This is a genomic window from Sphingomonas sp. GW821-FHT10F09, assembly GCF_058809195.1.
Map to the genome: position 1 here is coordinate 1 of NZ_JBXASI010000009.1, position 57,671 is coordinate 57,671.

At 64.4% G+C, this 57,671-nt stretch carries 50 protein-coding genes and 2 riboswitches; of the genes, 21 read left to right on the forward strand and 29 right to left on the reverse strand.

All coding sequences use genetic code 11. The annotated features are described in order from the left end of the window. Positions 1–474: UDP binding domain-containing protein (locus tag AC1RTO_RS18390; protein WP_493162278.1), on the forward strand; the 474-nt coding region annotated here is incomplete at its 5' end. 24 nt (positions 475–498) lie between these two features. On the opposite strand, the gene AC1RTO_RS18395 is transcribed toward AC1RTO_RS18390, so the two are convergent. The 4 genes from AC1RTO_RS18395 to AC1RTO_RS18410 form a co-directional block, all read right to left on the reverse strand. Next, positions 499–780: a ribbon-helix-helix domain-containing protein gene (locus tag AC1RTO_RS18395; protein WP_493162279.1), complete on the reverse strand. Its 282-nt coding sequence runs from the start codon at positions 778–780 to the stop codon at positions 499–501. Then, on the reverse strand, positions 777–1,436 hold the full coding sequence (parA, locus tag AC1RTO_RS18400) for a ParA family partition ATPase (protein ID WP_493162280.1): 660 nt from the start codon (positions 1,434–1,436) through the stop codon (positions 777–779). Before parA ends, AC1RTO_RS18395 begins: the two co-directional genes overlap by 4 nt. Positions 1,437–1,693: 257 nt before the next feature. Next, entirely contained in the window at positions 1,694–2,587 is an 894-nt protein-coding gene (locus AC1RTO_RS18405; protein ID WP_493162281.1) for a helix-turn-helix domain-containing protein, read from the reverse strand. Between the two features lie 426 nt (positions 2,588–3,013). After that, on the reverse strand, positions 3,014–4,021 hold the full coding sequence (locus AC1RTO_RS18410; protein ID WP_493162282.1) for a replication initiator protein A: 1,008 nt from the start codon (positions 4,019–4,021) through the stop codon (positions 3,014–3,016). Positions 4,022–4,317: 296 nt separating this feature from the next. Then, positions 4,318–4,405: riboswitch (glycine riboswitch) on the forward strand. An 8-nt stretch (positions 4,406–4,413) separates the two neighbouring features. Then, positions 4,414–4,494: riboswitch (glycine riboswitch) on the forward strand. 29 nt (positions 4,495–4,523) lie between these two features. On the opposite strand from AC1RTO_RS18410, the gene AC1RTO_RS18415 reads away from it, so the two are divergent. The 4 genes from AC1RTO_RS18415 to AC1RTO_RS18430 all read left to right on the forward strand — a co-directional run bounded on the left by AC1RTO_RS18415 (position 4,524) and on the right by AC1RTO_RS18430 (position 9,056). After that, positions 4,524–5,936, forward strand: coding sequence for an L-serine ammonia-lyase (locus AC1RTO_RS18415; protein WP_493162283.1), 1,413 nt, complete (start codon positions 4,524–4,526; stop codon positions 5,934–5,936). Positions 5,937–6,019: 83 nt separating this feature from the next. Beyond that, complete coding sequence (locus AC1RTO_RS18420; protein ID WP_493162285.1) at positions 6,020–6,604, forward strand: NUDIX domain-containing protein; 585 nt, start codon at positions 6,020–6,022, stop codon at positions 6,602–6,604. 84 nt (positions 6,605–6,688) lie between these two features. Further along, positions 6,689–8,113, forward strand: a complete 1,425-nt coding sequence (locus AC1RTO_RS18425; protein WP_493162286.1) for a sugar transferase — start codon at positions 6,689–6,691, stop codon at positions 8,111–8,113. A 616-nt stretch (positions 8,114–8,729) separates the two neighbouring features. Beyond that, on the forward strand, positions 8,730–9,056 hold the full coding sequence (locus AC1RTO_RS18430; RefSeq protein ID WP_493162288.1) for a WGR domain-containing protein: 327 nt from the start codon (positions 8,730–8,732) through the stop codon (positions 9,054–9,056). Here AC1RTO_RS18430 and AC1RTO_RS18435 read toward each other — a convergent pair. Together AC1RTO_RS18435 and AC1RTO_RS18440 are read right to left on the reverse strand one after the other, a co-directional pair. Further along, positions 9,019–10,035: a phytase gene (locus AC1RTO_RS18435; RefSeq protein WP_493162289.1), complete on the reverse strand. Its 1,017-nt coding sequence runs from the start codon at positions 10,033–10,035 to the stop codon at positions 9,019–9,021. The genes AC1RTO_RS18430 and AC1RTO_RS18435 overlap by 38 nt on opposite strands. Continuing rightward, positions 10,032–12,845, reverse strand: a complete 2,814-nt coding sequence (locus AC1RTO_RS18440) for a TonB-dependent receptor (protein ID WP_493162291.1) — start codon at positions 12,843–12,845, stop codon at positions 10,032–10,034. Before AC1RTO_RS18440 ends, AC1RTO_RS18435 begins: the two co-directional genes overlap by 4 nt. An 860-nt stretch (positions 12,846–13,705) precedes the next feature. On the opposite strand from AC1RTO_RS18440, the gene AC1RTO_RS18445 reads away from it, so the two are divergent. From AC1RTO_RS18445 to AC1RTO_RS18460, 4 genes are all read left to right on the forward strand, one after another. Then, positions 13,706–14,548, forward strand: coding sequence for a glycoside hydrolase family 16 protein (locus AC1RTO_RS18445; protein ID WP_493162292.1), 843 nt, complete (start codon positions 13,706–13,708; stop codon positions 14,546–14,548). Between the two features lie 89 nt (positions 14,549–14,637). Beyond that, positions 14,638–15,720 (forward strand): glycosyltransferase family 4 protein, encoded by a 1,083-nt coding sequence (locus tag AC1RTO_RS18450; protein WP_493162293.1) that lies wholly within the window; start codon positions 14,638–14,640, stop codon positions 15,718–15,720. A gap of 59 nt (positions 15,721–15,779) precedes the next feature. Beyond that, positions 15,780–16,541 carry a hypothetical protein gene (locus AC1RTO_RS18455; RefSeq protein WP_493162294.1) on the forward strand — a complete coding sequence of 254 codons (762 nt, stop codon included), beginning with the start codon at positions 15,780–15,782 and terminating at the stop codon, positions 16,539–16,541. Positions 16,542–16,543: 2 nt separating this feature from the next. Beyond that, positions 16,544–17,788, forward strand: coding sequence for a hypothetical protein (locus tag AC1RTO_RS18460; protein WP_493162295.1), 1,245 nt, complete (start codon positions 16,544–16,546; stop codon positions 17,786–17,788). An 81-nt stretch (positions 17,789–17,869) separates the two neighbouring features. Here AC1RTO_RS18460 and AC1RTO_RS18465 read toward each other — a convergent pair whose 3' ends face one another. Next, positions 17,870–18,562, reverse strand: coding sequence for a class I SAM-dependent methyltransferase (locus AC1RTO_RS18465; protein ID WP_493162296.1), 693 nt, complete (start codon positions 18,560–18,562; stop codon positions 17,870–17,872). A 442-nt stretch (positions 18,563–19,004) separates the two neighbouring features. Between AC1RTO_RS18465 and AC1RTO_RS18470 the strand changes: the two genes are divergently transcribed. The 3 genes from AC1RTO_RS18470 (at position 19,005) to AC1RTO_RS18480 (ending at position 23,329) form a co-directional block, all read left to right on the forward strand. Next, on the forward strand, positions 19,005–20,138 hold the full coding sequence (locus AC1RTO_RS18470; protein WP_493162297.1) for a glycosyltransferase: 1,134 nt from the start codon (positions 19,005–19,007) through the stop codon (positions 20,136–20,138). A gap of 547 nt (positions 20,139–20,685) precedes the next feature. Next, positions 20,686–22,200: a lipopolysaccharide biosynthesis protein gene (locus AC1RTO_RS18475; protein WP_493162298.1), complete on the forward strand. Its 1,515-nt coding sequence runs from the start codon at positions 20,686–20,688 to the stop codon at positions 22,198–22,200. Between the two features lie 115 nt (positions 22,201–22,315). Continuing rightward, entirely contained in the window at positions 22,316–23,329 is a 1,014-nt protein-coding gene (locus AC1RTO_RS18480; protein WP_493162385.1) for a glycosyltransferase, read from the forward strand. A gap of 41 nt (positions 23,330–23,370) precedes the next feature. Here the strand turns inward: AC1RTO_RS18480 and rfbA are convergent, their stop codons facing one another. The 6 genes from rfbA to AC1RTO_RS18510 all read right to left on the reverse strand — a co-directional run bounded on the left by rfbA (position 23,371) and on the right by AC1RTO_RS18510 (position 29,447). Beyond that, positions 23,371–24,240 (reverse strand): glucose-1-phosphate thymidylyltransferase RfbA, encoded by an 870-nt coding sequence (gene rfbA / locus AC1RTO_RS18485; protein ID WP_493162299.1) that lies wholly within the window; start codon positions 24,238–24,240, stop codon positions 23,371–23,373. Next, positions 24,237–25,130, reverse strand: coding sequence for a dTDP-4-dehydrorhamnose reductase (gene rfbD, locus AC1RTO_RS18490; protein WP_493162300.1), 894 nt, complete (start codon positions 25,128–25,130; stop codon positions 24,237–24,239). Before rfbD ends, rfbA begins: the two co-directional genes overlap by 4 nt. A gap of 45 nt (positions 25,131–25,175) precedes the next feature. Continuing rightward, positions 25,176–26,225 carry a dTDP-glucose 4,6-dehydratase gene (rfbB, locus tag AC1RTO_RS18495; protein ID WP_493162301.1) on the reverse strand — a complete coding sequence of 350 codons (1,050 nt, stop codon included), beginning with the start codon at positions 26,223–26,225 and terminating at the stop codon, positions 25,176–25,178. A 12-nt stretch (positions 26,226–26,237) separates the two neighbouring features. Beyond that, positions 26,238–26,801: a dTDP-4-dehydrorhamnose 3,5-epimerase gene (gene rfbC, locus AC1RTO_RS18500; protein WP_493162302.1), complete on the reverse strand. Its 564-nt coding sequence runs from the start codon at positions 26,799–26,801 to the stop codon at positions 26,238–26,240. Between the two features lie 131 nt (positions 26,802–26,932). Beyond that, a complete protein-coding gene (locus AC1RTO_RS18505; RefSeq protein ID WP_493162303.1) occupies positions 26,933–28,249 on the reverse strand; it encodes an NAD(P)-binding protein in 1,317 nt (438 codons plus the stop codon). 196 nt (positions 28,250–28,445) lie between these two features. Beyond that, a complete protein-coding gene (locus tag AC1RTO_RS18510; protein WP_493162304.1) occupies positions 28,446–29,447 on the reverse strand; it encodes a glycosyltransferase family 2 protein in 1,002 nt (333 codons plus the stop codon). Positions 29,448–29,574: 127 nt separating this feature from the next. Here AC1RTO_RS18510 and AC1RTO_RS18515 point away from each other — a divergent pair, with 127 nt between their 5' ends. Together AC1RTO_RS18515 and AC1RTO_RS18520 are read left to right on the forward strand one after the other, a co-directional pair. Next, a complete protein-coding gene (locus tag AC1RTO_RS18515; RefSeq protein WP_493162305.1) occupies positions 29,575–30,471 on the forward strand; it encodes a glycosyltransferase family 2 protein in 897 nt (298 codons plus the stop codon). 277 nt (positions 30,472–30,748) lie between these two features. Next, entirely contained in the window at positions 30,749–31,582 is an 834-nt protein-coding gene (locus AC1RTO_RS18520; RefSeq protein WP_493162306.1) for an FkbM family methyltransferase, read from the forward strand. 130 nt (positions 31,583–31,712) lie between these two features. Here the strand turns inward: AC1RTO_RS18520 and AC1RTO_RS18525 are convergent, their stop codons facing one another. Next, positions 31,713–32,225: an acyltransferase gene (locus tag AC1RTO_RS18525; protein ID WP_493162307.1), complete on the reverse strand. Its 513-nt coding sequence runs from the start codon at positions 32,223–32,225 to the stop codon at positions 31,713–31,715. A 498-nt stretch (positions 32,226–32,723) separates the two neighbouring features. Here AC1RTO_RS18525 and AC1RTO_RS18530 point away from each other — a divergent pair, with 498 nt between their 5' ends. Next, a complete protein-coding gene (locus tag AC1RTO_RS18530; RefSeq protein ID WP_493162308.1) occupies positions 32,724–34,181 on the forward strand; it encodes a hypothetical protein in 1,458 nt (485 codons plus the stop codon). A gap of 168 nt (positions 34,182–34,349) precedes the next feature. Then, positions 34,350–35,600 (forward strand): acyltransferase family protein, encoded by a 1,251-nt coding sequence (locus tag AC1RTO_RS18535; protein ID WP_493162309.1) that lies wholly within the window; start codon positions 34,350–34,352, stop codon positions 35,598–35,600. Positions 35,601–35,679: 79 nt separating this feature from the next. Here the strand turns inward: AC1RTO_RS18535 and AC1RTO_RS18540 are convergent, their stop codons facing one another. After that, the gene (locus tag AC1RTO_RS18540; RefSeq protein ID WP_493162310.1) at positions 35,680–37,407 is read right to left on the reverse strand and encodes a hypothetical protein; all 1,728 of its coding nucleotides are present in this window, start codon (positions 37,405–37,407) and stop codon (positions 35,680–35,682) included. A gap of 332 nt (positions 37,408–37,739) precedes the next feature. Between AC1RTO_RS18540 and AC1RTO_RS18545 the strand changes: the two genes are divergently transcribed. Beyond that, complete coding sequence (locus tag AC1RTO_RS18545) at positions 37,740–39,536, forward strand: oligosaccharide flippase family protein (protein ID WP_493162311.1); 1,797 nt, start codon at positions 37,740–37,742, stop codon at positions 39,534–39,536. Between the two features lie 16 nt (positions 39,537–39,552). Here the strand turns inward: AC1RTO_RS18545 and AC1RTO_RS18550 are convergent, their stop codons facing one another. The 5 genes from AC1RTO_RS18550 to AC1RTO_RS18570 all read right to left on the reverse strand — a co-directional run bounded on the left by AC1RTO_RS18550 (position 39,553) and on the right by AC1RTO_RS18570 (position 46,260). Then, on the reverse strand, positions 39,553–40,308 hold the full coding sequence (locus AC1RTO_RS18550) for a metallophosphoesterase family protein (protein WP_493162312.1): 756 nt from the start codon (positions 40,306–40,308) through the stop codon (positions 39,553–39,555). Positions 40,309–40,360: 52 nt separating this feature from the next. Next, positions 40,361–41,473, reverse strand: a complete 1,113-nt coding sequence (locus AC1RTO_RS18555) for a glycosyltransferase family 4 protein (RefSeq protein WP_493162313.1) — start codon at positions 41,471–41,473, stop codon at positions 40,361–40,363. Between the two features lie 91 nt (positions 41,474–41,564). Continuing rightward, on the reverse strand, positions 41,565–42,650 hold the full coding sequence (locus tag AC1RTO_RS18560; protein WP_493162315.1) for a glycosyltransferase: 1,086 nt from the start codon (positions 42,648–42,650) through the stop codon (positions 41,565–41,567). Between the two features lie 94 nt (positions 42,651–42,744). Then, positions 42,745–44,985, reverse strand: a complete 2,241-nt coding sequence (locus tag AC1RTO_RS18565; protein ID WP_493162316.1) for a GumC family protein — start codon at positions 44,983–44,985, stop codon at positions 42,745–42,747. 48 nt (positions 44,986–45,033) lie between these two features. Next, positions 45,034–46,260 carry an outer membrane beta-barrel protein gene (locus tag AC1RTO_RS18570; RefSeq protein ID WP_493162317.1) on the reverse strand — a complete coding sequence of 409 codons (1,227 nt, stop codon included), beginning with the start codon at positions 46,258–46,260 and terminating at the stop codon, positions 45,034–45,036. 499 nt (positions 46,261–46,759) lie between these two features. Here AC1RTO_RS18570 and AC1RTO_RS18575 point away from each other — a divergent pair, with 499 nt between their 5' ends. Continuing rightward, entirely contained in the window at positions 46,760–47,320 is a 561-nt protein-coding gene (locus tag AC1RTO_RS18575) for a polysaccharide biosynthesis/export family protein (RefSeq protein ID WP_493162318.1), read from the forward strand. A 16-nt stretch (positions 47,321–47,336) separates the two neighbouring features. Further along, positions 47,337–47,927, forward strand: a complete 591-nt coding sequence (locus AC1RTO_RS18580; protein WP_493162319.1) for a hypothetical protein — start codon at positions 47,337–47,339, stop codon at positions 47,925–47,927. Here the strand turns inward: AC1RTO_RS18580 and AC1RTO_RS18585 are convergent. Continuing rightward, entirely contained in the window at positions 47,917–48,873 is a 957-nt protein-coding gene (locus tag AC1RTO_RS18585; RefSeq protein WP_493162320.1) for an endonuclease/exonuclease/phosphatase family protein, read from the reverse strand. The two genes, AC1RTO_RS18580 and AC1RTO_RS18585, sit on opposite strands and share 11 nt — an antisense overlap. A gap of 161 nt (positions 48,874–49,034) precedes the next feature. Between AC1RTO_RS18585 and AC1RTO_RS18590 the strand changes: the two genes are divergently transcribed. Beyond that, positions 49,035–49,622, forward strand: a complete 588-nt coding sequence (locus tag AC1RTO_RS18590; protein ID WP_493162321.1) for a hypothetical protein — start codon at positions 49,035–49,037, stop codon at positions 49,620–49,622. A 22-nt stretch (positions 49,623–49,644) separates the two neighbouring features. On the opposite strand, the gene AC1RTO_RS18595 is transcribed toward AC1RTO_RS18590, so the two are convergent. The 3 genes from AC1RTO_RS18595 to AC1RTO_RS18605 form a co-directional block, all read right to left on the reverse strand. Continuing rightward, positions 49,645–50,124: a retropepsin-like aspartic protease family protein gene (locus AC1RTO_RS18595; RefSeq protein ID WP_493162322.1), complete on the reverse strand. Its 480-nt coding sequence runs from the start codon at positions 50,122–50,124 to the stop codon at positions 49,645–49,647. 187 nt (positions 50,125–50,311) lie between these two features. Continuing rightward, on the reverse strand, positions 50,312–51,190 hold the full coding sequence (locus tag AC1RTO_RS18600) for a hypothetical protein (protein WP_493162324.1): 879 nt from the start codon (positions 51,188–51,190) through the stop codon (positions 50,312–50,314). Between the two features lie 152 nt (positions 51,191–51,342). After that, positions 51,343–52,056 (reverse strand): hypothetical protein, encoded by a 714-nt coding sequence (locus AC1RTO_RS18605; protein ID WP_493162325.1) that lies wholly within the window; start codon positions 52,054–52,056, stop codon positions 51,343–51,345. 78 nt (positions 52,057–52,134) lie between these two features. On the opposite strand from AC1RTO_RS18605, the gene AC1RTO_RS18610 reads away from it, so the two are divergent. Continuing rightward, positions 52,135–52,380, forward strand: coding sequence for an XrtV sorting system accessory protein (locus AC1RTO_RS18610; protein WP_493162326.1), 246 nt, complete (start codon positions 52,135–52,137; stop codon positions 52,378–52,380). On the opposite strand, the gene AC1RTO_RS18615 is transcribed toward AC1RTO_RS18610, so the two are convergent. From AC1RTO_RS18615 to AC1RTO_RS18635, 5 genes are all read right to left on the reverse strand, one after another. Beyond that, complete coding sequence (locus tag AC1RTO_RS18615; protein ID WP_493162328.1) at positions 52,355–53,050, reverse strand: exosortase C-terminal domain/associated protein EpsI; 696 nt, start codon at positions 53,048–53,050, stop codon at positions 52,355–52,357. The genes AC1RTO_RS18610 and AC1RTO_RS18615 overlap by 26 nt on opposite strands. Further along, positions 53,040–53,882 (reverse strand): archaeosortase/exosortase family protein, encoded by an 843-nt coding sequence (locus tag AC1RTO_RS18620; RefSeq protein ID WP_493162329.1) that lies wholly within the window; start codon positions 53,880–53,882, stop codon positions 53,040–53,042. Before AC1RTO_RS18620 ends, AC1RTO_RS18615 begins: the two co-directional genes overlap by 11 nt. Before the next feature lie 108 nt (positions 53,883–53,990). Next, positions 53,991–54,467, reverse strand: coding sequence for a PilZ domain-containing protein (locus AC1RTO_RS18625; protein ID WP_493162331.1), 477 nt, complete (start codon positions 54,465–54,467; stop codon positions 53,991–53,993). A gap of 78 nt (positions 54,468–54,545) precedes the next feature. Continuing rightward, positions 54,546–55,790 carry a glycosyltransferase family 4 protein gene (locus tag AC1RTO_RS18630; RefSeq protein ID WP_493162332.1) on the reverse strand — a complete coding sequence of 415 codons (1,245 nt, stop codon included), beginning with the start codon at positions 55,788–55,790 and terminating at the stop codon, positions 54,546–54,548. Further along, positions 55,787–56,980 (reverse strand): polysaccharide pyruvyl transferase family protein, encoded by a 1,194-nt coding sequence (locus AC1RTO_RS18635; protein WP_493162333.1) that lies wholly within the window; start codon positions 56,978–56,980, stop codon positions 55,787–55,789. The genes AC1RTO_RS18630 and AC1RTO_RS18635 overlap by 4 nt, the downstream gene beginning before the upstream one ends. Positions 56,981–57,671 lie beyond the last annotated feature (691 nt).

Here is a 57,671-nt window from a genome sequence, read left to right on the forward strand (position 1 = left end):
GATTTCGAAAGCCCGGTCCATATCGTCGAGGCGGTGGTCAAGGTGAACGACAGCCGCAAGCGCGCGATGGGCCGCAAAGTCCTGCAGTCGCTGGGCGGTACGCCGAAGGACCGGACGGTTGCGCTGCTCGGCCTGACCTTCAAGCCCAATACCGACGACATGCGTGACGCGCCGTCGATCGCTATCGCGCAGGCCCTGCGCGATGCGGGGGTGACCGTGCGGGCGTATGATCCCGAAGGGATGAATCTGGCGCGCGCAATGATGCCCGAACTGACCTATTGTAACGACGCCTATGAAGCGGCGAGTGGTGCGGACGCGGTTGTGATTGTCACCGAATGGGACGCCTTCCGCGCGCTCGACCTCGCCAAGCTGAAGAACGTGATGGCTGCACCGGTCATGGTGGACCTGCGCAATGTCTATCGTCGCGAGGAGGTCAAGGCCGCCGGCTTCGCCTATTCCGCCGTCGGGTGCTGATCAGTCGAACGCCGCCCGGCAAGTTCAGTCCCCGATCGGGGACTCGCCGTGCTTGCGCAGCACATCGTTGAACGCCTCGGCCATCAGCGCCTGAAGGCTTCTGCCCTGGCGCCGTGCCAGCGTGTGCATCGCGAACGACATTTCCGGGCTGAAGAAGCCGGCGATCTGCTTGCGGCCGTGGCGGCTGGCGGGGCCGGTTGAGGCGATCATCGCCGCTTTGGGGGCCACGACCGGTGTCTGGGGAGAAGAGGCCAATGCAGCGGCCCCCGCGGTGCGCAAATTGGCGAAGCTGGGTTTGCGACTCATGCGGCGGTCCTCTTGCGGGTGGATTTTGGGGCGGACAGTGCGACCTGTCGACATGTCCACGCGTAGAGCTGTCGAATATCTTCTGCGGCCTTGCCGCCCGGTTCGTATTCCATCACCGTCCGCCCCTCCCCGCTCGCATGGCGGTAGACGGCCCGGTCCGGGATCTGGATCGGACAGGGCGGCGTGCCGAAGCTTTCCACCAGTTCGCCCGCTTCCTGGTAGATCCGCGGTGCGTTGGGCGATCCTGCGGTGAAGACGACATAGGCCGGTTTGCGCAGCAACTGGACCAACTTGGCGGTGGTCTGGATCGCCGACAGGTCGAAGGCGCTCGGGCGGCAGGGGATCAGCACCAGATCGGCGACCTCGACCGCGGCGCGGGCGGCGCTGTCGGCGTGGGGCGGCGTGTCGATCACGATCATCTCGGCCCCCTGCCCTTTCGCGGCCGCGACCTTGGCGGCGAGGCGGGGCGGCGGGCTGTCGATCACCTCGGGCGGCGCATCCTGGCGCCAAGCGGCCCATTGGCTCGCGGTCGCTTGCGGATCGGTGTCGATGATGAGCGCGATCCGGCCGGCGTCGTGGGCGGCCGCGGCGAGATGGAGCGCGAGGGTGGTCTTTCCCGCGCCGCCCTTCTGACTGATGATGGCGATGGTCGGCATGTCGATCTCTCTACGTGTCTACACGCCGACATGACAAGCCGGATCGAACGTTTTACGGACGATCACGAGGCTTTCCCCCAAGCTGCGATGCGGATCCGGCCAAGGCAATCGCTCTGGCGCCCTGTCGACAGGCAATGGTCCCCGGGTGGGCCGGACCGGTAACCGCTTGCTCCTCTCGGGGAGCATGTGGCGGCGTAGCCGACACTCCTGTCTTTGCCACGTGTGCAAGGTTGGTTTGGTTGGCGCTTGTGGCCTTCTTAAAGTTGCGTCGTCGGCAAGGACGACACCGGTTTGTCCTCATTTAATGAATCGACATGAGGTTGCGGATCATCATGAGACTCGCACGCGACGGCAGTCTCTCGCCCGTCAATCCGCGAGCCCAGCCGGGCAAGCGCCTTGCCGAGCAGCCCACCGACCGTCACCGCCGCCAGATCGCGACACGACAATGCCGCTAGCATCGCGTCATGGCTCTCCTTCCGCTCCGCCTCATGCTGGATCTGATCGTCCGGCAACGGCGCGGGTCGCATCCAGCGCGGCAGATAGGCGAGCACGCGCGCCGGCAGGAGCGCACGATAGGCGTTCGACGTCTGGCGGTAGCGCGGCCCCTCCCCTTCGACGCGCGTGAAACGACGCTGGCGGACAAGGAAACCGACGCGGTCGAGCGCATGCAGCGCGCGCGCGATCGTCGCGCGACCGAGCCCGGTCGCCTCGGCGAGCCAATCGTAGCTCGGGAAGACACGGCCCTGGTTGAGCCGGGCAAGCGTGCAGATCTCTTCATAGACGCGCACCGCCCCCGCGGTGAGCGCGGCGATCGCGCGTTCGGTCGCGGTCAGCGTGCGGGTGCCGGCGCGCTCCTCGCGACGCAGGCGACGGCCGGCGTCGAGCGCGCGGCGGCAGGCGCGCAGCAGTCGGTCGGGCTCGCCCGGCGCCGGCACCGCGAAGAACAGGTCCTCGAACGTCCCCGCCTCGATACTGTCGCGCAGCACCGGCGCACCGGTGCGATGCACACCGCCCGCTTGCCGCGGATGCGGCATACCATCTGACCGCCGCGGATGCGGCATATTCTCCGGACGCCGCGCACGCGCACGCGCGCCCTCGCTCGCCCGCGCCAGCACGCGTGCGCTCGCTTCCCCTAGGGTAAACGCCATCATCTTCCATCCCCTTGTGGGGCCGGGACCGGAGACGAAAAAATCCGTGGCGCGAAACGCGCATCCTTGAACCGGATTGGGTTCGGAGCTATTTGGAAAGCCGTGACCTGCTAAGTTTCACGTGTCGGGCATTTGGCGATGCCTGCTCTCTTGAACAGCTCTTTTGGGATGCCCGGCCTTCGTGCCGGGCTTTCCTTTATGTGGTCACGGCCGCATCCTGAACATCGCCGCGGCCGGCATGGCCACGTGTGCCATCTTTTTGCAGCAATGATCCAACAGCGGAAGCGGCTACGGTTCGTGCTTTCGAGTATTTAAACCGAAAAAGTTCGTGCTTTCGAGTAACAATTGCCCCGCGATTCGTGCTTTCGAGTAACAATGCACGCCATTTCATTCGTGCTTTCGAGTAACAATTGCCCCGCACCCCGCGAATCAGCCCGCGACGTCGGGTTCCGACTCGACTGGTGTCCCGGCGGGTGATTCGGCATCGCCCGCGCCGCGGCCGGCGGTCGCGTCGTTGAGCGTCTGCAGCGCCGGCACATGGGGCCTCGGCATGATCACCACGCGCGCCTGCGGTGCGCGCCGGCCGCGGCGCGGCGTGGCATCGCCCCCCTCCCCCGCCGTCTCCTCGACCAGCTCGAGGTGGTAGTCGGGGATGCTGTCGGTCGCGACGATCTGTTTCAGCGCCGCCTTGAAGTTCGACAGCGGGTTCTGATAGCCGATCTGCAGCCGGAAGGTCGCCAGATCGATGTCGAGCCCGTCGCCCTCGCAGGTCGAGCGTGCGACTTCGTAGATCCGCCGCTCGATCGGCCCCAGCTGGAAATAGGCGGCGGCATAATCGAGCACGTGGCGATCGAGCAGGATCGCGCGGAACAGCCAGTCGCATAGCCGCACCTTGACCGCCTTCAGCCGGCGTTCGCCGCTCTTGGTCTTGGTATAATGGAGTTTTGCTTCGGAGAGCCACGAGAAGAAGCCCTCCTCCCCCTCCCCGCCCGCTTCGATATTGGTCTTAATCTGCGTGCCCTGCAGCCGCTCGAGCGCCTCCGACAGCCGCCCGTAGGAGCGCGCCGAATGGTTGCTGCCGGTGACCGAGAACAGGTCGTGCGCGGTGAAGATGAAATCCTGCTCGACATTCTCCCCCGCTTCCAGCTTCGCCGCCATCAGGCTTGCGATGTAGAGCACGATCTCCTTGTCGTAGATCGTCGCGACGCCGCTCGCCGAGGGGCGCACCTCGATCGACACGGTCGCATGGTCGTAGGTCAGCGGCTTCATCCACGCGTTTTTGGAGAGCGCGAAGAAGGGAAACGCCATCAGCGACCGCTCGCCGCGGATCTCGCCGTGCAGCGGGCTGTCGAGCAGGAACAGATCGCCCTGCGGGATGCCGGCAGGCTTGCCGGATGGCGCGGGCGTGGAGCGGGAAGAGGTGGTCGAACGGGGCATGGTCATTTCCTACTCGAAAGCACGAACTTTTGGCACCCCAAGCTGGATTACCGAGGGAAAAGGGGTGCCGACATCCATCAGTTCGTGCTTTCGAGTAGGAAATGCCGCAGCCGGCGATAAGCAGGCGTTCCGCGTATCACCTGTCGATCTGTCGACATGTCGAGAGCAGATGTCACGAGATGGCGGTTACATGCCATCCCGGTTGACATGTCTACATGTCCATTGACCGACATGATGCTCGGGGTGGCCCGCGCGATGCCCCTTGACCCGCGGGCTCCCGCCGACGGATACATCCGACCATCGATGTGGGAGAGACCGGGCGAACCCGGCGCCGAAGGAGCAACCGCCCCGGAAACTCTCAGGCCAAAGGACCACAGCGGCGCCAGACCCCTGGCTGTACATCTGGAGAGTGGCGCCACCCGGCGTCCGCCGACGGGATAACGATCTCAGGCGCAAGGGACAGATGGGGCATGCAGGCCGGCGACGCCGGCGGAAGGACCGCATGCACACCGATCCCGTCACCGCACCGCTCGACCGCGACCTCGATCGCCCGATCAGCGTCGCCGAACTGTTCACGATCGGCATCGGCCCGTCGAGTTCGCATACCGTCGGCCCGATGCGCGCCGCGTTCGACTTTGCGCAGCGCGTGGTGGGGCAAGGGGCGCCGCCCCCGGTCCGCACCACCTGCGACCTCTACGGCAGCCTCGCGCTGACTGGACGCGGTCATGCGACCGACACCGCCGCGATCCTCGGCCTGGCCGGCTGGGAGCCCGAGCGGCTCGATCCCGATACTGCGCCCGCGATCCTCGCCGATATCGCCGCGCGCGGGCAGCTGCTGCTCGCCGGCCACCATGGCATCGCCTTCGCCGACGCCGACATCGTCTTCCACCCGCGGCAGTTCCTGCCCGAACATCCCAACGGCATGACCCTCACCGCGACCCGCGCCGATGGAAGCATTCAGGCCGAAACCTATTTCTCGATCGGAGGCGGCGCGATCCTGCGCAAGGGCGCGCCGGTCGCCGCGACCAATGTCGCGGTCCGCTATCCCTTTACCTCCGGCGCCGATCTGCTCGTCCTTGGCGATGCGAGCGGCCTGTCGATCGCCGACATGGTCCGCGCCAACGAGGAGGCGTGGCGCACGCCGGTGGAGACCGACGCCTTCCTCGATGCGGTACGCGCGGCGATGAGCGCCTGCATCGACCGCGGCATCGCGCAGGAGGGCGTGCTACCCGGCGGCCTCAGGGTCCGGCGCCGTGCGCATGCGATCGCGCAGGGGCTGACCGGCGACGTCCCCGGCAGCAACCCGGCCGAGGTGTTCGAATGGGTCAGCCTGTGGGCGCTCGCGGTCAACGAGGAGAATGCCGCAGGCGGCCGCGTCGTCACCGCACCGACCAACGGCGCGGCCGGCGTGCTGCCGGCGGTGCTGCGCTTCTACGAGACGCTGGTCGCGCGCGATGCGTCGGCCGAGGCGCGGGGGGAGGGGGCTCGCACCTTCCTGCTCACCGCCGCGGCGATCGGCATGCTCTACAAGAAGCGCGCGTCGATCTCGGCCGCCGAGATGGGCTGCCAGGGCGAGGTCGGCGTCGCCTGCTCGATGGCGGCGGGCGCGCTCGCCGCGGTGCTCGGCGGCAGCAACCGCCAGATCGAGAATGCCGCCGAGATCGGCATGGAGCACAACCTCGGCCTCACCTGCGATCCGATCGGCGGGCTGGTGCAGATTCCCTGCATCGAGCGCAACACGATGGGCGCGGTCAAGGCGATCAACGCCGCCTATCTCGCGCTGCGCGGCGACGGCAGCCACGTCGTAAGCCTCGATGCGGTGATCGAGACGATGCGCCAGACGGGGGAGGACATGCGCTCGCAGTATAAGGAAACAAGCCTCGGCGGACTGGCGGTCAATGTGGTGGAATGTTGACGATCCTACGTGTCGACATGTCGAGTTAGCGATGGTTCCCGTGCGATTGTGCGTCCGGTCGGTATTCCGTAGGGACCACCGGCATGACCGATACCGTGCTAACCCGACACGTCCTCCATCGCGGATGGCTGAGCCTCGTCATGCTGCGGCTGCGGCTCGGCGAGGTCGAGTGCGACCGGGCGATTGTCGAACATGTCTCTGGCGCCGCGGTCCTCGCCTATGATCCCGAGCGGCGGGTGGCGATGACGGTGCAGCAGACGCGGGATGCGGTGCTGCATCTGGCGCAACCCCGCTTCGCCGAAGCGATCGCTGGCGTCACTGAAACGGAAGACCCCGCCGAAACCGCGCGGCGCGAAGCATTTGAAGAAACCGGTCTGCGCCTGCGCCATGTCGTATCAGTGGGCCAAGTTTGGATGACGCCGTCGTCGACGACCGAACGTGTGCATCTATTTCTGGCCGAATATTGCCCCGCAGACCGCATCGGTGCGGGCGGGGGTGCGGTGGACGAGATCGAGACGATCGACGCGCGCGAAGAATCGCTGGCGACGCTCTGGGCCAATGCCGTCAGCGGAAAGGTGGGCGATGCCAAGCTGTTCATGCTGTTGCAGGCGCTAAAGCTGCGGCGGCCCGACCTGTTCGACCGCGGCGACGGACCGCGGCAATTTTAGGCTTCGATTGAGCTTGACTGGTGAACCGGTTATTCCACGATCCGCGCGCTCCCATGGGCGACGGTAAACAAGGTATGCGTTGGCATGTTGGGCGATGTGGACCCGCAGAATGTAGAGCGGGACGACGTGTCCGAACATCCAATCACAGATTTTCATCGCATGGGGTCCCGTTGGCGACCGCGTAGCGCGGTGTTGCAGTTCCGCGTGATATTGTATGCGCTGTGCGTTGATGTCGTCGCGATCTTCGCCGGGTTCATGTGCGCGGCCATACCCCGTTACGCCCTGTCCACCGACACCGGCTGGCTGGTCTTCACTCTCGTTCTGATCCCCCTGTATGCGCTGATTGCATCCAATCTCGATGCCTATGACACCACCAACCTCCAAGACCCGTTCCGGGCGATCCGTCGCGGGCTTCAGGCGCTGGTGCTGGCAGTCGGTCTCGTCATCCTCGCCGTCTTCTATCTGAAATCCGGGACGACGTTCTCGCGGCTAACTATCGGTATGGGATCAGCGCTGGCGATCACGTTCCTTGGCATCGCCCGCTATGTCTTTGTGCGCCATCTCAACCGGATCGTCGGCGGTAATCCCTTCAGCTCGATCTTGCTGCGCGACCGTGGGGCACCGATTCCGCCCGGAAATTTTTCGATGGTCATGGCCGCCGAATCTTATTTTGACCCGGAGGAACACGACCCACATATGTACGACCGGCTGGCGACGCTGATCGCCAGCGCCGACCGGGTCATCGTCACCTGTGCGCCCGAACATCGCATGGCCTGGGCGCAAGCGTTGCGCGGCGCCAACGTGCAGAGCGAAATCGTTGTCCCCGAACTGACCGCACTGGCGCCGCTGGGGCTCGGCCTCAATCGCGATGTTCCGACAATCATCGTCGCGGCAGGGCCACTCAGCCTGATGGACCGCAGCATCAAGCGGTCGTTCGACCTGATGGCGGCGGCAAGCGCGCTCATCGTCCTCGCGTTTCCGATGCTCGTCACCGCGATTGCGATCCGGCTGAACAGTCCGGGACGGATCCTGTTCAAACAAGTTCGGATCGGCCGCGGCAACCAGTTGTTCCGCATGTACAAATTCCGCTCGATGTATGTTCGTGAATTGGACGATGCGGGTCATCGCTCTACTGCGCGTAACGACGACCGGGTGACGGCGGTCGGCCGGTTCATTCGCAGGACTAGCATCGACGAGCTGCCGCAGCTCATCAACGTCCTGAAAGGTGACATGAGTATCGTGGGTCCGCGGCCGCATGCCCTGGGTTCGCGGGCGGCGGACAAATTGTTCTGGGAGGTCGATCAGCGCTATTGGGGCCGCCATGCGACGAAGCCCGGCCTGACCGGCCTAGCGCAGGTGCGCGGCTTTCGCGGTTCGACACTGATCGAGGACGATCTCAAGAATCGACTCAAGGCCGACCTAGAATATCTTGAGAACTGGTCGATCTGGCGGGACCTCAAGATCATCTTCCTGACCGTCCGCGTAATCTTCCACCGCAACGCATTCTGATGCGGACGTCGGCGGGTGGCGCGAAGCGCAATCCGCGCGACCCCATTTGTGATTGTACCTGCCGCCATGATGGTATTCTTTGGTAGCCGGCGCGAGCGGATCGTCGGCAGCACGACCACGAGCATTGCTCGTAGCCGAAGGGGTGGAGTATCCACTGCCTAGCGCGGAGTGTGGTGGTACAAGACGGCGTGCAGCGGTCGATTGCCGCCCTGCGGGATGCCACGGAACCGTAGACACGTTCCAAGGCATCTACTTCGATGCGATGTTCGTCACCACTTGAGCGGCAAGACAGCACGGCGGAGAATATCCGCGTCAACGCTCGACGCTGGCGAAGGCGCTGCCGGCGGCCAACAGACCAGCGATCGGGCCGATATCGGCACATACTTCATGGGATACTTCTCTCACATTGGCCTCCGGCATAGCCAAGCCAACCTGAATAGCAGGCGTATCCCAAAGCCATCGCAATACAATGCGCCTTATCGGCGCTATCCTGCCATCACACAGTCTAGGTTCACATTTGCTGCGGCAGGTTGATTCATCGACTGAATCAATCGCGCTCCGGTGATCCAAGAAATCCGTCGGACAGCCCGTCGGCACACGCCTAGAATCGCAGGCCATGGACACGCTGCCATTCACGCCTGTCGAGCTGATTGCCATCGATACCGCGCGCAACATCCGCCGGCGCTGGCGGGTCGCGGCGTATCGCGATCTGTTCGGGCGGGTGATGATCGAGACGGGCTGGGGCCGGATCGGCGGGCGGGGACGCGATCTGGTGCGCAGCTTTGCCAATGAGGACGCGGCACTGCGCTACGTGCGGGCGCTGCTCGCGCGGCGGGCAAGCGCGACGCGCCGGATCGGGGTGGGGTATCGGCCCACCAACCCAGCGCGTCGAGGTGTCGACATGCCTACAGGCCAAGCGCCGTCAGCACCTTTGCCCAGCTGACATATTTGAAGTTCTGCGTGTCGGGGGCGTTGTCGCCGTCCTGCGCCACCAGCAGCCCCTTGGGATAATCCGGGCCGAAGTCGCCGAGCGCCAGTTCGATCCCGTCGGTGTCGCTGGTGCCGTCGATCGCACCGCCACCGATACGGAAGCGACCGGCGTAGGTGACACCCGGGAGGCGGTAGAGCGTATAGGCGTTGTCGCCCTGGCTCGAGGCGACGAGATAGCCGCCGGTGCGGCCCTGCGGGGCAAGCGCGAGGCCCTCCGCGTCCGCCACCAAAGTCGTGCCGTCGACTTTGGCGATCGGGGTCGCCGTCGTCGGCGCGGCGGGGTCCGCGGCGAAGCGCCACAGGCCGACGTCCTCCTCGGCGACGTAGAGCAGTCCGGTGCGGTCGTCGACGACGCAGCCCTCCGCCTGGCTGGCGAGCTTCATGCTGCGCACCGTCGTGACCGCAGGGGAGGGCCCCGACAGGTCGATCGCGACCTGATCGATGCGGCCGTCCTTCAGCACGACGAAGCCGAACAGTGCCTTGTCCTTAGCGCGCGTCCACAGGCACATACCATAGGCCTCGCCGGGGCCGACCGGATAGCGACCGATCGGTACCAGTCGACGTGTCGACGTGTCGAGCGTGAACAGCGAGACGTGCGCCTGCGCGACATCGGCGCGGTCGCTCGCCGCGGCGATCACGCGCCCGCCGAGATCCCGCAGGTCGACGTTGTTGAGCCGCGCGGCCGGGGTAAAGGATACGCGCTTGCCCTTCAGATCGTAGACGTGGATCCCCGCCTTCTTGTCGGTGCCGATGACGAGGCTCTGCGCCGGATCGCGCGGGTTGCGCCAGATCGCGGGGTCGTCCGCTGCATCCGCGGCGGTATCGACCGGATCGGTTTCCGCGGTCGCGGCGACGTTCGGTGCGACCTGTGACGGTACGGGCGCTACCGTCGCGCAGCCGGCGAGCAGCAGGAAGGGGAGGGCGCGCCTCACAGCTTCACCCGCACACCGCCGAACAGCGTGTAGCCGAACTTTTCATATTCGTACGTCCGGTACCGCTCGCCGAAATAGCGCACGCCGGCGGTGTTGGTGAGGTTCTTGCCCTCGGCGAACAGGTTGATGCCCTTCATCAGCTGGACGCTGCCGGTGACGTCGAGCTGGCCGCGGCCCTCCCAATAGAGGTCGAGCGCGGGATTGTCGGCGTTGATCTCGTCGAGATAGTCGGACCGCTTGGTATAGGCGACGCGCAGGTTCACCGGGCCGCGCTCGTAGAAGACGCTGGCGTTCCACATATGCTTCGACTGGCCGGGCAGCGCGAAGCGGCTGCGGCCGGCATAGGTGGCGTCGAACTGCGCATCGCCCTTGGTATAGGTGTAATTGGCGAACACCCCGAAGCCGCCGAGCAGCCCGGGCAGGAACGACAATTGCTGCTGCCAGTTGACCTCGACGCCGTAGAGCTTGCCCTCGCGCGCGTTGACCGGGCGGCTGAAGATCGCCGGCAGGCCCTGATACGTGCCTGTGCTGTTTACCGTGTAGCGATAGTCGGTCAGGTCCTTGTAGAAGCCGTTGACCGCAATCAGCCCGAGCGGACGGATATAATATTCGAGGCCGGCATCGGCGTTGTTCGACAGCGTCGGGTCGAGGCCGGGCGCACCGAATTCGACGCGGACGGTATTGCCCTCGGTCGTCTCGAGCACGCGCGGGGCGAGCTGCGGGAAGTTCGGACGGTTGATCGCCCGGCTCAGGGCGGCGCGCAGGATCAGGTTCGGCGTGAACGCCTGGCGCAGCGTTAGGTTGGGGAAGAAATCGACATAGCCGCTCTTGCCCGATGCGGTGCTGACCACGCCGGTGCGCGAGACGACGGGCGCCTGGCTCTGGAAATTGGTCGTCTCGACGCGCAGGCCGGCGATCAGCGTCGTGCCGCCGCTGACATACTTGCCCATGCCGAACATGCCGAGGATCTGCTCCTCGGCGGTGTAATCGGCGGTCAGCGACTGCGGCAGGCGCCGTTCCGACGCCGCCTTGGTCGCATCGAAATAGGCGTCGGCGAGGCCGGTATCGATCCGCTTGCCGAGGTCATAGTCGAAGTTGCGCGAATCCTCGTCCGACAGGAAGCCCGCCAGCGTCTGGCTCGGCGCGGCAGCGGCGCGGCGATCGCGGAACCGCTCCTCGTCGGCGCTGATATGGCGTTCACGATACTTGCCGCCGCTCGAGAAGGTGAGGTCACCGACCGGCAGGTCCATGCGGACGGCGACGGTCAGTTCGTCGTTCTTCGTCGTGTTCGACCGGTAGGTGTTCTCGCGGAAGGCATAGGTGCCGGTCTGCAGATGCTGATTGCCAGTGAACAGCGAATAGGTCGGCAGGTTCGCGTTCGCGAAGTCATAGGACAATGTCGGGCGCAGCGTCGAACGGAACAGCAGCTCGTCGCGGCGCGGATAGGTCTGCGAACTCTCGCTATAGGCGACGTCGCCGCGGATCGTCCCCTCGCCGAGCCGCTGTTCGAAACCGCCGGTCGCGGTCCAGATCTCGTTGACCTGTTTGCGGTGGCGCACCTGCTTTTCGATACGGGTGTTGGCCCAGGTCGCGGCACGGTCGGTCGACCCCGCCTGCAGCGTCCCCTCGCTCCACAGGATGCCGATCCGGTCGCGGAATTCGTCGTCCTCGAACCGGGCATAGGTGCCGCGCACCCAGACCCGCGTCGCATCCGACGGGCGCCATTCGAACGCACCGGTGCCGGCCATGCGGGTCCGCTTGGTGTCGTAATCCTTGAACAGGGTTTCGGTGACGCGCAGCCCGGCGGGGGTCTGCGTCCAGGTATTCTCGACATTGTCGGGGCGGCGATGCGTGCGCGAATAGCTGCCCGACAGCAGCAGGCCGAACTGGCGATCGGCCCCGAACGTATCGCTGATCGCGCCCGAGCCGCGATAGTCGCTGCCCTTGCCGAACTGGTTGTAGCTCGCGCCCGCCATGCCGGTCAGCGCGAAGCCCTTGCGATCGAACGCCGATCGGGTCGTGATGTTGACCGCGCCCGCGATCGAATCCGCATCCTGATAGGGGAGCAGCGACTTGGTCACCTCGAGATTGGCGACGATGTCCGACGGCAAGGTATCGAGATCGACCGCGCGCGTCGACGGATCGACCGAGGGGATCTGGATGCCGTCGACCGAGATCGCGCTGAATTCCGACGGCGCGCCGCGCACGTTGATGTAGCGGCCCTCGCCCTGGTCGCGCTCGATGCCGACGCCGGGCGCGCGCTGCAGCGCCTCAGCGATATTGGGATCGGGAAAGCGGCCGATCGCATCCGCCGAGATGACCGTGATCGTATTGTCCGCCGAACGCTGCTGGTTGAGCGCGCGTGCGGTGTTGTCGAGCAGCGAGGCACCGGTGACGACGATGTCACCCTCATTGGCGCCGGCGGCAGGCAGGGTGAACGATATCGCGGTGCCGCGCTCGGTCGCGGTGACGGTGCGGGTGACCGGCGGGCGGCCGAGATAGTCGATCAGCAGTTCGACCGAACCGGTCGCATCCGGCGCGGCGACGGTGAATTCGCCCTGCAGGTTGGTGGTCGCCTGCGCACCGGTGGCCACGACGACGATGCGCGCGCCCGGCAGCGCGACGCCGGTCGCGTCATAGACGCGCCCCGACACGATCGGCCCAGGCGCGGCCGCACCGGCGGGGGAGGGGGCATCGGTCGCCGGATCGGACGCGGCGCAGGCCGGCGCGGCGGCAACGAGCGTGGCGGCGGCCAGTGCGATGAGCGAGGCCCCCGCGAACCCGCGGATACCGGGACGAATGACGTGCATGATGCTCCCCCTGAGCGATATGGGCGCCGACGCTCCCCGCGCCGGTCGTACGCCGATCCCGTGGCGGGGGTTTGTTACGTCAGGGTGCGATTATGGTGACGGGTTGATGACAGGGGGGATGCGGATCGGGCACATCCGGACCGGCACCGGACAGATCGGGGCGATGCAAATCCAGCCGATCCGCAGGCAACTTGCGCCTGGATATTGACCATGTCTCATCTGCCATGACCAACGTGCCAAAATGAATAAAAATCCCAAAAATATCAGGTTGCTAGATATCTCTATCGATGTTCTCTGTTGAGTCTGGCCTGGCTCGCAGGACACGGAGGATCGTCAATTGTTTGGCTTCCTATGCCGATTTGATATTCACCGCTGGCTGCGAAAACCGGCAACGGCAAATCCGCGCACAATCGTCGCGCGATGTATTCGCTGCGGCAAGGTGCGCGTGACGCATGGTAAGAAAGCCCGATTGAAAAAGTCGGGATGAATCTTGTCCGCGGCTGGCCCGCAATTCTCTTGAGCAAGAACGCTGCAAAGAATGCGACAAACAGGTTTACCGTCATCATCAATTCCAGCAAGCAATTGATATATTTATAATAATCTCCGCCATTGCGCTAGCGACATGCTGTGAAGACGAGGATCGTGGCAGCCATCGTCCCGATCGGCTGCATGCCGGAGACAACCGTTACCTCCATGTCCAGCGAAAGGTCGGTTGATCCCTCCCATCCTTTGCCCCGATACAGATCGTCCCGTACCGACACCGGCGTTCCCGACGGGACAGGATCGACAGCCAGAACCCCGCTTCATCACAGCCGCCGTCAGGGCCGCGCCGACAGAAAGGATCACCGGAGGATGAGCCATTGATATACGGCAAATTGCTGGGCGGTATCGCTGCCCTGGGCGCGATCGCAGGCGCTGGCGCATGGGCGTATTCGGCTGCGGCCTCCCCCGAACAGGCGCGCGTCGATCTGTCCCGCTATACGCTGACCTTTGATGAGCCGTTCGACACGCTCGACGTATCGCCGCGGGGGCCGGGAACCCGATGGATCGCCCATACGCCGTGGAACGGCGATTTCGGCGACGCTGCGTTCATCGATCCGCAGAAGGACAAGCCCTTCAGGATCAACAAGGGTATCCTCGAGATCGAGATGCGCAAGAACGGCCAGCGCTGGGAGTCGGGACTGTTGTCCTCGGGTGACGAGCATGCGCGAGGTTTCCTGCAATCCGGCGGCTATTTCGAAATTCGCGCCAGGCTGCCCGGAGGGCCGGGGGTGTGGCCCGCATTCTGGCTGGGGTCGAATTCCACCGGCGGCAAGCCCAATCCCGAAATCGATGTGCTCGAATATTATGGCCAGTTCCCGGATCTGTACCGGGCGACGACCCATGTCTGGCAGCAGGGCAAATCGGTTTCGGGAACCTCCTACAGGATCGACGTCCCCAAATTCTCGCTGGAGCGGGCGTTTCATACCTATGGCGTGTCGATCGATAGCCGGAACGTAATCTTTTACTTCGATAGGAAGGAAGTGGCGCGCGAACCGACCAAGCCGGAATATCTGCAGCCGGTGTTCCTGATGCTCGATCTGGGCGCAGGCGGCGGCTGGCCGATCGAAGGCATGAGAAATCCGTCCATCATGTATGTCGATTATGTTAGGGCCTATGCCCTGAAGCCTGAGGGGGGTCGGGTTTCATCGGGGGTTAAATGACGTGATATATGGATTTCAGCGCAGCTGACTGCCCCGTCGGCAAGCAGAGGCCAGGATCGTTCGCGCGTTCCGACCGATCCGAATAGTATATGTCCGAAATGGCGGGGTTGCCGATGAAGATCGTCCAGTACTTGAACCATAGTGCCAACGGTAACGGCCATGTTGCCGTCGCCGTCGATCTGGCATGCGAACAGGTACGCGATGGGCATGATGTCTATTTCGTCAGCGGCTATGGCGACTTCGACGACCTGCTTGCCCAACACGACGTCAAGGTCCTGACGCTGGGCGACCCGTCCGGCCCCGGTCCGCTTCGCCTGCTGCGGATGGCATGGCGATTGTTGCGCGTCGTCCGGCGCGTCAAGCCGGACGTCATCAACGCCCATATGGTCTATGCCGCGCTGGCCGCCCGTCTGGTCCAGCCCCTTGGCCGCTTCGGGCTGGTCACGACGATCCACAATTCGTTCGATCGCCAGGCCTCGCTGATGCGGGCCGGCGACCGGGTCATCGCGGTGAGCGACGCCGTCGGCCGCGACATGAAGCAACGGGGTATCCCGGCGGAAAAGCTGCGGACGGTGACCAACGGCACGATCGGGGGGGCGCGCCGACCCGCCTATACCAACACGCCGGAACCGCTTCAGCACCCTGCCGTCGTGACCGTTTGCGGGCTGCATTCGCGCAAGGGCGTGGCGCATCTGATCGACGGATTCGATACGGCGCGGCGCAGCTGCCCGGATGCGCATCTGTATCTGGTCGGTGGTGGACCGGAGCAGGAGGCCTTCGAGGCGCAGGCGCGCGGCACCGCCAGTGCCGATCATATCCATTTCCTCGGCTATCGCGCCGATCCCCGCGACGTCCTGGCGTCGGCCGACGTGTTCGTGCTCGCCTCGCTGCGCGATCCCTGTCCGCTGGTGATCTTCGAGGCGCGCGAGATGGGCAATCCCATCATCGCCACCTCGGTGGACGGTATTCCCGCCTCGCTCAACGACGGACGCGCGGGCGTGCTCGTTCCCCCGGCAGATCCGGATGCGATCGCACGCGAGATCGTGCGCGTGCTGTCGGACGACGCCCTGCGGGAAACGCTCTCGCACGCGGCGCGCGAGGATCTGGAGCAGATGACCGTCCGGCGCATGTCGAGGCAGACCGTGGATGTCTATACCGAGACCTTGCGGTGACACCGGTCGGCCCGTCTTCGCCGCTCCGATGGTCCTTTCGCCTGCCCGAGACAGCGTAGATGAACATCAGGAATCTCGATGCGGCCTGGCAGCAGGCAGCACATGCCGCTCCCCGGGTCATTTCATGTGACGTCTTCGATACCCTGCTGAAGCGGAACCATATCGCGGAATCCAGCCGCGTGAAACTGATCGCCCGCCGGGCCGCCTCCATGCTCGCGGACGAATGCGGCGTGCGGATCGATGCCGACGCGATCTGGCGCAGCCGGGTCGACGTCCAGCATTACGCCTATCGCGCGCTCGACATGACCCATCCCACCGGCGAGGTGCGGTTCGCCCGGATGATGGAAGCGCTGGCCGCATTGCTAGGGCTGGGAGCGGCGGAAGCCGCCGTGCTGGCGCGTGCGGAGATCGCAATAGAGCAGACGCAATTGGCGCCCAACGTCCCGCTGCTCACATGGCTGGCACAGCGTGCCGCCGAGGGTATCCGCATCATCGCGGTCAGCGATATCTGGCATGATGCCATCACGATCCGCGGCTTGCTCGATGCCGTCGCGCCCGGCCATCCGGTTACGATGGTCTATACCAGCGCGGACTTCGATGCGAGCAAGCGGAGCGGTGCCATCTTCCCGATGCTGACCGCCGCGGAGCGCGTGCCCGCCGAGGCATTCTTCCATATCGGCGACGACGAACTGGCGGACGAACGGATGCCGCGTCGCGCTGGCCTCCACGCGCATCGCATCGCGCGTCCCGGCATGACGTTGCTGTATCGTCGCCTGGACGGGGCGAACGCCCGCCTGCGGCACCGCATGCCCCAGCGCTGACCATGGCACGACCGTCGGAAACTGTTTCGGATGACAGATACGCTATGACCTCCCATCGATCGGCGGAATCCATCGGGCATGACGTCCTGGGGCCGATATTCGCGGAGTTCGCCCAGCGGCTCTGGCTGTTCCAGTTCTCGCTGCCCGACCGCGACGACAGCTGCCTGCTGTTCTGCGCCAGGGGCGGGCTGCGCCTGCGCCTGATCTACGAACGCTTTCTGGCCAGCACGGGGCTGCAGGCGCCGTTGCCGCATGGCGACATCATGATCTCGCGCCTCGTCGCGGCGCGCACCTCGATCGCGACGCCGGGACCGGCGCTCGTCGAGGAGCTCAACCGAGAGTTCGAGGGGCAGACGATGCGCGAGGTCGCCGTAGCGCTGACCCAGGATCCGATGACGGTTCTGGGGCCGGCCTGGGACCGACCGTTCGATCCGGAGACGTTCGTCGCCTTGCTACGGGAGGATGCAGCCGGCGTGACGCGGCTGCACGCCATCACGGCGCGTCTGAATGCGGCATTCCGGCGTCACATCGACGCCGTGTCCGATGGCAAGTCGCGCATCATCCTCGCCGACACCGGATTGTACGGCAGTACCCTGCGGCTGTTGCGCGCCGGAATCCCCGAAAAGCAGTGGATATCGACCCAGTTCGCCCGGAGCAACTACAAGGGCTTCGCGACGCCGCATTTCGACGGGACCGTCGGTATCAGCGTCGAACATGACGGCTATCTGGCGTGGAACGCCCGCACGACCGTGCTGCGCTTCTGGCAGCTGATCGAATCCGCGCTCGAACCGGATCTCGACAGCGTACGCATGTTCGACGATGCGGCGGTCCCCGTGTCGAATTTGCAGATTCCCGGCTGGCAGGATCGCATCGCGTCAAACGTGCCGGGATTGTTCAGCGGCATCCTGTCCTATCTGGACGGCCTGTCGCCGCACGACCTGCCGCATGTCGGGATACGGGCCGAACAGGGGTGGCGGCGCCTCCGCCGGCTCGTCATCTGGCCTCGTCCCCAGGACGTATCCTTGCTCAGCCTCTCGCCGCGCAGCCGCGATTTCGGTCGCACCGAGGCGGTTCACCAGTTTCCCGGCACCAATCCCATCCGCTCGAGCCTCTGGCGCGAGGGCGCGGTGATCCAGCAATATCCTCGCCTGGGGCGCGGTGTGCTGATGGTGCTGGAAGCATATCACACCGTTCGCACCTTGCGCAGAAAACACCAAAAATCATTGGCCAGGCGGGTATCGCCTTGAGCGCATGGCGCGGGCTAATGACGATGACATTCCGGCAACGGTCGATTGATCTTCAGGCAAGCGACAGCGACGTGATCGGACCTATTTGGCAAGTACCAGCAAAGAATAGCCCCCGACCAGACGGACGGTGAAATCGGGCGACAGCGCGTAAAGAAGTTTCCGGGGCCAGCGCATCAACTGGCTCGACAGCGTCTGGTTGGGCAGCTCGAGACGGCTTGCCGTATAGCGCGAATCGATGATCGTATACCCGCAATCCCGCAACGTCTCCAAAGCTGTCTGCTTGAAGAAATAATGGATGTGCCCGACGCTCTTGCGCTGACCAAGGATCGGCGACATGCGGAAGACCGACTGAACGGACAGATCCAGGGGAATGTGGAAGACCTTGTACGTTCCGATGGTCTTTATGCTTTTGATGAACGCGATATAATCTTCGACGTGCTCGATGACGTCGATGACCAGCGAGACGTCGAAATCGGCGTGTTCCGCCTTGGTGACGTCACCGAGAACGAACTTCGTCCGATCGGTTTCACGCTCTTTTGCCCGGGCAAAGGCATAGGGCGATATTTCATAGCCAGTCTGGGTCGCATCGGGAAAATGATGTTCCAGATTCAACAGGATGCCGCCCACGCCGCAGCCGATCTCGCATATCCGCCGATGCGGAATATGATTGTCCTGCAGGATATTGCGAATGTGATTTGCCTTCCATGGCGAATCTTCTTCGTGCCACGTCGGATTGTTATCCGCGTAGGTGGTTTGCTCATAGATCGTCTGCATTGAGTTCCCCCATTTTACAGGAGCGGCGCGCCCTCTTATACCGCTGCCTCACTTGTCAACGCGACAGAAAGTCTCACTACCAACATATATTCCGCTTACAAAGCAACCGTTAAGCGCCTGATCTCGGCATCGGCTGTCGCCCCGTTCACAAGAATATGAGGATCGGCATGGCGGGATCGTTCGACGACTAATTGCCCGGCAACGGCATTGTCCCGTCGGGAAAGTCGGGCTGCGGCCATCGTGCCGGCTGCCATTACACGGAGCGGAGGCAACGGTTGGTCCGCTTTCAAGATGTCGCCATTTCCATCTCCACTGGATAATGACGATGTCGCAAGCCGCGGGGATCGCGATAATAATGAGACACCAAACGCGATCTTAACCTTCCTGGCCGATGGACATGCACAAGGGCTAGCCCACATGCCTGCCGGCCATTATCCGGACCGTGTCGGCAATCCATGTCTGGCACGGGAAAACCGAAGGGGGCGCTGCCATGAAAATTCTGTACGTCGTGCCGCCTTCTCCCCATTTTGCCGGAATGGAACGCGTGGTCCATGAACTGGCCAGCGGTCTCGCCACGCAATATCGGGGAAAACTCGACGTCACGGTGCTGTATTGTCACCGCTATCCCGAACTGGCCGGCGAACTCCCGTATAAAGTCATCTGGGAACAGGTCGAGCAGCTGCGCTCCTTCGGTTTTCGTGTCGCACGCTGGCTTCGCAAGGACACGTATGACGTCGTCGTCGTGGCACAGTTCGAACCGACGGCGCTGCTCTGGCTGTCTAATCGCCTGCACGGCGGCAGCGCGCGGTTCGTAATGCATTTCCACGGCAATCCGAAGGTCGAAGGCAACGGCTCGCTGCGGGCGCGGCTTGCCTTTTCCCTGTTCGGGCCGATCGTCCGGCGGATGGACAAGGCGATCGCGGTGTCGCCCAGCCTCGCACGCTATATCAATGGCCGCGTCGGCAAGCCGGGGTTGGTCGAATATCTGCCCAATCCTGTTCGCCAGTTCTCGGACCTTAAGCGCCCGGTTACGCACGACGGCCCCATCTCCTTCGTCTCGATCGGGCGGCTTGCGCGGCAGAAGGGGCATGACGTGCTCATCGACGCCTTTGCCAAGGTGCTCGCACAGCGCAACGACGTCAGGCTCACGATCATCGGCGACGGCAGCGAGTTCGACGCGCTCAACGCGCAGGTCGACCGGCTCGGTGTCCGCGATCACGTCCTGCTCGCCGGCAAGATCTCCGATCCGGCAGCCGAACTCGCCAATGCCGATTGCTTCGTCAGCGCCTCGCGCTGGGAAGGCTTCGGGGTCGCCATCGTGGAAGCGATGAGCGCGGGGCTGCCCGTCATCGCCACGGACTGCGATTTCGGCCCCCGCGATCTGATAGACAGCCCGGAGAAGGGCACGATCGTCCCCGCCGAGGACGTCGACGCTCTGGCAGCAGCCATAACGGCATTCGCACAGGGCGATCGATCCGATGCGCATCGGACCATGCGGCGAGATGCCGCCGCCCTGTTCAGTCTGGACAATGTCGTCGCGCAGCATGCTGCGATGCTGGAAGCCGTCGGGCGCTGACCGGCCGCTGAGCGCATCCGGGGCATAAGCACCCCGGGCCACCGGCCTATCGCAGATGGTAGCGTCACCGCGTCAACGCGAAACCCTGCATGCCATTCAAGTTGTGGGCGACGGAATGCGATAGTTCCATGCCGGCGCCGCAAACGCGTTCACGGACGCGACGTGCGCATTGTCCCTGCGTTACCCGCATGTATCTGGAATATAGAGGCGGGGGCGTCCGGTACCCGAAATCCCCGATCGGGAGCATGCACCCCATTTATGGCTGTAGTGCTGGGCGCCGCGCCGCGATAGGAGGGGCGAACGGCTATTGCGGAAAGCGTGCCGGTTCAGGAGCGGAGTGGTCGCGAGTAACAAGGGATATTGGATTGCCACAATTCATCATTACGACACGACGGCACCCATAAGCCCTGCCTGCACGCCAATATATCTGTACGGCCTGCGGTATTCCGCATCGCCTGTGCATCCAGCCGTGTTCCGTACGTCTCGATAAGATTTTTGAAACGGGAATCTCGTACCTCCCGTTGTGGTATCGGAAAGTGTCACGCGTATGATTCCGGATCAGCCGACACCCAATAACAGTGCCGAGTTGACCAGAAGAACCACAGGCAGTGCCGCGTGGCTTATCCTGGTCAGGCTTGCCAGCAAGGGCATCGATTTCGTCAGCCTGCTGGTGCTGGCAAAACTGCTCACGCCGGCCGATTTCGGCGTGATCGCCATCGCCATGACGCTCGTGCTGATGATCGAGGCGGTGTTCGAACTGCCCGTATCCCAGGTCCTGATCAGCATGCCCGTCGTGACGAACGGTCATATCGATACGGCCTTCACGCTCAGTGCCTTGCGCGGAATAGCCCTTGCCGCAATGTTGTGGATTCTGGCCATTCCGTTCGCCAGCTTCTACCAGGACCCGCGCCTCGCATTATTGATCGGCATTCTGAGCCTGGCCCCCGTCATGCGCGGCATGATAAGCCCGAAGATGTCGTTTTTCGTCAAGCGGCTCGATTTCCGACGGGAGCTCGTTCTCGATATCGGGAACAAGATCGTAACGCTGATCCTGTCGTCCTGGGCTGCCTGGCTCTTTCGCGATTATCGCGCCCTGATCGTCGGCATCATCGTTTCCCCGTTGACCGTCGTCGTGCTGTCCTATGCCTTCGCACCGTATCGGCCTCGCTTCTCGTTAGGCAACTGGTCCGATTTTTCTGGATTCGTGGGATGGACCACCCTTTCCCAGTTCCTTTCGGCCCTGAACTGGCAGTGCGACCGGCTTCTGCTCGGCAGGTTCGTGACGCGGGCGGAGCTCGGCAATTATTCGCTCGCGAACGATCTGTCGTTCATCCCGGAGCAGGCGCTCATCAAACCGATCGTGCGCCCGTTGCTGTCGGCATTCTCCCTGATCGGCGACGACCTGGATCGCCTGCGATCGGCGTACCAGAAGGCATCGAGTTCCATCCTCGCCGTGGGATTGCCCTTGATGCTGGGATTGAGTTTGCTCGCCGATCCTGCCGTACATTTCATACTGGGCAGCAAATGGATCGCAGCCATTCCGACGCTGAAGTGGCTGTCGCTGACCTTGATCCCGCCGCTCTTCATCTCTCCGTTTCCCTCTCTGGCGATGGCGAAGGGGCGGTTCGATCTGATCCTGCGTCAGACCGCCAGTGACTCGGCGTCGAAAATACCCCTTATGGCGATAGGGGCCCTGTTCTTCGGCATACCGGGCGCAATCGGGGCGCGCGCGATATCGTCTCTGATTACCGCGACATTTGCGCTCTACTATATAAGCAAGATCATACACGAACCCATCACCCGTCAGTTGTTCTCCATCTGGCGGATTGTGATATCGGGCATGGTACTGGTCATCGTTCTGCTGGCGCTGAGGCCATTTCTCGATGGCGAGAGTGGCCTGATCCTGGGCATTCGCCTTTTAGCCGTCAGTCTTCTGGGCCTGGCCAGTTACAGTGTCTCGCTTGTGGTGCTCTGGGCGCTTGTCGGTCGGCCGGCAGGATTCGAACAACTCGTCCTTGGCCGGATTACCTCGCTGTTACCGACGCGCGCCACGGCACACTGATGATCGCCATTCTCCAACCTGTCGTCGATTAATTTGTCGAAGTCGGGCCACTGGTGCGATACCCTTCACCACCCTCTGGCATCATGCCGGGACTACGAATGGTCGAATCGATATTATGATCCAGTCGCGGACCTCGATCGTGATCGGGACCTATAACGGAGAACACTATATCGAGAGGCTGTTGACCAGCCTCGCGCAGCAGACGAGGCGGCCGTTCGAGGTCATCATCGCCGACGACGGATCACGGGATCGTACGCTCGCCATTGCGCATGCTTTTTCGAAGTCCGCGCCGTTCCCCGTTCACGTGCGCCTCAACCCACAGAATCTGGGTTTCGGGGAGAATTTCCTCCAGGCATCGCTGCGCGCCAAAGGCGATTTCATCGCCTTCTGCGATCAGGACGACGTGTGGCGCGCCGACAAGATCGAGCGATGCGAAACCGAATTCGATGCCGATCCCGCGGTCGTCCTCACCGCGCATGCGGCGCGGCTCATCGATGACAAGGACGCCGTCATCGGTCATTTCCGACAGGGGATTGGCAAGAGCAGGACCCGCCCGCCGCTCAGCTACAGTCCGTGGGGCGTATTCTTCGGTTTTTCGATGACCTTCCGGCGCGTTCTTCTTGAGATCGTCGCCCCTGACCTGCGGGTCAGCGATTATATCACCGGCCATCCGCGGCTTGCGCACGATCGCTGGATATTGCTGCTGGCCAATCTCGTCGGCAGCACGCGGGAGATCGCGGAGCCGTTGGTGGATTACCGCCAGCATGGCGCCAACGTCTTTGGCGCCGCCAAGCCCAAATCTGGCAACGGCAGCCGGTCGCGCACCCGGCAGGAATCCGATCGCTACGTTCTCGCCACCGAACAGCAGGAGGCATTGCTCGACCGGATCGCCCATCATCCCGCCACCGCAGGCCTGCAATACGACCAGCATCTCGCCGCTGATTTTCTGAACCGCGCGCTTGAGCAGCAGCGCGCGCGCAACGCGCTCTATGCGACATACGGTCTGCGAGCCTGGCTGCACTGGCTCCGCAACATCGCCAACGGCACGTACCGGACCATCCACAAGCGCAGGTTCCGCCCGCAGGCGGCGCTCAAGGACCTCCAGTATCTCATCAGTCGCACGAGTTGAATTCTTATTACCCCGGTCGGGGCGTTATGGACTTGTAAAGTCTAACGACCGTCGACTGCGTTCAGGATGGCGCGCCCGTAAGCGGTCTTCTTGAACCGCTCGCCCGCCGCCCGCGCTTCGTCTGTCGAGATAAAGCCCTGCAGGTAAGCGATTTCTTCTAGACAGGCGATCTGCACGCCCTGTCGATGCTGGATCGTCCGGACGAACTCGCCGGCCTCAAGCAGGCTGTCGTGCGTGCCGGTATCGAGCCAAGCATAGCCGCGACCCATCTGTTCGACGTACAGGTCGCCCGCCTCCATATACAAGCGATTTAGATCGGTGATCTCGAGTTCGCCGCGCGCCGAGGGCTTGAGATTGCGGGCATAGTCGACGACGCGATTGTCGTAGAAATAGAGGCCCGTCACCGCATGGTTGGACTTGGGCACGTCCGGCTTTTCCTCGAGGCTGACCGCACGGCCGCCCTCGCCGAATTCGACCACACCGTAGCGCTCGGGATCCTCGACACGATAGGAGAACACCGTCGCGCCGGTTGGCCGCGCGACCGCGCTGGCGAGCAGGTCGGTGAGGTGCGCGCCGAAGAAGATGTTGTCGCCCAGCACCAGCGCGACATGGTCGTCGCCGATGAAGTCCGCGCCGATCGTGAACGCCTGGGCCAGGCCATCGGGACTGGGCTGTTCGGCATAGGACATCGTCAGCCCGAACGCTGATCCGTCGCCGAACAGGTTGCGGTAATTGCCCAGATATTCCGGGCTCGAGATGATCAGCACGTCGCGGATGCCGGCGAGCATCAGCACCGACAGTGGATAATAGATCATCGGCTTGTCGTAGACCGGCAACAGCTGCTTGTTGACCGCCAGCGTCGCCGGATGCAGCCGCGTGCCGGACCCGCCGGCGAGAATGATGCCCTTCACTGTGCAGTTCCGATCAGTTCGTCGAGGATGTCGCTCAGGGCGATGCGCCAGTCGCGCGGGTCGATGCCATAGGCCGCGCGGATCGCGTCATGGCTGAGCAGCGAATTCGCCGGGCGCCGGGCCGGGGTGGGATAGTCGCTGCTTGGGATCGGCACGACGCCCGCGGACGGGCCGCCGCGCAACGCCGACTGGCGGAATATCTCGCTGGCGAAGTCCGCCCAGCTGATGTCGCCGGCGTTGCTGAAGTGGAACGTGCCGGTCGGCGCATCCGCATCCTCGACGAGGCGCACCGCGATCGTGCGTAGCGCTGCGGCGAGATCGGCCGCCCCCGTCGGACTGCCGCGCTGGTCGGCGACGACGCTGAGCGTATCGCGCGTCTCCGCGACGCGGAGCATCGTCTTGACGAAATTGGCCCCATGCGCCGACACGACCCAGGCGGTGCGGACGATCGCATGCCGCACGCCGCTGGTGCGGACCGCGAGCTCGCCACCCAGCTTGGACGCGCCATAGACGCCGAGCGGCGCGACCGGATCGTCGATCTCCCACGCGCCCGCCTTGTCGCCGGCAAAGACGTAATCGGTCGACACCTGGACTAGCGGAATTCCGGCCTCGGCGCAGCCTTGCGCGAAGGCGGCAGGCGCCATCGCATTGACCGCCCAAGCAGTGACGCGGTCGGTTTCCGCCTTGTCGACCGCAGTATAGGCGGCGCCGTTGATGACCACCAACCAAGGCCGTGAGGCAACCAGCGCCAGGATCGCGGCGGTGTCGCGCAGGTCAAGCTCGGCGACGTCGACCGCGGTGACCTGCCAGCCCTCCGGCCAGGTGCAGCGCTGCAATTCGGTGCCGAGCTGCCCGCCCGCGCCCGTGATCAGGATCTCGCGCTGGATCATGGCCGTCGATCTCCCGACGTGTAGACAATCATACAGGCCGACATGTCAGGCGACCCCGCGGCGCTCGGCGGCCTTGGCGGTGACCAGTGGCCGCCACCAGTCCTCGTTGGCGAGATACCAGGCGACCGTCTTCTCGATCCCCGTATCGAACGTCTCCTGCGGACGCCAGCCGAGCTCGTCGTTGATGCGGCTGGCGTCGATCGCATAGCGCTTGTCGTGCCCGGGGCGGTCCGCGACCGAGGTGATCTGCGTCGCATAGGAGCGACCGTCGTCCCGCGGGCGCAGCCGGTCGAGAATCGCGCAGACGGTGTGCACCACCTCGATGTTCTGCTTCTCGTTATGTCCGCCGACATTGTAGGTTCGCCCGACCGTGCCGCGCTCGAACACCGCCTGCAGCGCGCGGACGTGATCCTCGACGAACAGCCAGTCCCGCACCTGGTCGCCCGCGCCGTAGACGGGCAGCGGATCGCCGGCGAGCGCCTTGGCGATCATCAGCGGCACCAGCTTCTCGGGGAAATGATAGGGACCGTAGTTGTTCGAGCAATTGGTGATCAGCACCGGCAGGCCGAAGGTATGGCCCCAGGCGCTGACCAGATGGTCGCTGCCCGCCTTCGACGCCGAATAGGGCGAGCGCGGATCGTAGGGCGTCTCTTCCGTGAACAGGCCGGTGTCGCCGAGGCTGCCATAGACCTCGTCGGTCGAGATATGGTGGAAGCGGAACGCCGCCTTGGCCTCGTCGTCGAGGGCCAGCCAATGGCTGCGCGCCTCGGCGAGCATCGTATAGGTGCCGACGACATTGGTCTGCACGAACGCGCCCGGCCCGTCGATCGAACGGTCGACATGGCTCTCGGCCGCGAGATGCGTGATGATATCGGGCCTGAACTCGGCGATCGCGGCGCGGACCGCGTCGGCGTCGCAGATGTCGCCCTGGACGAAGCGATAACGGTTGCTGGCCGCGATGCGCTCGACCGTGGTCAGCGTGCCGGCATAGGTCAGCTTGTCGAAATTGAGCACGTCATGCTCGCTATGCTCGATGAGGTGACGGACGAGCGCCGAGCCGATGAACCCGGCCCCGCCGGTGACGAAGATGCGCATGGGGAGTGTCCTTCAGGCGAGGGGGGCGAGCGGTCGACCGTGGTAGGGGAAGGGGCTGTCGAATTCGGCGAGGATCGGCTGAACCTTGTCCTTGTCGCTTAGCTCGGGCGTGGTGCCGGCCGGGATCGGCCAGTCGATGCCGACGCTGTCCCAGCGGATGCCGCCGTCGTTCTGCGGCGCATAGGTGTCCGAGCATTTGTAGGTCACCTCGCAATCGTCCTCGAGCGTGACGAAGCCGTGCGCGAAGCCGATCGGGATGAAGAGCTGGTGGCCGTTCTCGGCTGACAGTTCGGCGCCGACCCACTGGCCATAGGTTGGCGAGCCACGGCGGACGTCGACCGCGACGTCAAAGATCCGGCCGCGGATGCAGCGGACGAGCTTGTCCTGACCGCGGGGCGGTGTCTGGAAATGCAGGCCGCGCAGGGTGAAGGCGGGGACGGAGAGCGAGTGGTTGTCCTGCACGAAGGTGCAGGCGATGCCGAGCGTCTCGAACGTCGGGACGGAATACACCTCGGTGAACCAGCCGCGCGCGTCGCCGTGACGTTTGGGCGTGATGAGCTGAACAGGAGAGATCATGGACCACTTTGGTACTGGTAAGCGCCTAAAACTCCAACTCTCTAGAGGCCCTCAGATGGTCGTCACGCCCAAATCAGGACAACAAACATAGGTTGTCCAATCACCATTTGCATTATCCGGCGGTGAAAGCCCTATTCCCTCGCCAGCGCCATTTCCGCCTTTAACGTCGTGTCTCGTGCAGTGGGCTGATAATCGAACCGCCCCTGCCGGCCGATCGATTCCACGCCGAAGTCGGACAGGGCCTGTACGGCCTCCTGCGCCAGTTCCGTCGCGCCATCGACATAGATCGGATAGGCGTTCGCCGTCACATGGCTTCCCTCCAGAACAAGATCCCCGTCGAAGAGACCATTGTCCGCGACATGCGCTCTGAACTGCCGGTCGGCGATATCGATCGACCCGTCGACATGCTCGGCATTGACCTCGACGCCGAAATATTCGCGCCCTTCGTTGCGTCCGTAAAAGTCCGAATAGACAGTCAGGCGCTTCCATGGTCCTTCGAACGAGAAATTGTACAATATCGACGAGGAAAATCCGCGCGTGCCTTCAAAGCTGTAGAACAGGCTTATCAGGCTGACGGACTGAAGACTATCCCGCAACGGAATGCCGCAGATCCGCAGGGCAGTGTGCAACGGCAAGGTCGACACGACCCGTTTTGCGCGGAAGCAACCCCGATCGGTTTCAACGGTGAAAAGGCCATCCGTCTTGACGATGGATCGTATCGTCGTGCCCAATGAAACACCAACGCCGCTCGATGCCAATTTGTCTGCGGCAACCTTATAGAGATGGTGAAACCCCTCTTTGGGCCGGGCAAGTTGCTGGTTTGACGGTCCTTGGCGGGCCTCCCGGCGTACTTTGAGCATCGGGTTATCGAACGACGCATATTCGGAAATCCACGCCATCCGTTTCCTGGCGAAGTTCAGGTCGATCTTCTCGGGGGCCAGACCATAGAAACGCTTCATATAATCTTCGAGACCGGACCGTTTCAGGAAACGGGCGCCGATCCAGTAACGGGCAAAATCCTTTGCGTTGCGCATCCTGCGCCGGAACAGCCTGGAATATACGACCGAAGCGCCAATCCTGATCCACTCGACGGGACCTGCAACAAGCAGATCGTCTTTTATAGAGATGGGATATTTGGTGACCACGCCTTGGGGGTTCAATCGCTGCCAGGCCGGATCGATGACGACGTAATGCGGCAACAACTCCGGGAAATGCCTTACCAAAGGCGAGTCATCCTGGAATATGTAGCTGCCGATATCGAAAGAATATCCTTTGATATTCACATTGATATGATTGCCGCCGATACTTTCGTACTTGTCGACGATCAATATGTGTCGCGCGCCATCTTCCAACAATACCGAAGAAGCGACCAGACCGCTTATCCCGGCACCCAGCACTATTGCATCGTAATCGCCATCATGCGCTATATCCAAGACGCCATCTTCCATTTGAAATTTTTCCCCGGCGGCCGAATTTAGCAACGATTGCTATTTCCGTACGCTATTTTCGGCCTGAAAACATGGATTTTGGTCGGTTTGGAGTGTCGATCGTCTGGCGCGTATAGGTGGCTTCAGCGGTGGATGGAACGGCGGATCCATTCACATGGTCCCCGGCGCCGGGCACGTCAGCGCCTCGAATGCGGCATCACGCCCTGACGAACCGCTTCCGGATCAGCGCCCGTGCGATGGTCAACGGCATGGTGAGGATGAGGCCCGCATAGGCCGCCATGATCAACCGACGATAGAGCGGCTCGAAACCGCTACGGAAGGGCATCAGGATGGCGTCCTTCATCGCCGTCATGCGGGAATCGTCGGGCAGGGGGTGATCCATCGGACGCAACCGGAGAGACACCGCACGCAGCTGCAACAAATGCGTACCTCGGAACAGGGACTGCCGACCGGGAGGGGTCAGGCCCATCATCCGGCTCGCATCCTGTGCCGCGCCGAGCCGCTTGACCGCACGCTCCACCTCGCGGCCGAAGTTGTTATCGTTCGTCAGCATGTTGCTGTCGTTGCTGTTGTGCATCCGGTACAGCACCAGCGGACGGGCGATGGTAATGACATCGCCCATGAACGGGGCCATGGCGATGCAGGTCGTATCCGTCGAGCTGTCCCGGCTCGAATCCATGGGAAATACCCGCTCGAGAAACGACCGCGCATAGGCGTTGCCCGATCCGGGGGGGGAGGGATATTCGTTCAGGCTGGCGGCCCATTGCCGTATCTGCGCCGTCGACGGAACGCCGTTCAGACGGGGAAGAACGGACTTCAGGTTGTTTTCATTCTCGTCGACGCGCTGCACCTGGACCTGCACCTTGCTGACTGCAGGGCCCCATACCGCGGCGACTTCGCGCGCCATGTCCGGTAAAAGGATGTCATCGGCATCGAGGAAAATGATGACATCGCCATCCGTTGCAGCAAAGCCGGCGTTGTTGGCGACAAGCTGCCCCGAATTCGACTGGAATATAGACTTTATCCGGCCTTCATAGGCATCGATCACATCTTTCGAATGATCCGTGGAGCCATCATCGACGACGATCACTTCAACATCCGGCCATGCCAGTTCAAGTGCGCTGTCGATCGCCCGCGCCACGAAGCGTCCGTAATTATAATTCGCGATCACGATGCTGAATTTTAGTGGCGTCTTCACCAATCACCCTCCACATGCTCGCCCATATAGCTCCGCAGCGGCGATATCATAATTTTTTCCACGCCCGTCCGACGCGGGCGGTGTATTTTTCTGGGTCGATGCATACAGAGATGGTAAGCACTGGATCATGAGCGAAGGCATCGTTGTAATCATTGCAAGTGCGCGTCGGCCCGAGGAGCTCGGCCGCTGGACCGATCATATACAACGGCAGACTCTAAAGCCGCTCGAGATGATCTGGGCCGTTACCGGCGATGACGACCTGACCCCCGACTATCGATCGGGCAGTCCTTTGCCCGACCTGACGATCATCCGCTGCCCGATGGGCCTCACCAAGCAGCGCAATTGCGCGCTGGCGGCGATCAGGACCGATCCGGAGTTCATCGCCTTCTTCGATGACGATTATGTTCCGACGACGACCTGCCTCGCCGATATCGTCCGTACCTTCGCACTGATGCCCGACGTCGTCGGCCTGACCGGCACGATGCTCGCCGATGGCATCAATACCCAGGGCATCGGCTACGACGATGCCGTTGCGATCGTCGCGCGCCATGAGCGGGAGCGCGGCACCTATCCAGCGGCGCCCAGTCTGGAATTGTGGGACGGCCTGTATGGCTGCAACATGGCGCTTCGCGCCGAGGCGATCGGCGAGGAGCGGTTCGACGAGAACCTGCCGCTTTATGCCTGGCAGGAAGACGTGGATTTCGCCGCCCGGGTCGCCCGCGGACGCAAGATGGGCCGGACGGACGGGTTCGCCGGGGTGCATCAGGGCGTCAAGAACGGACGCGGAAGCGGCAAACGCCTCGGCTATTCGCAGATCGTCAATCCGATCTATCTGACGCGCAAGGGCAGCATGAACCGCCGCAAGGCTCTGGTCATGTCGACGCGCAACATGATCAAGAATCATCTCCGCCTCGTGAATCCCGAACCCTGGATCGACCGGCGTGGTCGCGCGGTCGGCAACTGGTTGGGGATATGGGACGTGCTAAAAGGCCGGGTCGACCCGACCAAAATTCTAAAGCTGTAAATATTACGCTTTTTCAGCAGCTTATGGTGTATCCGAGCAGATAATACTATTTGGTGCAGCCCGCCCGAGGCAGCATTCTCATAGTTTCTGTCGATACTGCTATCGTATTTCCGCATCGTATCGATTGACAGAACGGTAGCCTTTTCAAAAGACTGCCTTAATAACAGACTATAGTGCCCGGTGCAGATCGTCGCGTTGCAGCGACGTTCGTTTCCGCACTGCGTTTGGCCGGTTCGTGCCATTGTTCGGTAGCAGATGGTATCATGGGGGATCCGGCATGAATGGACTGAAAAAAGCAGCGTTACGCACCGTTGCCAAAGTCGGTAAAGCCGTCACGACGAATACGTCGTTTCAGCGCACTGTGTTCAATGCCATTCGGCTGGACCGGGCCGAAGTGGCGCCGTTGATCCGCGACAGGAAAACGCAGTTCCTTTCCTATTGTCTGGGAAGAAGAGAACAATCACGCTCGCAAATCCTTCAGGATCTCTGGGTCTGCTTCGAGCTGAACGAAAAGCGGTCCGGCTATTTCGTCGAATTCGGCGCGACCAACGGTCTCAAGAACAGCAATACCTGGCTCCTCGAGAAGCAATATGGCTGGACCGGCATTCTCGCCGAACCGAACCCGTTCTGGCATGCGGCGCTGAGGACCAATCGTGGCGCGGACTTCGAAACGCGTTGCGTCTCCGGTCGGTCGGGCGAACGCGTGACGTTCATATCGACCGAGAATTCCGATCCCGAGCTCAGTGGCATCGAAGCGTTTGCGACCTCGGACCATTTTGCGGCCACCCGGCAGACGGGCAAGAAGATCGAGATCGAGACGATTTCTCTCGATGACATGCTCGCGCGCTACGCAGCGCCGAAGATGATCGATTATATATCGATCGACACGGAGGGGAGCGAACTCGCCATTTTTGAAGGCTTCAGTTTCGACTATGCGTTCAATCTCATTTCCGTCGAGACGAATGCCGAAACCGACGCGAAGATTCAGGCCCTGCTCGAATCCAGGGGGTACATGCGGGTGTTTCCGGAATTCTCGCAATGGGATGCCTGGTACGTAGCCAAGGCCCTCAGAAGCTCATCGGTACCGACGATCGTCGCGCCGGACGCCTAGCAGCTGGCGACCGGCGTCTTCGGTCACCTCAAGCCGGACCTTGCTACCGATCCGTGTTCCCTGCGACATCCGCAGCATGGCGAACACGTAGCCGGATTGCGCCTTGCGGAGCGACCGCACGGCAATGCGATCAACCGTTGATCCGGCGGATGAACTTGGCGGGCACGCCCCCGACGATCGTTCCGTCTTCCACATCGTTCACCACGACCGATCCGGCCGCGACGATCGACTGCTCGCCGATCGTGACACCCCCCAATATGATCGACCCTACACCGATCCAGGCGCCATCCTTGACCCTGATCTCATGGTGAAACGTGTGCCTAGTTTCATCGGCCTGATGGGAATAATCATTGATGACCTGATTGTGCGTTGCCGTCTCGAAGCAGACGCGAGGGCCGATCATACATCTGTTGCCGATCACGACCCTCGACTTCCGGCACGAGATCCGGATTTCGGAATTGAGGTATGTCCTGTCCCCGATCTCTATCCCGGCCAGCGTCTCGTCCCTTAGACTGCATTCCACCGCAAGCGGACTGGATATATGGGAGTATTTCCCGATCTTCATTCCCGCCCGACGCAGCACGAACGCCCTGACGCCGTTCAGGACGCTAAGGTTTGGTATCTTGTTGAAGAGATACACCATTATCAATTGGAAGGTACGTCTTGCGTACACCATGCCGTTGCCGCCCTGCTAACAGAATCATATATTACGATTTTCGACCCGATTTTTGACCAAGAAAATCGCAAACCTCAGATTTAAAGCCATCGCATCGAACAATATGACTGATACGACGGGTCTTATTCGAAACATACTCGCTATACTTGGTCGGCAACGCCCGTCTCGATGCCCGGAACGGTCGCTTCGTTCGCCCCCTGATAGGTAAAACCCCGCCCTGGATCAGAGGAAATGCAGGCGCGATCGTCGCATCGACTTACTGGCAGCACAGGGCCGGACGTCCCCCTTATCCAATTTGCCACCGGACGGACATGAGCTATGGTTGCCGGCATCCATCCGATAGCGACGGTCGCCATGCACGGTAAGTGTTGACGAAAGATGGGCCGCGCGAACCGGTCGGTGGGGCGAATAAAGTGGGGAAGCTGGGAATTTTGACGATCTTCCTGCCTGTGCGGCCGCGGTGACATGGGCCTGACGCTCTTCGGACTGATCATTGCCGCCGTAGGCATCGTCATCCTGTTTCGCGCCGGCGTCATGGAGATGCTGCTGCTGATGATGGCCTGTTCGCTGCTCGGGGGCTCGGCAGCGATGACCCTGCCGGGCGGGTCGTCCATTCCGCCCTCGCAGTTCGCGGTCCTGTTCGGCCTGGCGCGGATCGTGCTGCCGGGCAGCGGACGTCTGCAGCAGGCTGGCGAGGCGCTGCGCGCCAATATCTTCCTCGGGCTGTACTGCCTGTATGGCGTCGTGGCAGCGGTTCTTGCCCCCGTCGTCTTTCGCAACGACATCTGGGTGCCGGCGCTGCGCGCGACCGGCCGGGCGCGATCGCTGTTCGATACCGTACCGCTGGCCCCGTCGCCGCAGAACTTCACCGTATCCTTCTACATGATAGGCTCGTTCCTCGTCGGCATCATCGCCTATGTCGCCATGCAGGAGAAGGCGTCGGCACAGCGCTACGTCAAGATGGCGGTGGTGGTCGCGTGGATCCACATCTCGCTGGGCGTGCTGGCGGCGGTTCTCAAGGGGACGCCGTTCGACCTGTTCGTCGATTTCATGCGCAACGCCAATTACAACCAGACCAACCAGACCGCCTTCGGCATCGTCCGCATCACCGGCATTTTTACCGAACCGTCTGCCTATGCGAGCTTCGCCTTCGGCTGGTTCGTGTTCCTGACCGAATGCTGGCTGCGCGACGTCATGCCCAGGCGTACCGGGCCGGCAGCGCTGGCGATGGGGCTGGTGCTGTTCTGCTCCACCTCGTCGACCGCCTATGTCTCGCTCGGCGCCTATATCCTGATCCTGATCCTGCGCGGCGCGGTGCTGCCGCAATATCTCGATCTGCGCAAAGTGCTCACGCTGATGGCGGGGCTGCTGCTCGTCGTCCTGCTGGCCAGCATCCTGGCCTTCGTGTTTCCCGCGGCGCTCGATCTCGCGATAAAGATCCTGCGGTCGGCAACGATCGACAAGCAGGACAGCGATTCCGCGCTGCAACGCGCCTTCTGGGCGAGAACGGGGATCGAGGCGTTCTTCGTATCGAACGGCATCGGCATCGGGCCGGGCAGCTTCCGGTCGTCGAGTTTCGCGACGGCGATGCTGGGGTCCGTCGGCCTGTTCGGTTCGACGGTATTGATCTGCCACATCATTCGGGCGCTGAAGCCGTTGCGGATATCGACCTATTGCGGATCGCGTGAGGGTCAGCGCTTCGGTGGGGATACGATGATCGGCGCAGCGGCAGCCTGGGCCGCCATCGGCGTCCTGATCCCCGCGTCGATCGCCGCGCCGACCTGCGATCCCGGTCTGGATTTCGCCGCCTTCACCGCCGTGGCGCTGGCGTTGCGGCGACAGCGCGTCACGATATCGGCACCGTGGGAAGCGACGGAGCGTCCGGCGCCCGACGACGCAGCGTTAACGGCTCTCGCACGATAGCCGGATATGCGGTCTGCGGTATCTGATCCGATGGGCCCGGCCGGCTCCACCGCCAGATAACCCGTCGTGGCGTCACGCGCGGTCCATCGTGTCGCAGGACGTGCCGCGCGCCCTCTTCGCCCGCTCTTTCGTCCGGGGTGTCGGTCGATCGAGATCAGGAGCTTTGTGTTGCCGCCCTCCCGACTATCCGACATTGCGCCGTCTGCGGCCGCGACCCATGACATCCGGCATGCCCCCCGCCCGGTCAGGGCCCGTCCCGTCGGCGAGCGGCTCGACCATCTCGACGGCCTGCGGGGGCTCGCCGCCCTGATCGTCGTGATCTTCCACCTGCTGTCGGCGCTGGTGCCCGGCATGGTGCCCGAGCAATATCCCGGTGCCCATTGGATCGCCTACACGCCCGTTGCCATTGCCTGGAACGGCAGTTTCGCCGTACTCGTCTTCTTCGTCCTCAGCGGTTTCGTCGTCACGGCGGCAACGTTGCGCAAACGCAATCCGCTCTGGATCGATGTGACGATCCGATACCTCCGGCTGGCGGTTCCGGCCACGATCAGCGTGGTCATCGCCTGGGCGCTGCTGACGCAGATGCCCGATGCCGCCACGGCGCTCAAACAGCGCACCGGCAGCCCCTGGCTGGGCTATATCCATCAGGGCGACATTCCGGGTTTCGGATCGGCGCTGCTGGACGGCACCGTCCTGATCTTCGTTCGCGGCGGATCGCAGTTCAACAACGTCCTCTGGACGATGAAGCCCGAGTTGCTCGGGTCGCTGATGTGCTTCGCGATCTGCCTCTGCCCCGGGCGCATGCTTCGCATGGTCGCGACCGCAGCGTTCGCGGTGGCCGCGATCGTGGTCCATCGCTACGAATATGAGGCGTTCGTGGTCGGCATCGTGCTGCACGAATTATGGTCGATGGATCGACTGCCCGCACGGTGGCCGATGCCCGCACTGGTCGCGGGTGCGGCGATCGGCGCGTTCAGCGGAGATGCCGCCGCACGGTTCGGCTTCGGTGGCCTGCCCGACGCCTTCCAGTTCCGTCATCATGGTGGGCTGCTCTATCCGGTGGCGGCCGGGCTGATCGTCTATGGCACCATGCAATCGCCACGGGCCAGAGGCTTCTTTTCGCAGCGATGGGCCATTTTCCTGGGGACGATTTCCTTCCCCCTCTATCTGATCCACGTGCCGCTGATCGACACGGTGCTGGCCGGTCTGATCGTCCGGCTTCCCGACAATGTGCCGCTGTCCGTGGCGGTGGCTCTGGTGGCGTCGGGCATGATGATCCCGCTGGCCTATGGCTTCGAGCGGCTGATCGAGCGGCCTTTCCTGAGCGCTCTGGGCCGATTGCGCCGCAGATTGCAGCGTATCGATGCCCGCGTGCGCGATATGGCTGTGCGAGTCCGAGCGTCACGGCGCAGCACGTAACGCGGGCTACCACCCGACAGGCAGAAGGCCGGGGAATACCACAACCGGAAACCCCGCCCGTCGGCCTGACCGGCCGCTGCTAGCCCGCCTTGTGGATCCTGACCCGGTACGTCGTGCTGTCGCCCCCGGCCACCGTCTTGTTCGTGCCGACGATGATATTGACGACGTCGCCCATCCTGAGCGCGACGCCCTTCAGGTTCATGTCGTAATGCCCGTTGAACGTGGTCGACAACAGCGACTGGCCGTTGACTTGTACGGTCAGGTCGACCCCGTCCGCCGAGCCGCTCGCGACGTCCCATGGCCCGCTGATGGTGAAGCTGCCGCTGGACGGCGACGTATAGCGCAGCACCGCCTTGAAGACGTTGGGCGCGGCAGCCGTGCCAAAGTCGACCGGGTTGAGCTGGCGGGCGCTGATGTTGAACGGGCGCAGCCAGTTGCTGCCGATGTGCGGGGTCCAGTCCGAGCTGCTGATCTCGCCGCCACCCTGGGTGTACATCGGATCGAACTTCTGGTCGCGCGTGCCATAGGCGTAATAGGACCATGGCCCTTCGAACTTCGCAGGACCGGACAGGTCGTTGCTATAGTCGAACTGGTCGAAGCTGTCGGCGACCAGCTGCGTCGCGCCCAGCGTGACGTTGCTGCCATAGACCAGCGGCGTGTCGCTGACGACGATGACCGGGGCGCCGGTCGTGATCGACCCCGGGTTCGCGATTTCGACGCCCTGCGCATTGTAGAACCGGGCCGACGCGGTGACCGTCAGGCTGCGCGGCTCGCCCCAGATCACCATCGCATGCTGGCCGAACTGATAGGCGTAGGTAAAATCGTCGATCGCGATCCGGGTGCTCGCGCCCTTGCTGAGCACCTGCTGGCTGAGCACCTTGTAGGCTTGTCCCGGTGGCAGGATCTGCCCGCCGAACGAAGTGAGCGCGACGTTCTTGTACCAGATATCGTTCGCCGACCCCTGTTGCCGCAGCGCGTACCAGTCGGCTTCGGCGATGCCGGCGGTGGCCATCACCGCGACGCTCTTGACGAGATAGCTGGCGGTGTCGGCGACGCTGTCCAGCCCTTGCGAATATTCGGTGACGTGGATCGGCCGCGGCGTCGATCCCATCGCCGTGCGCAGGATCGCGATCTGCTTTTCGAACTGTTCCGGCTCGGTCGTATAGGGGTGGACGACCAGGCCATCCATATAGTTGAGCGCGCCGAGCTCGAACAGCGGCTTGAAATAGCCGACGGGGATGGACAGCGCCGCGCCGCCCAGCACCTTGACGTCCGGACGGCTCGCCTTCACCGCCTGATAGACGGTGCGCAGCATCTCGAAATAGTATTTCTGGCGCGGGCCATAACCCTCGTCGCGAACGGGACCGCTGACGAAATTCCACGCATTGTATTCGTTACTGATCTCGATCGCCTTGACGCCGGGAAACCGGTTCAGCGTGGCGACGACATAGCGGGCATAAGCGGCGCGACCCGCATCGGTATAGACGGTGTTGCCACCGTCGTAGAGCGGATTGCTGTCCGTCATCAGCAAGGTCACCGCAAACCCCTTCTGGGTCAGCGTGTCGAGATAGGTGCCGCCGTTGGCAGTGAACTGGTAGACGCCGGGGGTGGTCTCGATATTCTTCCACTGCACGCCGTCGCGGATGGTGGTGGCGCCGATCGACCTGGCCGTATCGAGGATCGAGAAATCCCACCCCTGCTGATCGAAGGCGGTCGCGACGCCCATCACCATCGGGTTCGGCGTGACGGTCACCGCCGGCACGACCGCCACGGGGGTCGAGGTCGCCACCGCCTGCGGGGTCGCCACGGAGGCGACATCTGCGCCACCACCGCCTCCGCCGCATCCACCCAGCAGGAGCAGGGCTGCAATCGCCCATCCATTCAACGTCTTACGCATCACCAGCTCACCCCAGATGTCCCCGGGGTTTACCATCCGACGGTTAACAAGATTTGGTGCCGGGCCGGCCCGGTGAAGCGAATTCGCCGTCCGGCGGGCCCGTCCTGTGCGACGGGACCGCGCAACCGGCAGGCAGGCCGTCGGATTTTTTGACAGTGGCGCACTTCTGCCACAGGCAATCCGCTTGTGGAGCCGCTCGATATCGCTCTAGCGTCGCACAATCCGGCAGGGAAATGGAGCCCATGACAGGCGAGCAATCGTCGCAGAACATTGGTGGCCGGGCAGCGGTGGGGGCAGCCTGGCTGATCGGCGCCCGGCTGGGTACGAAGCTGATCGATCTGACGACGCTGCTGCTGCTTGCACGCCTGCTGAAACCGACCGAATTCGGGCTGGTCGCGGTGGCGATGACACTGATCCTCATCGTCGAGGCCATACTCGAGCTACCGGTCAACCAGGTGCTGGTCCGGCTGCCGACGCTGTCGTCGCGCATGTTCGATACGGCCTTCACCGTCGGCGCGCTGCGCGGGCTCGTGCTGGCGGTGCTATTGGGTACGCTCGCCGTGCCCTTCTCGATCGTCTACCGGAATTCCGAACTCGTCCTCATCATCCTCATTCTGGGCATGGCGCCGATCGCGCGCGGCCTGCTCAGTCCGCGGCTGGCGATCTACGCGCGCCATCTCGACTTCCGGCGCGAATTCATCATCGAACTGGCGGGAAAGGTCCTCGCCTTCACCGCCTCGGTCATCGTCGCCTATCGTCTGCAAAGCCACTGGGCACTGGTCGTCGGCATCATCGCCTCGCCGGTCGGCATGCTCGTCTCCTCCTATATCGCGGCGCCGTACCGGCCACGGCTGTCGCTGGAGGGCTGGCGCATCTTCGCGGGGTTCCTCGGATGGACCACCGCCTCGCAGCTGGTCAGCGCGATCAACTGGCAATGCGATCGCCTGATCCTCGGCCGCTTCGTGTCGTTGCAACGGCTCGGGCAGTTCTCGCTGGCGAACGACCTCGCCTACCTGCCCGAACAGGCGCTCATCAAGCCGATCATGCGGCCGCTGATGTCGGCCTTCTCGCATGTCAGGGACGACCGTACGCGCCTGCGCGCCGCCTATATCAAGGCGGCTGCGGCAGTCTTCGCGCTGGGCCTGCCGATCATGACCGGGTTGAGCCTGCTGGCCGACCCGGCGGTGCGGCTGACGCTGGGCGGTAAATGGCTGGAAGCCGTGCCGGTCCTGCAATGGCTGGCGCTGTCGCTGATCCCGCCATTGTTCGTGTCGCCGCTGATCCCGCTCGCGATGGCACTCGATCGCACCAACGTCTTCCTGCGCCTCAGCGTGTGGGAACTGGTCGTCAAACTCCCGCTGATGCTGCTCGGCGCAGCCGCGCTCGGGGTAACGGGCGTCATCGGTGCGCGCATGGCGACGGCGCTGGTCACTGCGCTGATCGCGATGCTGTACGTCCGCCGGCTGATCGGCCTGCCCCTCGTTCGCCAGTTCGCCGGGTCGTGGCGGATCGTCGCCGGCGGCATCGTGCTCGCCGCAATCCTGATGGCGCTGCGGCCGTGGCTGGTCGCGACCGACGGCCTACTCCTGCTGGTCAAGCTGGCCGCGGTGGCGACGCTCGGCTTCAGCGGCTATCTCGCGACCCTGTTCGGCCTGTGGGCCGCCGGTGGCGCATCGGGCGGGATCGAGGCCGTCGTCGTCTCCCAGATCCGGGCGCGCCTGCGGCGCCGTACCCCGCGGCAGGATCTGGTGTATCTGATCCTCGCCATTCCCCAGTGGACGAAATGGCAGGCCGACGGAAACTTCATCATGCGGCCCTCCGCGGGCAGCCTTGCGGTGGCCGGCGAGATCGGCAGCGTGGCGCGGCAATATTTCGTCGGGCAGCGCAACCTCATGCTCGTCGAGATCGATCTCGGCGTGCTCGGCAAGTCCGTACGGTGGAAACCGCATGACCGGGATCGTCGCTCGCCCAGCGTCGACGGCCCCATCCCGTTCGCCGCGGTGACCCGGGCGCGATCGATCGACGATTTCAACACCTGATGGTGGGGAAGGGTCGTTACCGGGTGTCGATCACCCAGCGTTCGTCCGCCTCCAGCCCGACCGCGGACAGGATGCCGCTTTTATAGGCTCCGGTATCGACGCCGATCCGGTTCGTCCGGAATTCGACCTGATCGATCGGCGAGTGACCATGGACGACGACGACGCCATGATCGTCGTCGCTGGCGAGGAATTCGTCGCGTATCCAGAGCAGATCCGCCGTCTTCTGCCGGCTTAGGGAAACGCCGGGACGGATGCCGGCATGCGCGAACAGATAGTCGCCCGCGCGATAGGAGGTGGGCAACGTCTCCATCCAGTTGACCAGTTCGAACGGGACGCAGCGCCGGAGGAGGCCCATCATCGCCTCGACATTCGCCGGGTCGGTACCGGCGACGTTCGCGCCAAAGCTCGCCAGCGTCGCGTCACCGCCGAATGTCAGCCAGAACCCCAGCGCCGCGCGATCGCCGCGATAGGCCGCGATCATCGCGGCCTCGTGATTGCCGAGCAGGACGACGAGATTGTCCGACGCACGCTGGGCGAAGAGGCTCTGCACGATCGCCGCGGAATCGGTGCCGCGATCGATGAAGTCGCCAAGCACGACCACGGTCCCCCGGCGACCGTCGCGCCCGATCGAATCGACTAGGATCCTGTCGATCAGACGATCGAACAGCATGGCCGATCCATGGATGTCGCCGATCGCGTAGATCCGCCGCCCGCTCGGCAGCCGGGGCCCCGACTTCTGTTTCCCCGAGGAAAAGGATCGCCAGAACGTCACGTCGCCATCATGGCCGCGGACATCGCCTACAACCGCATGCGATGCGGCACGATCACTTCGAACCCGCCCCAATTTCCAGTGCGCCCGCGACGCCGCCAAGGATGATCTCCGCCTGCCGGCGCCACGTGAAGTGCGCCGCGCGGGCCCGGCCGCGGATCGCGAGATCGGCGGCCAGCACGGGATCGTCGACGATCCGGACCGCTGCGGCGACGATCGAGCCGACGTCGTGCGGATCGCAATACAGGGCCGCATCGCCGCACCGTTCGTGCATCACCGGCAGGTCCGATACCACCACCGGACAGCCGAACGTCATCGCCTCGCTCGGCGGCAGGCCGGATGCCTCGTAGAAGGACGGATAGAGCAGGAACGCCGCGCCGCGATACAGGTCGATCAGCGCATCGTTGTCGACATAGCCGAGATAGCGGATGCGCGCGCGCGCCGCCTCGCTCGCCCCGGCGAGCATCGTCGTGGCGAGCGGGCTCGGCATGCCGACGAAGCGGAACTCGATCCCGCGCTCGGCCAGCGCGACGGCGGCACGGAAGGCGCCGAGGAAGTTCTTGCGGTCGGCGAAACCGCCGATCGACAGACCGAAGCCCTGCGGCGGCCGGGCGGCGAGGGGGCCGGGATCGGCATCCGCGATCCAGCTGCCATTGGGTGCGGTGACGATCGGATTGCGCAACCAGGGATTGCCGTCGCGGATCGCGGCCGCCTCGGTGGCAGATACGGTGAACAGCGGCCGCGCCCGGGTCAGGATGACGCGGTCCATCAGCGCATGGATTAGGCGATAGCCACGGCTGTAGTCGTTCGGGAACAGTCGATAGGATTGATCGTGGATCATCACTGCGATCCCCCGGCTGCGCAGCAGGCTCGCGACCGGCGCCGCATTGCCCAGCGAGATCAGCGCGCCGGTTCCGACCCGTCGCGCCAGCGCAATCTGCTCCCAGCGATAGCCGCTGCCCCCCGCCAGATATTCGGTGGCGATGGTGCGCAACCCCAGCGGGGCGAAATCGGCGCCCTCCGGGGCGACCAGCCGCAGGGTCAGACCGGGGAAATGCCCCTCCGTCATCAACCGGTCGGCGGCCATGGTGAATTCGCGCGAGACGCGCTGCACCCCCGTCGCCCGCTGGACGAGGAAGCGACCGTTGATGAGAACCTCGTGCGTCATCGGATCAACGCTCCGCACCATGGGACGGGAGGGCGATCACCGGCGCGGTGCCGGTTGCAATGCGCCTGCCGGAAGCGAGGAGCCGCGCATCTCAGGCGTTCACCGCACGCATGATGCCCTCGTCGAAATGCTCGGGCGCGAAGCGTGCCGCCTGGCGCACGGCGACCTGCGGATCGAACGAGGGCAACCATGCCTCCATCCGCTCGACACCCTCGATCACGCCCTCGGGCGTCTGCGCGTCGAAGAACAGGCCGCTTTCCCCCGGCGCGATGCTGTCGCGCACGCCGCCCCGGCCATAGGCCAGCACCGGCCGCCCCGAGGCCATCGCCTCGACCGGCACGATGCCGAAATCCTCCTCCGCGGTGAACACCAGCCCGCGCGCCTGCGCATAGGCCGCCCGCAGGCCGGCGAAATCGAGCCGGTCGACGATCGTGATGTTGGACTTGGCGCGCTTGCGCAGTTCGGCGTTCATCTCACCATCGCCGACCATCAGCAGCGGCAGGCCGAGCTTATTGAACGCATCGAGCGCGATATCGGCGCGCTTGTAGGGCGTCATCTGGCCGACCCAGAGATAGCGCGGCTCGACATCGGTGGTCGACGTGAACAGGCTGGTTTCCACCGGCGGATGGACGACCTCCGCATCGCGGTTCCAGACGCGCTTGATCCGCTGGCGGATGAAGTTCGAATTGGCGACGAGCGTGTCGACCCGCGCCGCGGAGGTGACGTCCCACATCCGCAGCTTGTGGAACATCCACGGCATCGCGAGGCGCGACAGACGCCCGGCCGAGCTGCGGTAATCGTGATAATGATCCCATAGATAGCGCATCGGCGAATGAACGTAGCAGATGTGCCGCGCGTCGGGCGCCGCGATGACACCCTTGGCCGGCCCGGATTCGCTGCTGATGACGAGGTCGTAGCCGCGCAGGTCCAGTTCCTCGAGCGCCATCGGCATCAGCGGCAGGTATTTCTGGTAGTGGCGCGCCGCGCCCGGCAGCTTCTGGATGAAGCTGGTGTGGACGGTGCGCGACCGGATCGTCTGCGACATCGCCTCGGGCACGTAGACGTGGGTGAACAGGTCCGCGTCGGGGAACAGCTTGAGCAGCCGCTCGATGACGCGCTCGCCCCCGCGCATGCCCACCAGCCAGTAATGGATGATCGCCACCCGTCGCGCCGTCATGCCTCGTCCTTCTTTCCGGCGACCGCCGGGGCAGCCTGTAAACGTGCAGCCGCGCGGTCAGGCCACGCGGCTGCGGTTCGGCTCTCGCCTGTGCTCAAGCGTAATATTGCTGGTATTTCTTGTAGTAGAACGTGCCATCGCCATAGCCGAACTTGGCCTGCTTGCGGACATCGACCTGCGTGAGGACGATGCCGGCGATCGGCACGTGCCGGTGCGGCAGCAGGCGCAGCGCGGCACGAATGGCGTGATCGGCGGTGCTGCGCCAACGTGCCACCATCACCACCGCATCGACCTTCAGGGCCAGCGACCGCGTATCGGCGATCGGCAGGATCGGCGCCGCGTCGAACAGGATCAGGTCGAAGCGCTCGCGCAGACGCTCGATCAGCGTATCCATTTCCGTACCGATAAGCAGGTTGCCGACGTCGCGCGACATCTGGCTGATCGGCAGGATATAGGCGCCGCTGTCCTCGTCGTGGATCAGCGCCGCATCGAGTGCGGCATCGCCGCGCAGGACCTCGATCAGGCCCGGCCGGTCGTCGGCACCGCGGATCAGGCGGCTGACGCCATGCTGGCGGACATCGACGTCGACCAGGACGACGCGCTCGCCGCCCAGGGCGCTCATCCGCGCCAGGCACGTCGCGGTCGTCGTCTTGCCTTCGCGGGGTAGGGCGGAGGTGATCATCAGCACCTGCCGCCGTCCGTCGACGGCGTAATTGACCGACGCCCGAAGGCTGCGGAACGCCTCGGCGAAGCCCGAGCTGGGATTGTCGAGCACGGACTGGATCGGCGCCCCGGCGCGCGGCAGCACGCTCTTCAGCAACGGAATGCTGCCAAGGCAGCGGATGCGCAGCCGCTGCTCGACATCGAGCGCGGTCGTCAGCCCCGAGAACATCATCTCGGCGACGAAGGCCGATCCGATGCCCAGCCCCGCGCCGATGACCAGCGCGAGGATCAGGTTGAGCGCGACGCGGGGGCTGGTCGGCGCCATCGGCAGATCGGCAAAGGAGATGATCCGCGATTCCGGACGCTCCGTACCCTCCTCGGCGCCGGTCTGCTTGTAGCGCGCCAGATAGCTGTCGTAGAGCTGCTGCGATGCTTCCGCACGGCGGGTCAGGTCGTCGAGCCCGACCATGGCGCGGTTGTTCGTCGCGAGCTGACCGCGGGCGCCGCCCAGCGTTCCCTGGATCGAGGCCAGTCGCTCGCCCGACACCCTGGCCTTCGCCTCGAGGTTGGAGATGACGCGATTGATCTCGGCCGCGATCTGCGTGTCGACGTCGGCGAGCTCGCCCTTGGCCTTCTGGACATCCGGATACAGCGAGCCGTAGCGCGCCTCGAGGCTCGCGAGCCGCGCGCTCACCGTCGCGCGTTGCGCACGCAGGCCGCTGACCACCGACGAGTTCAGCGCCTCGCCGACATCGTCGCCCTTTGATCCGCTGCGCAGCTGCGCCCGCGCGGTCGACAGGCGTGCCTGATCCTCGACCGCCTGCGCCCGCGCCGCGGCGACCTGCTGGTTGTAGCTCGAGATCTCCTGCTCGGTCAGCGACGCGCCCGACGTGCTCAACAGGTTGTTGGCGATCCGGTATTGCTGGACGCGGGCGGTATCGGCCTGCGCCTGGTTACGCAGTTCTTCCAGTCGCTTGGACAGGAAGGACAGCGCCTCGGTGTTGTCGGTGCGCTTCCGGTTCAGATACAGGTTGGTGTATTGGGTCGCATATTCGTTGGCGATCCGCTGCGCATCCTCGGGACTGGTCGAGGTCATCGCGATGTTGAACGCATAGGTCGAACCGACGCGCGTGATGCTCAGTCCGGACAGAAGCTGATCGACCACCGAGCGACGCACGGCATCGGGCGTCATCCTGACCCGCGGCTTGGGCGCGAGCAACCCGATCGACTCGCCGAGACGGCGCAGACGTCCGCCCTGCGGGCGGTTCTGGGGGTTGAAGCCAGGGTCGAGATCGAGCTTGAGCGCGCCGGCGACCGTCGTCGCCAGTTCCCGCGACCGCAGCACCTCGACCTCGGTATCGGCCAGGTCCTGGGTCTGCGGCGCCTTGGTCTCGCCGCTCTCACCGGGTGCGACGCGATTTTCGGTCGTGTTGAGTGCGATCTGCGACGATGCCGTATAGCGCGGGGTCTGCAGCGCCGTGATGGCGATGCCGAGCACCAGCACCGTCGCCAGGACGCCGAGGATCAGTCCGAGACGGCGCCGCAACGTGACGAGCAGCGACCGCAGATCGAGCCGATCCTCGGTCGCCTGCATCTCCGGTTCCGCCCTGACGGGCAGCAGACGCTGCGGCTCGATCTCTCTGCCGCCGCGAGCCTCGATTGCGTTGCTCAATTTGCTTCCATCCTGTTCCGCACCGACCCCGGTCTATCGCTTTCCGGCCTATCGTTTCAATGTGATACCCAGCAGGATGCTGCTACCAGCATATTCCCGCCCGAGCGCGTTCGACGTCGTCTGGAACCGGTGGTTGACCGACAGCCCAACCTCCGCCCAACGGTTCAGAAGGTAGCGTGCGCGCCCTTCCGCGAACCACAGCCGATCGCTCCGGTCGAGGTCCTGATAGTCGTTGGAGATGAACTGACCGTTCACCGATACGATCAGGTTGCGCAGCAATTCGTAATCGACATTGACCCCCAGGCTGTCCTGCAGGATGCCCGACTGGTTGATGAAGGGGCTTTGCTGAACCGTACGGGCGGCAATCGCGGTGACCGTCAGCAGCGGCGTCGGGTTCCAGATGGCGCGCGCGTTGTAGCTGAAGCCGCCAATGTCGGGCAGGCCCGGATCGCGGTAATATTGCTTGAGATAGCCGATGCCGATCTCGCCGCTGATGAATTCGTTGACGCCGAACACCATGCCGCCGAGCGCCGCGAAGCCCTGCGAATCCTGATCGACCCCGGACAGCGTCTGTTTGTAGTTCTGGTCGTTGAAATTGCCGCTGACGAACGCCCGGATGCCGGGGCCGACGACGTAATCGGCGCGCAGCAATCCCGTCGCCTCGTCGCGATCGCGATAATCCTGCGACACCGACGCGCCGTTCAGGCGCACCGGCAGATAGTTGAAGGTGGAATAGGTGCCGCCCCCGGTGAACAGCAGCCGCCCGAACGTGCTCGTCGCGGACAGGCGAGCGGTGCCGAGATCGTAGCGGATGCGATCGCCGCTCGCGAGGATGTCGCCCAGCGTACCGCGCTGTTCGACGCGGCGCGCATACAGGCCGCTGGCGTTGATGGCCGAATCGTTCGACGCGTCGATCCGACCGACCGCCTCGACGTCATATTGTTCGTTGTTCTCGGTCGAGCGGCTGAAATAGCGCTCGAACTGACCGCCGGTGCTGAGCGTCAGGCTGTGGCGCGACCAGTTGGACCGCGCGTCCAGCCGCGGGGAGATCCGGACCAGACCATCGGATACGCGGCCATTGTCGATATTGTAGATGTTGCTGTCGTAGCCGCTCTGGATCTGGAGCGTCGGGAACAGCCGGAACCCGCCGGCCGCGATGCCGACCGGATCGTAGTCGGGCCGGGCGCGGTTCGCCACCGCTTCCGATGCCGCAACATCGGCGAGCGTCCGCGACGCGGGCCGTGGCGGCGCGGCATTCTGCGCCAGCGCCGGCATGGTCACCGTGCATAAACCGGAAAGCAAAGCCCCCCGACGTACAAAACGCCCGATACGCCGCGTCATATTTCCCCCAACCCCAATATCCCCGGGCGCAACTCTTAAGCCGTTTCCCGTAAGAAAACAGCATTTATCGTGCCGTGCCATACGCCTAACGCAAGCCATGCTGCGTTGCAATAATCCAGTATTTGCACAGTTATATGCTTGTGGCGATCCACCTTGTCGAATTGATACGCGTGCCGCACGTCCAATTGCGGCACGCTATGCCGGCCGGGATGCTGGCTCGCGAACGACACGGCCCGATCTATGCCAGTTGCCGGGGTCATGGTTAGCGGACAAGGCTTGCGGCGATCGTCGCGGTCTTGCCTGGAACGGGGTGTACTTTGAGCACCGAATGCTTCCCGCGCCGTTAGATTATGAAACAGGCCTCCTATCGATTTGACTGGCGAGAGGCCGGGGATCATGGCAAATTACAGGCAGTCAACGGGGTGGTAGTAACATGGTGAAGTCGGTTCTGGCGCTTCTGGCGCTTGCTGGTGTTGCGCTTTCGGGATGTGCGGGCGCGCCTTCGCCACTGGCCGACAGCGGGATGCCGGCGACCAGCTACGGGCTGGCGGCCGGCGACAAGCTGAGGATCACGGTGTACAGCGAGCCGGCACTGACCGGCGAATATGCGATCAACAGCGCAGGCAACGTCGCCTTCCCGCTGATCGGCGACGTCCCCGCCAAGAACGGCTCGGTCGAGAAACTGGCGGCCGCGATCACCACCAAGCTGGCCGGCGGCTACGTCAAGGACCCGCGCGTCAGCGTCGAGGTGCTGAACTATCGCCCTTATTATATCCTCGGCGAGGTCAACAAGCCGGGCGAATTTCCCTATTCGGTCAACCTGACGATCGAACAGGCGGTCGCTGCGGCCGGCGGCTATTCGTATCGCGCCAACAAGCGCTACGCGATCATCCGTCGCGCCAACGAGGCGGAAGAGCATAGCGTCGATCTGCGTGGCCGCCCGAGCTACGTGCTGCCCGGCGACACGATCCGGATCGGCGAGCGCTATTTCTGATCCGGCGGCCGACGCCGTGACCCGCCGCGCCGGCCTGTTCGGCAAGGAGACGGGCGCGTCCTCCCTGCCGCGGCTGGACCCGACCCGGCTGATCCAGCGGCCGTTCGCCTGGCTGACGCCCAATCGCGTCGTCGCGGCGTGCCGCGTCGCGCTCGCCGTGCTGCTGCTGGTCGCGATGGTCGCCGGCCCGGACGGACCGGGCTCGATCGGTTTGCGCTTCATCATCGCTTATGGCGTGACCCTCGTCGCCATGCCGGCCTTTCCGCGACTGGGCGGACGCAGCCTCGGTGGCGCCATCGCGCTGCTGTTCGGCGCGCGCTGGGCGTTCAGCACGCTCGATGCGGCGACGACGGAGATGCTGATGACGCAGCTCGCCGGCGTCGTCTGTGCGCTGGCGCCGGTCTATGCGCGCAACGTCGGCGGCCTCGCGGGATCGGTCGAGGGGCATATCAGCTTCACCGAGCGGCGCGCGATGTGGCGGCAGCGCTCCGCCGGGACCGCCCCGGCGCCGACCCGCACACCTCCGCGGCCGTCGCCACCACCCGCGCCGGCACCCGCCGCGCCGATCGTGGCGCTGCTCGACTATCGTCCCGAAGTCACCGGCTAGCCGCATCGCAACGCCGCAGGTCGACGACCAGCGGATAATGATCCGACCCGAGGAACGGGCCGCGACGGATATCCTCGACCGCCCAGTCGCGCCCGGCGAACAGGTGATCGATCGGAACCAGCGGCGTCGGGACACGATGATCGCCGAGGAACGCCGGCCAGGTCGGCAAGGCGCGACTGCGGCGCTCCAGCCTCATACCAGCCTCGATCCGCCGCAGCTGGAACGTCCAGCCGGGCAGGTTGAAGTCGCCGGCGACCAGTGTCGTCGCCGGCGATTGCGTGCGGACGTACCGGATCAGCTCCGCACGCTCGCCCTCGAAACGGTGGAACGGCCACGGCCGCCCGAGGTGGACGGCGACCACAGTGAATGGCCCGGCGGGGGAGGCGATCCGCATCCAGGCCGCCGACAGCCCGCCACGGTTTTCCGGATCCCCCCGGGCGAGGCCGCCCGAGGCAAGCGGCGCGCGCCTCGCCAGGATCACCGTCGAACACAGCGACCGGTCGACGCAATTCTGCGAGAATGGGTATCGATCGCGCAGCAGGGACGGCACCGTCAGCGTGTTGCGCGCCTCTTCGAGCATCACCAGATCGGGATCGACCAGCCGGATCCAGCGCGCGGCCGACCGGGTCATGCGATTGTCCTTCCACAGGTTGAACTGGACGATGCGCAGCCGCTCGCCTTGGCATGACCGCGCGTCGCCTTCCCGCCACTCGGCCAGCAGCAGCGGCGCGGGACCGACAACGAGCAGCAGCAGCGCGATCGCATTGGTCCAGAACACCGGTCCGCGCCGGCGCCGCTCCACAAGCAATACCGCCACGACGGCGATCAGCGCCGCCAGGGTCAGATAGGGGAGGACGATGTTGATCGCATCCCAGCGGTCGGACCATCGCCCGAACTGGCCCAGCAGCGCGATGGCCGCGACGCACAATGCGGTAATCCCTATCATCGCCCTGCCTGTCGCCCGCACCATTCGTCCGCCTTACGCTCTGTCGTCATGGCCTGTCGTTGCAGACCAGCCCGTATCCGTATCGGCCGCTAGTACGGATACGGGACAACGGGGCTTCTTTTTTTGCTGGTTTCGTCCGATACTATGTTTACGAGGTATCGATGGACACTATTCTGATCGCACAGCGCAAGCAGCGTCTGGTCTGGGGAGCGGCAACGCTCCTGATCGTCTTGCTCGGTCTCGCCCAGCGCGATCAGCGTGGTCTTCTGTCGGGCCCCGAGATGACCGCCAGCGCCTTTGCCGCGATCACCCCGCAGGCACCCGGCCTGGCGACCGGCGGGACCGGCATCGCAGGGCGGGGCGGCCAGCCGGGTCTCCGGCGCCCGTTCGGCCGCTCGGGCGGCAGCGAAACCCCGCAATATGCAGGGACGACCGGCACCCCGTCGCCGGGTGCGGGCGCACCGCTGTCGGCCTTCGATCCGCAGGCCGAGCCCACCGGGCCCTCCGCACTGCTGGCGCTCGCCGATCCCGGCAGCGGCGGTGGCATCAACCCGGGCCCCGGTCTGGGTGGAAGCCTTCCCAGCATCTCGCCCGGCGGCCCCCCGCAGACGGTCAGCGGCACCACGCCCGGTGCAGTGCCCGAAGCGCCGATGTGGGCGATCATGATCCTTGGCGTCGGCGGCATCGGCTGCATGGCGCGTCGCGAGCGGTCGCGGGGCCGTTCGTTGTTGAAGACACAGGCCGCCTGACGGTCGACCCGATCGACAGGGTTCAGGAATCCAGGGCCGCGTTGCGGGTGTGGACACGCAGGCGATCGCCATCGATCGTGACGACGCCGAGCTTGCGCAACAGGTTCTGACCCAGCAGCGATACCGGCAGGCCGTTCTGCGGCACCGCCGCATCGATCCGTGACAACCGGTGGCCGGCGATGTCGATGTCCTGCAACGTCGTCCACGCCATTGCCGATGCCCCGTTTGCGGTCCGCACGCGCGACTGGAACCCGCCATGTTTGAGGTCGACGCCGACCGCAGCCGCATCCTCGCGGGTCAGCATCACGACACTGGCGCCGGTATCGACCAGGAAGCGGACATTGTGTCCGTTGACCAGTCCGGTGACGTAGAACAGGCCGTCGGGCGCGCGTTCGAACTCGACCGCCTCGATCGCCGGCATAGCCGGTGCGCCGCGCGCTACCGGCTCCGCCTGCGGATCGTTGATACGGGCCGCCGGGGCGACGGCGCCGGTCAGAACCATCGAGATAGCAATCCCGACAAGGACGAGACGCGTTGAGGAAAAGACGGTCTGCATGACCGCAGTTCTGCCATGCAGACCCTAATATACCGTTGCGGCGACGGACCAGCGCCCGCGGCGCAAGGTCATCGATCGACAGGATAATCCCTATGGCTCGGGGCCATCGACAGCCGCCGGCGCGACACAATGGTCACGCGATCAGGGGCGGGTCGTCCTTTGGGGTGGTTTCTACGGACCGCGTCGCGTCGCGGCGCAGCAAGCGCAGCCTGCGGCGGGTCAGAAGCGCGGCAATCACCAGCAGTAGCACGGCCACCGCCAACTGCCCGGCCCCCGCGACATAAGGCCAGGTCAGCGCACTGCGATCGGGGTACAACACATAGGCATCGGGTGCGACGCGAAAGCCAGCATCGCGATACAGATGCACGATTGCAGGGGGCAGGCTACTGCGGCGGAGCACGCCGACGCGTTCCTCCGTCGCGGACCGCAGGTCGTCGGGCGACTGGCTGGTTTCGGCGAAGACGGTGACGATCGATGTCGGCCGCGCATTGGCGGGCTGTACGGGCACGAAGCGATAGTCGCGACGCGCGACCAGCACGTTCTGGCGGAAGGTCGCGGTACGGTCATGCCGGTACTGGCCGATCAGTCGCGTCGCCCCTTCGGACAGGACGGGAATCGGGGCGGGGACGGGGGCGCGCCCGGGTGCCGCGCCCACCTCGACCCGCTTCGGCGCGCCGCGACCATCAGGCAGCATCGCGAACTGGACGAGGAGGATCAGGGTCGCGATGCCGAGCAGCGCGGCGAGGACGGTCAGGACGCGCAGCATGCGCTCCGATCGCTGGATCACCAGCGTGTCAGTGCGCACGCCCCGCGCCACGTTGAACCGCCGGATCGCAAATCCCAGCAAAAACAAACCAGGTAGCGCGAACAACCCAAACAACACCAGAAAAGTCATCGCCGGAAACGCTTGGCCGAGATGATCGAACTGCCATTCGTTCAGTGCCTCGACGAACCCGGTGTAGGTGGTCGATTGCACGATCGCGACGATCAGGACGAGCGCAACCCAGCCCAATGCAAAGCCCGCGGCGATTTTCGTCCATCGGCCAATGGCACGAGAGGCAGTTGCAGCGGTCAAGTCATCCCCTTTGTAATGTTCTGGTTCGTCGTCCCTGCAACACTACAGGGTTGTTAACGGTGCAACAACCATCACAGGTCGGCCCGCTATTATGAATCCGTGCCAAAGCCGGATTGATAGCGTACCCTGACCGACGCCCGCTCTGCCTTGACGAGCCGTCGGACGACGTCCTCGCGTTGCTGGCGGACCAGCGCCTCGCGGGCTGCGGCAAGGGTGTCGGCAGGGGGTTGATCGACCGGGCGCGAACCAATGATCCGCACCACGCGACCACCCACCGTCGTCGTGGTTCCCGTACCGGCCGCCAGCAACCGCCGCGCCTCGCCACCATCCCCCAGCGTCGCGGTATCGATGATGCGGCGCCCGTCCGCATCCGCTACCTCGACCAGCCGTCGCCCGGCGAACCGCCAGTCCTGCGCCGCGGCGAAGGCACGCACCGCGGCATCGTCGGGTGGGGGCAGCGTGCCTGCGACCTCCTGCACCGCCAGCGTCGCCAGCGTCGCCTCGCGGAAGCGCCGCACCGCCGCCAGATAGTCGGGGGTCAGGTCCAGCCGGTCGCGCTTTGCGCGGCGGACGAGCAGCTTGCGATCGACGATCGCGTTGAGCGTCACCGGTCCGGGCGGCAGGCGGGTCAGTGCCGCTTCCACCGCCAGATCGCGTTTGGTGACATCGTCGCCATCGACAGACGCGAGCACCTGGTCGGTGGGCGGTCGATCCGCGCAGCCCGCCGGCACGATACCGGCTCCGATCCCGACGACGCACGGCATCATGCCGGTCCTGATGATCCGGGCAATCCGGTCGCGCATGCTGTTCATCCCCGCTCCCCGACGCTAGCGTCGCCCCATTGCCGACCACCCTATGTCATCGCCCCTACGGGAGAGCCAGTGGAGACCCCCTACGACTGGACGACGCTGGCGCTGTTCTGCGCGCTGGCGCTGCTGTTCCTGCAGCGGTCGATCGGACCGGCCGTGCCGGGCGATCGCGCCTTGTCCTACCTGCCGCCGGCGCTCGGCTGCATGGCCGCCAACGGTCTCGGCAACGCCGGCTATGATGTCGCCGCCATCGCCGTGATCCTCGCCACCCTCGGCTATGCCGTGCTCGTGCTCAGGCCGTGGGTCCGGCCGCACTGACCCCGCCCAGCAGCAGCGCGCGCGCGACCGGCGCCACGCTGGCGAGCAGCAGCGCGTTGAAGCGCACCAGCGCCGCCAGGGCCGCCGGATCGTCGTCGGTCGACAGCCGCACGAGCACGCCATCGGGGACACGGCGGGACAGCAGCGCGCGCATCGTCACCCAGCGCTGCCCCCACAGACTGTCCGGAAAGGTATCGCCGACCCGCGTCCAGTAGAGCAGCCGGTCGTTGCGATCGATGCGCCGCGCCGCCAGCGTCACCGCATCGATGACCGGCGTGCCGGGCAGGGCGAGCCGTCGCGACGGGGACAGTGCAAATCCGGCAGGCGGATAGCAGCTCTCCGGCCGGTGCAGCTGCAGCGTGTAATCCTGCGCCGCGCCATAGGCGATCAGCAGCGACACCGGCGCGAGGCCCGGGGCGGCATAGGTGCGCGCGACATATTGCTGATAGACGGTCAGGCTGTCGCTGTCGCGATCGGGCAGGACGATCTCGTCCGCCTCGCGCCGGCGATAGGCACCGATGCGCGAGGGGATCGCCGCATCGAAGGCGTGCGGGGTCGGACCGACCGCCCCGTCGGAGGGACGCGGGCGGGCGAACACGGCACCGCCCGCCGCGGCCAACAGCATCCCGCCGAGCAGCAGGTCGCGCCGGGAAGTATCGTCAGCCGCCACGACGCATACCTCCAAGCCGCCGGGCGAGCGGCGTGACCGACAGATCGATCAGCGCCAGCAGCAGCAGTGCGAGCGCCGCCATCGCCAGTCCGGTCGCCATGTGCAGCGGGGTCTCGAGCACGCGCACGCCCCAGATATGGACCGCGACGAGCAGCAGGATGACGCGGATCAGGTTCGTCCCCAGCGCGACCGGGACGATGGCGAGCGCCAGCAGCGCCGCATGGCGCCAGTCGTCGTCGTGGCGGACATGGACGTAAAAGATGCCGATCGCCGCGAGGCTGAACAGCGAGTTCATGCCCGAACAGGCGGCCGCGACCAGCAGTTCATATTGATCGACGAACAGCGAACTGCCCCGCGCCGCGACCTCGATCCCGAAGGCCGCGACGCTGTCGACCGCCTGCACCGCGATCGCGCGCTTGAGGATCTGCACGACCGGATCGACCAGCATGACGGGCGGCGGGATCAGGAACAGCAGATAGACCAGCGGAAACCACAGCCGGCGCAACACCCGTCCGCCATGGCTGGCGTAGAGCAGCACGATCAGCCCGGCCCAGGTCGCGAGTAATGCCCCCGTCAGCATGTTGACCATGCCCGCGACGACGTAGAGCAGCAGGCAGGGCAGCAGCGCGGCGAACGTCACGCCCGCCCGGCCGGGCGTGCGCAGGGCGGCGAACTGCTTCAGCCGGACGCCGAGCAGCCACAGGCCGGTGACGAGGATGATCGGTCCCTGTGCGCCCTGTTCAGTCGTCCACAACCGCATAGCCATGGCGACGAAGACCGGCGCGACCCACAGGACGATCGCGACGAGCAGGAACAGGCGGGGCCACGGCACCGCCCGGTGCGGTCCGGCGCCGCAGAATAGGGATAGGGTTTCAGCCAATGACGGTCACTTCCTGTCGCGCGACCGTAGGAGCGCCCGGCACGCGCCGCAACGATCGCGTCAGAACAGCGAGATGACCCCAAGCAGGGCCAGCCAGCCGGCCACGCCCAGTCCGCCGACGATGAGCAGGCGGCGGCTCTGCGGGAACCGCTCGACCTGCGGCGGATTGGCGCGCGACCATTGCTGAACCTGCGCCATGTCGAGCTGTCCGCCGAAATCGGCCTCGACGACGGATTGCGCGGTGGAGGGAATTGTGACGAGCCGCGGATCGATCGCCTCGACGAACTCGCAGCCGAAGCCCTCCGCGGTGTGGCGGACGACATAAGCGGCGCGCTGGCCGATGCCCGGAATGCCGATCGTCACCTTTTCCTGAAGGTTCAGACCCGCCTGCGTCCGCATGCGGAAGCCGGTTGCCGACAGATCCTCGACGATCACGTCGATCGGCACGTTGCGGACGTGGCGCAAGGTACCGGCGACATCGAGTGTCTCGCGGTCCGCCCTGCGGTCGTCTCGAACAAGCTGTGCCGTGAGTGCCATGAATCGAACCCTGTCTAGGTCATCAATACCTAGCCTGACGACGATAAAATAATATTAACGCAGTGGCGTACCGGGCGATCAGGCAACTTGCCTGTCCTTTTGTTGATGGCCCGCAAGCCGGTCGTGATAGACCGCCTCCAGTCGATCGATCCACGCGGCCGGCGACAGCGCGATCGATCGCGTGTTCCCGAATGCCGCCACGCTCATCGTGCGCACCCCAGACGAATCCGTCGCGATCCGTCGCAGGACATCGGCGAAACCCGCGATATCGCGCGGATCGACGGCCATGCCGGCGCCCGCGGCGACGATATCCTGCGTCAGGAACGCGGTTTCCGCCGCGATGACCGGCAGGCCGCTCCACAAGGCCTCTGCCGCGACCAGTCCGAACGGTTCGGGATAACGGCTCGGCATCACCAGCGCGCGCGCACCACGCGCATGGTCCGCGATGACGGATGGCGGCTGCTGCCCCATCACCTGCACCTCGGGATAATCGCGTTCGAGCGTCGCGCGCAGGACGCCATCGCCGATGACCCGCAGCGGCACGCCCGCCGCCCGGCAGGCTGCGGCCGCGAGGTCGACGCCCTTGGTATCCTCGAGCCGCCCGACGAACAGGAATTCCCGATTGTCCTCCGCCACGATCCTGTCGCGCGTCCATGGCGTAACCGGGTTTGGCAAGGTCTGGATCGTATCGCCGGGCAGGCCGGCCCGCATCAGGAACGGGCGCATCCGCGCGTGGATCGCGAGGATCGGAGGCGGGTCGAGGCGGCGATAATGATGGGTCATGACCGCATGCCGCGCGACCCGCCATAACTTGTGCGCGTAGCGACGCCGGTCGCAATTCGTCGTGATGCACGGCACCGACATCGGGACGTGCGGGCAGATCGCGCCCGAGCGCAGCAACGCGAAACTGCCGTTGGGGCAGGCGAGGAAGAAATCATGCGCCGACAGCACCAGCCGCGCGCTCACCGGGCGCAGCGCCGCGAAGATCGCCGGCGACAGGATCTGCGACCAGCCATGCAGATGGTAGACGGTCCCGGGCGTATCGTTGGCCCTGATCCAGGCGGCGACGGCATCGCCGGCGCTTCGGTTGTAGAGGCCGTTCGTCATCGCCGTGAACGCCGAGGAGGCGAGGAGGCGATCCTGCCCGAGGCCGACGACCTCGATACCCCGGGCAATGAGATCCGGATTGCGTCCCGCATCGCCGGTCAGGAAGGTGACGGCCCGCCCCCGCGCGCGCAGCATTTGCGCCGAGAGCAGCGCCAAGGCCGTCGCCCCGCCTTTCGGCACGGATATGTCGTTGATGACGACGATGCGGTCGATCACCCGCGGCGGTCCACCGCATTGATGAGCAGGTCCGCGAGCCGGTCCACATCCGCCCGGCTCCGGGCGATCAGCGCCGCGCGTGCGGTCTCGTTCAGCGGCTCGTGCAGTGCCCGCGCGACCAGCGCTACCAACGCGTCGAGCGGCATCTTGTTGGGCGTCGCCATGAAGTCGCTGCGCCCTGCCACGGCGAAAAAGCTGTCGAGTTTGGGATCCCAGGACAGGCCGATCGTCGGGACGCCGACGGCATGCGCAGCGATACAGGCATGCATGCGATGCGCCACGATCAGCGAACAGCCCGCGATGAAATGCACGAGATTGCCTGGGGTGGCGAAATCGGGCGCACAGGTGATCGCGCCTTTGCTTTCCGCGACGAGTCCCGGTCCGATCGCATCGCGCAACTGCCGGTCCTCGGGACTGCCATTGGTGAACAGCACGACGCGATGCCCCGCGGTGACCAGCGCTTGTGCAAAGCGGCCGAACCATGTCTCGATATCGCCACGAACATGATCGTCTGCCGCGTGGTAGCGCAGCAGGACGGGATGGGTCAGGCACAATCCGACCGGCCCCCGATCCGTGGCTGCAGCGACGCCGTAGCGTGCAGCGGCCAGCAAGCCGGGATCCTGCGCAAGACCGCTGGCGGGGATCGTGTCGCCGGCGAACAATCGTTGCCAGACCTTCTGCGAACGCCGGTCGCGAACCGTCACGTCGACCAGCCGGGCGGTCGCAAAGGCATGACGGAACGCGGCCTTGCCGATCGGCGACCATGTATCACCGACGCCGACACCGAACACGGCGACCGGCAGATCGCGGCACGCCGCCTCATGTAGCGCACTGGCAATCTTGATCGGAAAGTTCAGGTCGGAATCGGCGATCAGGTTGCCGCCACCCAGAACGACGGCATCGACATCGGCCATCTGGTCGGCATAGCCGCGTCGCAACCTGTAGCGGACCAGCAGGCTCAGCATCACATAGGTCAGCGGATAGCGCAGCATCGTCGGCAACCGCTGGATCAGGCTCAACATCGGCCCGCGAAACGCATTGCCGCCCGAAAAGGCAGTCCGCCCGGCCAGATCGACCGACCGGATCTCGATGCGATGACCTTTATCCTCAAGCGCACGCTCCAGGCACTCGGAGAGCAGCCCATCTCCCAAATTCGGGCTGAATTTGACGTTGAGCAGCGCGACCTTCACTCAGACTCCCCGGATGCGGACGATCCGCTTCTTGCCACGGGATACGCGCGTACGAAGGGCATTGCCGAACGAAGGCCTAAACAGCAACGTGCGAACGCGCAACACTTCCTGCGACGGACGGCCGTTCGAACCCAATGTTATAAATGATCGATGTCCCGGACCGCACAGGAATCTCGCTCTATCGCGCCTATCCATTCGTCAAGAACGGACACCGATCCGCATGATAGTCTGACGTACGGCCCTTATGCTTAACTGCTGTTTACCATAAAACCGGACTGGTTCTATTTTCTCATCCTTATCGCCGACGATATTCGAACAACCGAAAATCTCGTCAGCCCTGTTTCCGTATTGCAAGCGAGACGGCGTAAACAGCATCCCAATACGGCATGCTATAGGCAGTTTTCTGATATATGGCAGGTATCGAAATGCCACATACCTAATTCGCAACGTTAAACATCCGGTAGAGATTGCATACTCAATAGTAGATAATGTATCCGTCAGACAATTCCTCCGTCATCGTACCTCGGCATGATTGCACGACATCATGACATATTTGATCCGATGGTACTCCCACTTGATCATGTCCGGATGGGACTGACCGCTTGCGCCGACCGGCACGGGCTGGTTAATTTCGCTTGCATAAATGATCTTGTAACGTTTAGAGATTAGAGCAATCCTACACTCCGGCTAA

Coding starts and splice junctions, on each gene's coding strand:
- AC1RTO_RS18395 (WP_493162279.1), bottom strand. CDS start 780: ATGAGTCGCAAACCCAGCTTCGCCAATTTGCGCACCGCGGGGGCCGCT.
- rfbD (WP_493162300.1), bottom strand. CDS start 25,130: ATGATCCAGCGCGAGATCCTGATCACGGGCGCGGGCGGGCAGCTCGGC.
- AC1RTO_RS18570 (WP_493162317.1), bottom strand. CDS start 46,260: ATGCCGGCGCTGGCGCAGAATGCCGCGCCGCCACGGCCCGCGTCGCGG.
- AC1RTO_RS18555 (WP_493162313.1), bottom strand. CDS start 41,473: ATGACGCACGAGGTTCTCATCAACGGTCGCTTCCTCGTCCAGCGGGCG.
- AC1RTO_RS18525 (WP_493162307.1), bottom strand. CDS start 32,225: ATGGTGTATCTCTTCAACAAGATACCAAACCTTAGCGTCCTGAACGGC.
- AC1RTO_RS18575 (WP_493162318.1), top strand. CDS start 46,760: ATGGTGAAGTCGGTTCTGGCGCTTCTGGCGCTTGCTGGTGTTGCGCTT.
- AC1RTO_RS18440 (WP_493162291.1), bottom strand. CDS start 12,845: ATGCACGTCATTCGTCCCGGTATCCGCGGGTTCGCGGGGGCCTCGCTC.
- AC1RTO_RS18505 (WP_493162303.1), bottom strand. CDS start 28,249: ATGGAAGATGGCGTCTTGGATATAGCGCATGATGGCGATTACGATGCA.
- AC1RTO_RS18410 (WP_493162282.1), bottom strand. CDS start 4,021: ATGCCCCGTTCGACCACCTCTTCCCGCTCCACGCCCGCGCCATCCGGC.
- AC1RTO_RS18475 (WP_493162298.1), top strand. CDS start 20,686: ATGATTCCGGATCAGCCGACACCCAATAACAGTGCCGAGTTGACCAGA.
- AC1RTO_RS18430 (WP_493162288.1), top strand. CDS start 8,730: ATGGACACGCTGCCATTCACGCCTGTCGAGCTGATTGCCATCGATACC.
- AC1RTO_RS18480 (WP_493162385.1), top strand. CDS start 22,316: ATGATCCAGTCGCGGACCTCGATCGTGATCGGGACCTATAACGGAGAA.
- AC1RTO_RS18405 (WP_493162281.1), bottom strand. CDS start 2,587: ATGATGGCGTTTACCCTAGGGGAAGCGAGCGCACGCGTGCTGGCGCGG.
- AC1RTO_RS18530 (WP_493162308.1), top strand. CDS start 32,724: ATGGGCCTGACGCTCTTCGGACTGATCATTGCCGCCGTAGGCATCGTC.
- AC1RTO_RS18450 (WP_493162293.1), top strand. CDS start 14,638: ATGTCCGAAATGGCGGGGTTGCCGATGAAGATCGTCCAGTACTTGAAC.
- AC1RTO_RS18425 (WP_493162286.1), top strand. CDS start 6,689: ATGTTGGGCGATGTGGACCCGCAGAATGTAGAGCGGGACGACGTGTCC.
- AC1RTO_RS18595 (WP_493162322.1), bottom strand. CDS start 50,124: ATGGTTCTGACCGGCGCCGTCGCCCCGGCGGCCCGTATCAACGATCCG.
- rfbB (WP_493162301.1), bottom strand. CDS start 26,225: ATGCGCATCTTCGTCACCGGCGGGGCCGGGTTCATCGGCTCGGCGCTC.
- rfbC (WP_493162302.1), bottom strand. CDS start 26,801: ATGATCTCTCCTGTTCAGCTCATCACGCCCAAACGTCACGGCGACGCG.
- AC1RTO_RS18625 (WP_493162331.1), bottom strand. CDS start 54,467: ATGGCACTCACGGCACAGCTTGTTCGAGACGACCGCAGGGCGGACCGC.
- AC1RTO_RS18585 (WP_493162320.1), bottom strand. CDS start 48,873: ATGATAGGGATTACCGCATTGTGCGTCGCGGCCATCGCGCTGCTGGGC.
- AC1RTO_RS18520 (WP_493162306.1), top strand. CDS start 30,749: ATGAATGGACTGAAAAAAGCAGCGTTACGCACCGTTGCCAAAGTCGGT.
- AC1RTO_RS18605 (WP_493162325.1), bottom strand. CDS start 52,056: ATGCGCGACCGGATTGCCCGGATCATCAGGACCGGCATGATGCCGTGC.
- AC1RTO_RS18420 (WP_493162285.1), top strand. CDS start 6,020: ATGACCGATACCGTGCTAACCCGACACGTCCTCCATCGCGGATGGCTG.
- AC1RTO_RS18455 (WP_493162294.1), top strand. CDS start 15,780: ATGAACATCAGGAATCTCGATGCGGCCTGGCAGCAGGCAGCACATGCC.
- AC1RTO_RS18590 (WP_493162321.1), top strand. CDS start 49,035: ATGGACACTATTCTGATCGCACAGCGCAAGCAGCGTCTGGTCTGGGGA.
- AC1RTO_RS18545 (WP_493162311.1), top strand. CDS start 37,740: ATGACAGGCGAGCAATCGTCGCAGAACATTGGTGGCCGGGCAGCGGTG.
- AC1RTO_RS18415 (WP_493162283.1), top strand. CDS start 4,524: ATGCACACCGATCCCGTCACCGCACCGCTCGACCGCGACCTCGATCGC.
- parA (WP_493162280.1), bottom strand. CDS start 1,436: ATGCCGACCATCGCCATCATCAGTCAGAAGGGCGGCGCGGGAAAGACC.
- AC1RTO_RS18515 (WP_493162305.1), top strand. CDS start 29,575: ATGAGCGAAGGCATCGTTGTAATCATTGCAAGTGCGCGTCGGCCCGAG.
- AC1RTO_RS18465 (WP_493162296.1), bottom strand. CDS start 18,562: ATGCAGACGATCTATGAGCAAACCACCTACGCGGATAACAATCCGACG.
- AC1RTO_RS18460 (WP_493162295.1), top strand. CDS start 16,544: ATGGCACGACCGTCGGAAACTGTTTCGGATGACAGATACGCTATGACC.
- AC1RTO_RS18560 (WP_493162315.1), bottom strand. CDS start 42,650: ATGACGGCGCGACGGGTGGCGATCATCCATTACTGGCTGGTGGGCATG.